51 protein-coding genes, 2 tRNA genes and 1 pseudogene (2 of these 54 only partly in view) are annotated in these 56,465 nt (G+C 64.4%); 35 read left to right on the forward strand and 19 right to left on the reverse strand.

What is annotated here, in order from left to right:
• The 4 genes in view from BX592_RS17580 to BX592_RS17595 are tightly spaced (at most 51 nt apart) and all read right to left on the reverse strand, a layout consistent with a single transcriptional unit that may run on beyond the window.
• A protein-coding gene (locus BX592_RS17580; protein WP_134193082.1) for a S49 family peptidase crosses the window boundary here: on the reverse strand, positions 1-120 show its 5' portion. 888 nt of this gene lie to the left of the window's left edge; 120 of the gene's 1,008 nt are visible here — the first part of the coding sequence; its start codon is at positions 118-120; its stop codon lies beyond the left edge, outside the window.
• A 51-nt stretch (positions 121-171) separates the two neighbouring features.
• Complete coding sequence (locus tag BX592_RS17585; RefSeq protein ID WP_134193083.1) at positions 172-588, reverse strand: Rieske (2Fe-2S) protein; 417 nt, start codon at positions 586-588, stop codon at positions 172-174.
• Complete coding sequence (locus tag BX592_RS17590) at positions 585-1,244, reverse strand: HAD-IA family hydrolase (protein WP_134193084.1); 660 nt, start codon at positions 1,242-1,244, stop codon at positions 585-587. The genes BX592_RS17585 and BX592_RS17590 overlap by 4 nt, the downstream gene beginning before the upstream one ends.
• Complete coding sequence (locus BX592_RS17595) at positions 1,225-2,268, reverse strand: RluA family pseudouridine synthase (protein ID WP_134193085.1); 1,044 nt, start codon at positions 2,266-2,268, stop codon at positions 1,225-1,227. Before BX592_RS17595 ends, BX592_RS17590 begins: the two co-directional genes overlap by 20 nt.
• 854 nt (positions 2,269-3,122) lie before the next feature.
• Between BX592_RS17595 and BX592_RS17600 the strand changes: the two genes are divergently transcribed.
• The 6 genes from BX592_RS17600 (at position 3,123) to BX592_RS17625 (ending at position 10,700) form a co-directional block, all read left to right on the forward strand.
• Entirely contained in the window at positions 3,123-6,455 is a 3,333-nt protein-coding gene (locus tag BX592_RS17600; RefSeq protein ID WP_134193086.1) for an Rne/Rng family ribonuclease, read from the forward strand.
• A 160-nt stretch (positions 6,456-6,615) separates the two neighbouring features.
• Entirely contained in the window at positions 6,616-7,722 is a 1,107-nt protein-coding gene (gene moaA / locus BX592_RS17605; RefSeq protein WP_134193087.1) for a GTP 3',8-cyclase MoaA, read from the forward strand.
• Between the two features lie 75 nt (positions 7,723-7,797).
• Complete coding sequence (mobA, locus tag BX592_RS17610; protein WP_134193088.1) at positions 7,798-8,412, forward strand: molybdenum cofactor guanylyltransferase MobA; 615 nt, start codon at positions 7,798-7,800, stop codon at positions 8,410-8,412.
• An 87-nt stretch (positions 8,413-8,499) separates the two neighbouring features.
• On the forward strand, positions 8,500-9,813 hold the full coding sequence (gene moeA / locus BX592_RS17615; protein ID WP_134193089.1) for a molybdopterin molybdotransferase MoeA: 1,314 nt from the start codon (positions 8,500-8,502) through the stop codon (positions 9,811-9,813).
• Positions 9,814-9,915: 102 nt separating this feature from the next.
• The gene (locus BX592_RS17620) at positions 9,916-10,191 is read left to right on the forward strand and encodes a hypothetical protein (protein WP_134193090.1); all 276 of its coding nucleotides are present in this window, start codon (positions 9,916-9,918) and stop codon (positions 10,189-10,191) included.
• Entirely contained in the window at positions 10,191-10,700 is a 510-nt protein-coding gene (locus BX592_RS17625) for a GNAT family N-acetyltransferase (protein WP_134193091.1), read from the forward strand. The genes BX592_RS17620 and BX592_RS17625 overlap by 1 nt, the downstream gene beginning before the upstream one ends.
• Positions 10,701-10,777: 77 nt before the next feature.
• Here BX592_RS17625 and BX592_RS17630 read toward each other — a convergent pair whose 3' ends face one another.
• From BX592_RS17630 to pncB, 5 genes are all read right to left on the reverse strand, one after another.
• Entirely contained in the window at positions 10,778-12,259 is a 1,482-nt protein-coding gene (locus BX592_RS17630) for a DNA recombination protein RmuC (protein WP_134193092.1), read from the reverse strand.
• Positions 12,256-13,245 (reverse strand): 2-hydroxyacid dehydrogenase, encoded by a 990-nt coding sequence (locus tag BX592_RS17635; RefSeq protein WP_134193093.1) that lies wholly within the window; start codon positions 13,243-13,245, stop codon positions 12,256-12,258. Before BX592_RS17635 ends, BX592_RS17630 begins: the two co-directional genes overlap by 4 nt.
• Positions 13,246-13,312: 67 nt before the next feature.
• On the reverse strand, positions 13,313-14,740 hold the full coding sequence (locus BX592_RS17640; RefSeq protein ID WP_377681519.1) for a sodium:proton antiporter: 1,428 nt from the start codon (positions 14,738-14,740) through the stop codon (positions 13,313-13,315).
• 136 nt (positions 14,741-14,876) lie between these two features.
• Positions 14,877-15,539, reverse strand: a complete 663-nt coding sequence (locus BX592_RS17645) for a LutC/YkgG family protein (RefSeq protein ID WP_134193095.1) — start codon at positions 15,537-15,539, stop codon at positions 14,877-14,879.
• Positions 15,540-15,738: 199 nt separating this feature from the next.
• On the reverse strand, positions 15,739-16,944 hold the full coding sequence (gene pncB / locus BX592_RS17650; protein WP_134193096.1) for a nicotinate phosphoribosyltransferase: 1,206 nt from the start codon (positions 16,942-16,944) through the stop codon (positions 15,739-15,741).
• 324 nt (positions 16,945-17,268) lie between these two features.
• Here pncB and fdxA point away from each other — a divergent pair, with 324 nt between their 5' ends.
• The 9 genes and pseudogenes from fdxA (at position 17,269) to BX592_RS17695 (ending at position 22,117) form a co-directional block, all read left to right on the forward strand.
• Complete coding sequence (fdxA, locus tag BX592_RS17660; protein ID WP_134193097.1) at positions 17,269-17,592, forward strand: ferredoxin FdxA; 324 nt, start codon at positions 17,269-17,271, stop codon at positions 17,590-17,592.
• A 155-nt stretch (positions 17,593-17,747) separates the two neighbouring features.
• Positions 17,748-17,823: transfer RNA gene (locus BX592_RS17665), tRNA-Asn, on the forward strand.
• Between the two features lie 116 nt (positions 17,824-17,939).
• Positions 17,940-18,015 (forward strand) — tRNA-Asn (locus tag BX592_RS17670).
• A gap of 113 nt (positions 18,016-18,128) precedes the next feature.
• A pseudogene (locus BX592_RS35190) lies at positions 18,129-18,326 on the forward strand (type II toxin-antitoxin system ParD family antitoxin); the annotation flags it as partial.
• Between the two features lie 180 nt (positions 18,327-18,506).
• A complete protein-coding gene (locus BX592_RS34475; RefSeq protein ID WP_166676389.1) occupies positions 18,507-18,977 on the forward strand; it encodes a CreA family protein in 471 nt (156 codons plus the stop codon).
• A gap of 130 nt (positions 18,978-19,107) precedes the next feature.
• Complete coding sequence (locus BX592_RS17680) at positions 19,108-19,935, forward strand: helix-turn-helix transcriptional regulator (protein ID WP_134193099.1); 828 nt, start codon at positions 19,108-19,110, stop codon at positions 19,933-19,935.
• Between the two features lie 213 nt (positions 19,936-20,148).
• Positions 20,149-20,823, forward strand: coding sequence for an AzlC family ABC transporter permease (locus BX592_RS17685; RefSeq protein WP_134193150.1), 675 nt, complete (start codon positions 20,149-20,151; stop codon positions 20,821-20,823).
• On the forward strand, positions 20,820-21,143 hold the full coding sequence (locus BX592_RS17690; RefSeq protein ID WP_134193100.1) for an AzlD domain-containing protein: 324 nt from the start codon (positions 20,820-20,822) through the stop codon (positions 21,141-21,143). Before BX592_RS17685 ends, BX592_RS17690 begins: the two co-directional genes overlap by 4 nt.
• A 197-nt stretch (positions 21,144-21,340) precedes the next feature.
• Positions 21,341-22,117, forward strand: coding sequence for a DUF4088 family protein (locus BX592_RS17695; protein ID WP_134193101.1), 777 nt, complete (start codon positions 21,341-21,343; stop codon positions 22,115-22,117).
• Positions 22,118-22,133: 16 nt separating this feature from the next.
• Here the strand turns inward: BX592_RS17695 and BX592_RS17700 are convergent, their stop codons facing one another.
• Positions 22,134-24,434: an ATP-dependent helicase gene (locus BX592_RS17700; RefSeq protein WP_243849593.1), complete on the reverse strand. Its 2,301-nt coding sequence runs from the start codon at positions 24,432-24,434 to the stop codon at positions 22,134-22,136.
• A gap of 232 nt (positions 24,435-24,666) precedes the next feature.
• Positions 24,667-25,098 carry a hypothetical protein gene (locus BX592_RS17705; protein WP_134193102.1) on the reverse strand — a complete coding sequence of 144 codons (432 nt, stop codon included), beginning with the start codon at positions 25,096-25,098 and terminating at the stop codon, positions 24,667-24,669.
• A 335-nt stretch (positions 25,099-25,433) separates the two neighbouring features.
• Between BX592_RS17705 and BX592_RS17710 the strand changes: the two genes are divergently transcribed.
• The 4 genes from BX592_RS17710 to fumC all read left to right on the forward strand — a co-directional run bounded on the left by BX592_RS17710 (position 25,434) and on the right by fumC (position 30,867).
• Positions 25,434-25,652 carry an RNA-binding S4 domain-containing protein gene (locus tag BX592_RS17710; protein WP_134193103.1) on the forward strand — a complete coding sequence of 73 codons (219 nt, stop codon included), beginning with the start codon at positions 25,434-25,436 and terminating at the stop codon, positions 25,650-25,652.
• Positions 25,653-25,808: 156 nt separating this feature from the next.
• On the forward strand, positions 25,809-27,236 hold the full coding sequence (locus BX592_RS17715) for an MATE family efflux transporter (protein ID WP_134193104.1): 1,428 nt from the start codon (positions 25,809-25,811) through the stop codon (positions 27,234-27,236).
• A gap of 584 nt (positions 27,237-27,820) precedes the next feature.
• Entirely contained in the window at positions 27,821-29,419 is a 1,599-nt protein-coding gene (locus BX592_RS17720; RefSeq protein WP_134193105.1) for a phospholipase D family protein, read from the forward strand.
• A 47-nt stretch (positions 29,420-29,466) separates the two neighbouring features.
• Positions 29,467-30,867 carry a class II fumarate hydratase gene (gene fumC / locus BX592_RS17725; RefSeq protein ID WP_134193106.1) on the forward strand — a complete coding sequence of 467 codons (1,401 nt, stop codon included), beginning with the start codon at positions 29,467-29,469 and terminating at the stop codon, positions 30,865-30,867.
• A 145-nt stretch (positions 30,868-31,012) separates the two neighbouring features.
• On the opposite strand, the gene BX592_RS17730 is transcribed toward fumC, so the two are convergent.
• On the reverse strand, positions 31,013-31,519 hold the full coding sequence (locus tag BX592_RS17730; protein WP_134193107.1) for an acyl-CoA thioesterase: 507 nt from the start codon (positions 31,517-31,519) through the stop codon (positions 31,013-31,015).
• An 83-nt stretch (positions 31,520-31,602) separates the two neighbouring features.
• The gene (locus tag BX592_RS33895) at positions 31,603-31,752 is read right to left on the reverse strand and encodes a hypothetical protein (RefSeq protein WP_166676386.1); all 150 of its coding nucleotides are present in this window, start codon (positions 31,750-31,752) and stop codon (positions 31,603-31,605) included.
• A gap of 241 nt (positions 31,753-31,993) precedes the next feature.
• On the opposite strand from BX592_RS33895, the gene BX592_RS17735 reads away from it, so the two are divergent.
• Both BX592_RS17735 and BX592_RS17740 read left to right on the forward strand, forming a co-directional pair.
• A complete protein-coding gene (locus tag BX592_RS17735; RefSeq protein ID WP_134193108.1) occupies positions 31,994-32,710 on the forward strand; it encodes an ArsR/SmtB family transcription factor in 717 nt (238 codons plus the stop codon).
• Positions 32,711-32,880: 170 nt separating this feature from the next.
• Entirely contained in the window at positions 32,881-35,619 is a 2,739-nt protein-coding gene (locus BX592_RS17740; protein ID WP_243849594.1) for a DUF6600 domain-containing protein, read from the forward strand.
• Positions 35,620-35,824: 205 nt separating this feature from the next.
• On the opposite strand, the gene BX592_RS17745 is transcribed toward BX592_RS17740, so the two are convergent.
• Together BX592_RS17745 and BX592_RS17750 are read right to left on the reverse strand one after the other, a co-directional pair.
• Positions 35,825-36,796 (reverse strand): thymidylate synthase, encoded by a 972-nt coding sequence (locus BX592_RS17745; RefSeq protein WP_134193109.1) that lies wholly within the window; start codon positions 36,794-36,796, stop codon positions 35,825-35,827.
• 292 nt (positions 36,797-37,088) lie between these two features.
• Positions 37,089-38,489, reverse strand: coding sequence for a sigma-54 dependent transcriptional regulator (locus tag BX592_RS17750; protein WP_134193110.1), 1,401 nt, complete (start codon positions 38,487-38,489; stop codon positions 37,089-37,091).
• 559 nt (positions 38,490-39,048) lie between these two features.
• Between BX592_RS17750 and BX592_RS17755 the strand changes: the two genes are divergently transcribed.
• The 9 genes from BX592_RS17755 (at position 39,049) to BX592_RS17795 (ending at position 47,948) form a co-directional block, all read left to right on the forward strand.
• The gene (locus tag BX592_RS17755) at positions 39,049-39,558 is read left to right on the forward strand and encodes a hypothetical protein (RefSeq protein ID WP_134193111.1); all 510 of its coding nucleotides are present in this window, start codon (positions 39,049-39,051) and stop codon (positions 39,556-39,558) included.
• Between the two features lie 143 nt (positions 39,559-39,701).
• Complete coding sequence (locus BX592_RS17760; protein WP_134193112.1) at positions 39,702-40,214, forward strand: hypothetical protein; 513 nt, start codon at positions 39,702-39,704, stop codon at positions 40,212-40,214.
• Complete coding sequence (locus BX592_RS17765) at positions 40,211-40,864, forward strand: hypothetical protein (RefSeq protein ID WP_134193113.1); 654 nt, start codon at positions 40,211-40,213, stop codon at positions 40,862-40,864. Before BX592_RS17760 ends, BX592_RS17765 begins: the two co-directional genes overlap by 4 nt.
• A 26-nt stretch (positions 40,865-40,890) precedes the next feature.
• Positions 40,891-42,474 carry a hypothetical protein gene (locus BX592_RS17770; protein WP_134193114.1) on the forward strand — a complete coding sequence of 528 codons (1,584 nt, stop codon included), beginning with the start codon at positions 40,891-40,893 and terminating at the stop codon, positions 42,472-42,474.
• 114 nt (positions 42,475-42,588) lie between these two features.
• Positions 42,589-43,299 (forward strand): C39 family peptidase, encoded by a 711-nt coding sequence (locus BX592_RS17775; RefSeq protein WP_134193115.1) that lies wholly within the window; start codon positions 42,589-42,591, stop codon positions 43,297-43,299.
• 7 nt (positions 43,300-43,306) lie between these two features.
• Positions 43,307-44,149 carry a peptidase C39 gene (locus BX592_RS17780; protein WP_134193116.1) on the forward strand — a complete coding sequence of 281 codons (843 nt, stop codon included), beginning with the start codon at positions 43,307-43,309 and terminating at the stop codon, positions 44,147-44,149.
• A gap of 204 nt (positions 44,150-44,353) precedes the next feature.
• Complete coding sequence (locus BX592_RS17785; RefSeq protein WP_134193117.1) at positions 44,354-45,799, forward strand: hypothetical protein; 1,446 nt, start codon at positions 44,354-44,356, stop codon at positions 45,797-45,799.
• A 126-nt stretch (positions 45,800-45,925) separates the two neighbouring features.
• Complete coding sequence (locus tag BX592_RS17790; protein ID WP_377681520.1) at positions 45,926-47,335, forward strand: sigma 54-interacting transcriptional regulator; 1,410 nt, start codon at positions 45,926-45,928, stop codon at positions 47,333-47,335.
• Between the two features lie 115 nt (positions 47,336-47,450).
• Positions 47,451-47,948 carry a dihydrofolate reductase gene (locus BX592_RS17795; RefSeq protein ID WP_134193119.1) on the forward strand — a complete coding sequence of 166 codons (498 nt, stop codon included), beginning with the start codon at positions 47,451-47,453 and terminating at the stop codon, positions 47,946-47,948.
• A 136-nt stretch (positions 47,949-48,084) separates the two neighbouring features.
• Here BX592_RS17795 and pmbA read toward each other — a convergent pair whose 3' ends face one another.
• The gene (pmbA, locus tag BX592_RS17800) at positions 48,085-49,461 is read right to left on the reverse strand and encodes a metalloprotease PmbA (RefSeq protein WP_134193152.1); all 1,377 of its coding nucleotides are present in this window, start codon (positions 49,459-49,461) and stop codon (positions 48,085-48,087) included.
• A 555-nt stretch (positions 49,462-50,016) separates the two neighbouring features.
• Between pmbA and yjgA the strand changes: the two genes are divergently transcribed.
• The gene (gene yjgA / locus BX592_RS17805; protein ID WP_134193120.1) at positions 50,017-50,631 is read left to right on the forward strand and encodes a ribosome biogenesis factor YjgA; all 615 of its coding nucleotides are present in this window, start codon (positions 50,017-50,019) and stop codon (positions 50,629-50,631) included.
• Positions 50,612-51,244 (forward strand): molybdopterin adenylyltransferase, encoded by a 633-nt coding sequence (gene mog / locus BX592_RS17810; protein WP_134193121.1) that lies wholly within the window; start codon positions 50,612-50,614, stop codon positions 51,242-51,244. Before yjgA ends, mog begins: the two co-directional genes overlap by 20 nt.
• Before the next feature lie 73 nt (positions 51,245-51,317).
• Here mog and orn read toward each other — a convergent pair whose 3' ends face one another.
• Entirely contained in the window at positions 51,318-51,947 is a 630-nt protein-coding gene (gene orn, locus BX592_RS17815) for an oligoribonuclease (protein WP_134193122.1), read from the reverse strand.
• Between the two features lie 114 nt (positions 51,948-52,061).
• On the opposite strand from orn, the gene BX592_RS17820 reads away from it, so the two are divergent.
• Genes BX592_RS17820 through BX592_RS17830 form a run of 3 tightly spaced genes read left to right on the forward strand, consistent with a single transcriptional unit; the run spans position 52,062 to position 54,718 of the window.
• Positions 52,062-53,321 carry a M48 family metallopeptidase gene (locus BX592_RS17820; RefSeq protein ID WP_134193123.1) on the forward strand — a complete coding sequence of 420 codons (1,260 nt, stop codon included), beginning with the start codon at positions 52,062-52,064 and terminating at the stop codon, positions 53,319-53,321.
• Positions 53,318-54,391, forward strand: a complete 1,074-nt coding sequence (rsgA, locus tag BX592_RS17825) for a ribosome small subunit-dependent GTPase A (RefSeq protein ID WP_134193124.1) — start codon at positions 53,318-53,320, stop codon at positions 54,389-54,391. The genes BX592_RS17820 and rsgA overlap by 4 nt, the downstream gene beginning before the upstream one ends.
• 6 nt (positions 54,392-54,397) lie before the next feature.
• Entirely contained in the window at positions 54,398-54,718 is a 321-nt protein-coding gene (locus tag BX592_RS17830) for a putative signal transducing protein (RefSeq protein WP_134193153.1), read from the forward strand.
• A gap of 67 nt (positions 54,719-54,785) precedes the next feature.
• Here BX592_RS17830 and BX592_RS17835 read toward each other — a convergent pair whose 3' ends face one another.
• Entirely contained in the window at positions 54,786-55,724 is a 939-nt protein-coding gene (locus BX592_RS17835) for a CobD/CbiB family protein (protein ID WP_134193125.1), read from the reverse strand.
• Between the two features lie 169 nt (positions 55,725-55,893).
• A protein-coding gene (locus BX592_RS17840) for a CoA pyrophosphatase (RefSeq protein ID WP_134193126.1) crosses the window boundary here: on the reverse strand, positions 55,894-56,465 show its 3' portion. 142 nt of this gene lie beyond the right edge of the window; the window shows 572 of its 714 coding nt (coding positions 143-714); its start codon lies beyond the right edge, outside the window — the gene reads right to left on this strand; the stop codon is at positions 55,894-55,896.

A 56,465-nucleotide genomic window follows, 5' to 3' on the forward strand; every position in this document is an offset into this window, starting at 1 on the left:
GGCCAGCGCGATACGTTCGAGCGCGGCGCGCTCCCAGCCGGGCTCCCGGCTGGATTCGCGGCCAGGCGCGGGCTTGCGGTCGGCCGGTTCGTTGGAATCGGGAGTGAGATTGTCAGACATGCGTTGCCGCCAGCATTGATTGGAATGTTCGGGAGAGTGATCGACGCTACTTCAGCGCGCTTCGGGTGCGGCGCAAACCGGCCGAAGCTCATCGTCCGGCAGCCAGAAAACCGCCCGACCAGCGGGCGTTTCGCGCTCTTCGACCCGCACCGCGCGCAGCCTGCCGCCGCGGCACGGACCGCCGACGCATTTCCCCGTGTCCGGCGCGTAGATCGCACCGTGCGTCGAGCAGATCAAGTATAAGCCTGACGATTCGAAGAACTGACCTTCGACCCAGTCGAGCTCCATCGGCACGTGCGCACAGCGGTTCAGGTAACCGTATGCGATGCCATCGTAGCGCACGAAGAATACAACGACGTTACCGCCGCCATAGGTCGCGTCGCGCCGTACGCCCGCGCCGCCGTCGACGAGTTCGTCCGATGCGCAAATGCGCACCGATTCGACCGCTCCACTGCCCGCGCTCATCATGCGTGCTCGCGTAGCCAGTCGGACAGCGAGCCGATATTGTCAGCGATGAATTTCGGCGCGAACGGCGTCAGCGAGTCTGCCGGATGCGCGCCGTAAGCCACACCGACGCCGGCGACGCCCGCGTTCGCCGCCATCTGCAGATCGTGCGTGGTGTCACCGATCATCACCGTGCGAGCCGGATCCTGCCCCAGTTCGCGCGTCAGTTCGTGCAGCATCGCGGGATGTGGCTTCGAAAACGTCTCATCGGCGCAGCGGGTGCCGTCGAAGAGACTCGTGAGCCGCGCCTGATCGAGCGCGCGGTTCAGGCCGACGCGGCTCTTGCCGGTCGCGATGCCAAGCAGGTAACCGGTGTCGCGCAGTTCAACGAGCATTTCGCGCGCACCCGCGAAAAGCTCGGTAGTCGGATCTTTCACGAGGAAGTGGAACCGGTAGCGTTCGGCGAGGCGCGGGTAATCGGCCGGATCGAGCGTCGGCGCCGCGATGTGCAGCGCATCGCGCAGACCGAGACCGATCACGAAGCTCGCCGCCTCGGTGGCCGGCACCGGCAGCCCGAGATCGCGGCACGCGGCCTGAATGCTGCGCGCGATATGCGCGGTCGAATCCATCAGCGTGCCGTCCCAGTCGAAGACGATCAGATCAAATTGCTGTCGAGCCATGCGTGTGCGTCTCGTTATTTGAGGAAATCTGTCCGTTCAGTTCGGCCAACTGCTCGACGAAGCGCCGGCACTCGGCCGGCAGCGGCGCATCGAACTGCAACGTTTCGCCCGTCGCCGGATGCGTCAGCTTCAACCGGTGCGCGTGCAGGAACATACGTTTTAACCCCGGCACCGCGTTCGCGCGGGCGAGCGCTTTATTCAGCGCGAAATCGCCGTACTTCGCATCGCCGACGATCGGCAAGCCCAGATGCGCCAGATGGACGCGTATCTGATGGGTGCGCCCCGTTTTCAGTTCCGCTTCCATCAGCGCGTAGCCCGGCCAGCGGTCCACCAGATTAAACACCGTATGTGACGGCAGGCCGTCCGGCTGGACCCGCACGCGCCGCTCGCCATCCGGCAGCAAATATTTATGCAGCGGCTCCTTGACCGCACGGCGGCGGCCCCAGTCGCTCGCCCACTCGCCGTGCCCGCACGCGTAATAGCGCTTGTCGATCCGGTTCTCGCGAATCTGCTCATGCAGATCGACCAGCGCCGCGCGCTTTTTCGCGAGCATCAGCACGCCGGACGTCTCGCGGTCGAGCCGATGCACCAATTCGAGGAATTTTGCTTGCGGCCGCGCGGCGCGCAACTGCTCGATCACGCCGAACGCGACCCCGCTGCCGCCATGCACGGCGACGCCGGCCGGCTTGTCGATCACGAGCAGGTGCTCATCCTCATACAAAACTGTGAAATGCGCGGACGGAGGCGGCAGCGGTTTCGCGTCGGCCGCCGCATGCGCGATGCGAACCGGCGGCACCCGCACCAGATCGCCGTACGCAAGCCTGTACTGCGCATCGACCCTGCCCTTGTTCACCCGTACTTCCCCGCTGCGCAGAATTCGATAAATATGGCTTTTCGGCACACCTTTACAGATGCGCAACAAAAAATTATCGATCCGCTGACCGGCCGCGCTGTCGTCGATTTTGATCATCGACACTTGATCACTTGCGACCGGTTTCTGGGAAATTTTGCCTAACTCTTTCATTCTGAATATAATTTGCCCAGCAGTCTGAGGCGGGTGGTGGGTTCGACCGGCGCGATGAAACCGGCGTACTAGCCGAACCGCGGGCGGATTGCATAGGTGCAGGTGTTAAACCGACATTTTACTTGCGCCAGGGGCGGGTTGCTCACCCCGAAAATGAGATGCAACAAGTTGCACGCACGGAAGCCGTATCCGGCAGGGACAGCGCCCAGAGGCGCGTTCGGTCGGGACAGCTTCCGCGGTAACGGAATTTTGGTCAAAAAGAATTTGACTGGCGAGCCCCGGCATCGGGCAGTCGCTTACCGGCCTGACTTCGGGCCCGGACCTCGCGTTTGAACCTCCGGTTCGAACGCAGACTCTGGCGCCCGGTTCTGATTCCCGGTAGCGGTTCGATGCGAGGCGCGCCGGTGGCGAAAATACGGCGAGCGCCCCTGTCGTCCTGCGAAAAAGCAGGATTTGGCGACGTCAAAAATTCAGGCGAGACAGTTTCGAGCGGATATCGCGCTGCCAGCGAATCCCATGCTGCGCCAGACCGCAGCCTTCGCCCGTCCGGTCACGCGCCCAGTTGGCGCCCGGTGGGAATGGATGAAGGCGTATGCAGACGGTCGGCCGGGCTCATAGCGTGTCGTGCCGTTTTATTTGAAGCCGTGTTCGCATGTGCCCTGCGGCAGTCGTCCATTTCTTGCGGACGGCGCCCTCCTAAGGCAATTCTCCCGCCATGATTCCCGCTCCAGCGTGCTTGTGAAAACACAATAAGGCGCGGCTTGCCGCTGCCCGTCGTCCGGCGCTGAGGTTGCATCCGCAATCTTGTCGTTTGCCGGGCGCGGGCTATCGCAAAGCCGCTCTGGAGCCGTTCAATGAAACGCATGCTGTTCAATGCGACGCAGCAGGAAGAACTGCGCGTCGCCATCGTCGATGGGCAAAAACTCATCGATATCGACATCGAAACCGCCGGCCGCGAACAGCGCAAAGGCAACATCTATAAGGGCATCGTCACGCGCATCGAGCCGTCGCTCGAGGCCTGTTTCGTCAACTACGGCGAAGACCGCCACGGCTTCCTGCCGTTCAAGGAAGTCGCGCGCCAGTACTTCCGCGATGGCGTCGAGATGCGCTCCGCGCGCATCCAGGATGCATTGAAGGAAGGCCAGGAACTGATCGTTCAGGTCGAAAAGGAGGAGCGCGGCAACAAGGGCGCTGCGCTCACCACGTTTATCTCGCTGGCCGGCCGGTATCTGGTGCTGATGCCGAACAACCCGCGCGGCGGCGGCGTGTCGCGCCGTATCGAGGGCGACGACCGGCAGGAACTGCGCGAAACGATGGCACAGCTGCAATTGCCGGAAGGCATGAGCATCATCGCGCGCACGGCCGGGATCGGCCGCAGCGCAGAAGAGCTGCAGTGGGACCTGAACTACCTGATGCAACTGTGGCGCGCGATCGAGGCCGCGTCGCAAAGCGGTCAATCCGGCCAGCCGATGCTGATCTATCTCGAATCGAGCCTCGTGATCCGGGCGATTCGCGACTACTTCCAGCCGGATATCGGCGAAATCCTGATCGACACCACGGAAATCCATGACCAGGCGCGTGCCTTCATGGACATCGTGATGCCGGACAACGTCAGCAAGGTGAAGCGCTACCACGACGACGTGCCACTGTTCTCGCGCTTCCAGATCGAGCATCAGATCGAAACCGCGTACTCGCGCACGGTGCCGCTGCCGTCGGGCGGCGCGATCGTGATCGACCACACCGAGGCGCTGGTTGCGATCGACGTGAACTCGGCGCGCGCGACGAAGGGTGCCGACATCGAGGAAACGGCCGCACGCACCAACCTGGAAGCCGCCGACGAAGTCGCACGCCAGTTGCGCCTGCGCGACCTCGGCGGTCTGATCGTGATCGACTTCATCGATATGGAGTCGGCCAAGAGCCAGCGCGAAGTCGAGCAGCGCCTGAAAGATGCGCTGAAGCACGACCGCGCGCGCGTGCAGATGGGCAAAATCTCCCGCTTCGGCCTGATGGAACTGTCGCGCCAGCGGCTGCGCCCGGCGCTGTCGGAAGGCAGCCATGTGACCTGCCCGCGCTGTAACGGCACCGGGCATATCCGCGATACCGAATCGTCCGCGCTGCAAGTGCTGCGGATCATTCAGGAAGAAGCGATGAAGGAAAACACCGCGGCGATCCATTGCCAGGTGCCGGTCGAGGTCACCGCCTTCCTGCTGAACGAAAAGCGCTCGGAAATCAACAAGATCGAGTCGCGCTTCAAGGTCAACGTCGTGCTGGTGCCGAACAAGCACCTCGACACGCCGCACTACAAGCTCGAGCGTCTGCGTCATGACGATGCGCGCCTCGACGACCCGCGCGCGTCGTGGAAGATGGCCGAGGAAGCAGCCCGCGAGCTGGAGTCCGAAACCGGCTACAGCAAGCGCACCGAAGAAATCAAACCGAAGCAGGAAGCCGCGGTGAAGGGCATCACGCCGGAGAAACCGGCGCCGAGCGCCCCGGTACGCAGCACGGCGACGCCGGCGCCGGTCGCCGTCACGCCGGCTTCGGGCGGGTTTATCGGCTGGCTGAAGGGTTTGTTCGGCATGCAGCCGGCCGCTCCGGCGCCGGCCCCCACGCAGCCTGAGAAAGCCACGCGTCCGGCACGCGGCGAGCGCACCGAACGTGGCGAGCGCGGCGGCGAGCGCGGTGGTGACCGCAATCGCAATCGCCGCGGCGGCGCGGCGCGCGACACGGTCACACGTGGCGAAGGCGCGGCAGCCGGCAGCGGCGGTCGCACGGGGCAACAACCGCGGCGCGACGAACGCGACACTCGTGAAACGCGCGAAGCACGCGGCGGCCGCGATCGGGACACCCGCGAAGGACGTGAACCGCGCGAAAGCCGGGATCGCGATACCCGCGAAGGCCGCGACAACCGCGGCGAGCGTGCGGAACGCGCGGAACGTGGTCAGGACCGCTCGACCGAACGCGCCGACACGGCGGAAACCGGTGCTCGCGCCGAACGTCCGGAACGTGGCGAGCGTCAGGAGCGTCGCGAACGCCCGGATCGCGTCGAACGCGGCGAGCGCCGCCGGCAGCAGCAGGAGAACGCCGACGCGCTGAGCCAGACTGACGCGGACGTCTCTGCGCAGGCGCAAGCGAACCTGACGGGCGGCGCCGCGCCCGTCGACCAGGAAGTGGCGCGCGACGGGGAAGAACGCCGTCGCCGCCGCCGTGGCCGTCGCGGTGGCCGCCGTGAGCGCGAAGAAGAAGGCGTGAACGTGAACACCGCTGCGGACATGGCCGAAGCGGAAGGCGATGCAGCGAGCGTGCAGGCGGAAGCGCCCGTGCGCGCGCCGGAGCATACCGGTCGCCACGAAGTGCAGCAGCCGGCGGAAACGTCGGTGGAAGTGGTTGTCGCAGCGGTCGCGACCGAATCGCACGTGGTGACCGAGTTGCACGCAGCGGCTGAAACGCCGGCACTTGCCGCCGAAAAGGCCGCGACGGTCGACCATGTAGCGCCGGTTGCACAAGCGCCGGCAGCCGGCACGACGCCGGCTCAGCCACAGCCGTCGGTGGCGCAGGCGCCGGTTGCATCGACGACGCCGGCTGTGCAAACCCATACGGCATCCGCTGACGAATTCGGCACGCCGGCAACAGTTGCGCCGCAGATTCCTGCAGCAACGCCGGCAGCGGAACCGACGCCAGCGCTCGCCGTTCAGGCTGACGTCGAGCCGTCGAGGACCGATCTGCAGCGCGCCGCGGCGGCGCCGGCTAGCTTCGAACCGGTCGCCCAACCGCAGCCCGTGACACCGGCCGCCGAACCGGCGCCGCAAGCCGAAGCCCCGCGCACGGTAGCGTTTGAGACTGTTGAACCGGCAAAAACTGTCGAGCCGCAGCCTTACCCGGCCGCTGCACCGGAGGCCGTAGCGACTCCGGCTGAGGCGCCCGCTCCGGCGCCTGTCGCGACGCCGCAAGCCGCGCGTGCGAACGGCGTGCACACCGCAACCACGCGGCTGTCGCCGGAAGACCTGCAACCGATGCTGGCCAGCGCCGGCCTCGTCTGGGTCAACACGGACGCCGACAAGCTGCGCGCCGCGCAGGACGCCGCCGCGCAGGTCGTGCCGCCGGCACGCGTGCCGCGCGAGCGCAAGCCGCTGCCGCCGGTCGACACGACGCCGATGCAGCAGGTCGAAACGCTGAAGCACCCGCAATAACGCGGAACGCGGCCCGGCCGGAAACGGCCGGGCCGCGTGCGAACCGGCACGCAAAGCCCGCCCCTGATGGCGGGCTTTTTCACAATTGGCAGGCATAACCCGAATCGAGCGAAAACGGGCGTTCCGCTAGAATGGAGCACTGCATCTCAATAATCGAATCATGTCCCGACGCATCATTCCCTTGACCGACGTCAGCGCAGTGCCAGTCATTTCCGGCCCCGCGCAAGCGCCACGCGGTGAGCTGCGCGACACGCTGTCGCGGCCGCTGCGCGACCTGCGCATTTCGGTCACGGACCGCTGCAATTTCCGCTGCGTCTATTGCATGCCGCGTTCGGTATTCGACAAGGACTACCCGTTCCTGCCCCACAGCGCGCTGCTGACTTTCGAGGAAATCGAACGCGTCACGCGGCTTTTCGTCGCACAGGGCGTCGAGAAGATCCGGCTGACCGGCGGCGAACCGCTGCTGCGCAAAAACATCGAGTTCCTGATCGAGCGGCTCGCGAGCCTGAGCACGCCGGACGGCCGCCCGCTCGACCTGACGCTGACCACCAACGGCTCGCTGCTCGCCCGCAAGGCGCGCAGCCTGAAAGACGCGGGCCTAAAGCGCGTGACGGTGAGCCTCGATGCGCTCGACGACACGCTCTTTCGCAAGATGAACGACGCGGACTTCGCGGTCGACGACGTGCTCGCGGGCATCGACGTCGCGCAGTCGATCGGGCTTGCGCCGGTGAAGGTCAATATGGTCGTCAAGCGCGGTACGAACGATGGCGAAATCCTGCCGATGGCGCGCCACTTCAAAGGCAGCGGCGCGGTGCTGCGCTTTATCGAATACATGGATGTCGGCACGTCGAACGGCTGGAACATGGCCGAAGTGCTGCCGTCGGCGGACGTCGTCGCGCGTATCGGCGCGCACTTCCCGCTGACGCCGCTCGAGCCGCACAGCGCAGCCGAAACCGCGCAGCGCTGGGGTTACGCGGACGGTAGCGGCGAGCTCGGTGTGATCTCGAGCGTCACGCGCGCATTTTGCGGGACCTGTACGCGCGCGCGGCTGTCGACCGAAGGCAAAGTGTATCTGTGCCTGTTTGCGTCGAACGGCCATGACTTGCGCACGCTGCTGCGTAACGGCTCAAGCGACGACGAAATCGCCACCGCGATCGCGCATATCTGGGAAGCGCGCGCGGACCGTTATTCGCAGCTGCGCGGCAGTGCGCAGGCCCGCGCGGAAACGGCGGAGCGGCGCGTCGAAATGTCATATATCGGCGGCTAGCGGCAAAAGCACTTCGCGTACGCACACCGACGCGCCAAAGCACACGTTCTTTCACCCTCCCAACTCGCGCTCCCGATGCCGATCCTCACCGACCAGATCACTGGCCTGCTGCTCGCGGGCGGCCGCGGCATGCGCATGGGCGGTGTCGACAAAGGGCTGCAGATGCTGCGCGGCGAGCCGCTCGCGCTGCACGTGATCAAGCGCCTCGCGCCGCAAACCGGGCCGCTGCTGATCAGCGCGAACCGCAACGCCGAACGCTACGCCGCGCTCGGCGCACCATTTGGCGCGACCGTGATCGCCGACACGTTGCCCGATTTTCCTGGGCCGCTCGCGGGCATGCTGGCCGGCCTGCGCGCCGCCCGTACCGGCTTTATGCTGAGCGCACCGTGCGACACGCCCGCACTGCCCGCTGACCTCGCCGCGCGCCTCGCCGACGCACTCGACGCGGCGCAAGCCGATATCGCGACCGTCGCGACCGCGAACGCCCGCCACGAGGTGTCGATTCACCCGGTCTTCGCGCTGCTGCGCACGTCACTGGCCGACGACCTCGCTGTCTTTCTGCACGCGGGCGAGCGCAAGGTCCGCGCGTGGTACGCGCGCCACAGGACCGTCGAAGTCACTTTTGCCGATGAACGCGCGTTTTACAATGTCAATTCCTTGCAAGAACTGGCGGACCTCGAACGACACTAAAGGCAGCGGACACCCGCTTTCTGCTGTCTTCGCCGCAATCGCCCGGCGACCGACGAAACTGTACCCGGTCGCGACGTCTCCCCATTCATGACCACGTCCAACGAACTTTCCCGCTGCGTCGCGCAGTTCGATCCTCAAGCTTTGCCGGTTTCGGCCGCCCAGGCGATCGTGCGCCAATGGGCGACGCCGATCGCGGCGGCCGAGCGTGTCACGCTATCGGACGCGCTCGACCGCGTGCTGGCCGAAGACATCGTGTCGCCGATCGACGTGCCCGCCTACGACAACTCGGCGATGGACGGTTATGCGTTCGACGGCGCCGCGCTCACCAACGCGGCTGCGGCAGCCGACGGTTCGGTCACGCTGGCCATCGCCGGCAAGGCGCTGGCGGGCCATCCGTTCGCGGGCAGCATCACCGCGACGCAATGCGTGCGCGTGATGACCGGCGCGCTGATGCCCGCCGGCTGCGACACGGTGGTGCCGCAGGAACAGGTGGAAGCCGCCGACGACGGTCAATCGATCCGCTTCGCTGCCGGCGCGCTACGTAGCGGCTCGAACCGGCGCCGCGCGGCCGAAGACCTTGCACGCGGCGCGCCGGCGCTGCGCGCGGGGCGCATCGTACGGGCCTCGGACCTCGGCCTGCTCGCGTCGCTCGGTATCGGCGAAGTCGCGGTGCGCCGGCGCCTGCGCGTCGCATTCTTTTCGACCGGCGACGAATTGCGCTCGATCGGTCAGCCGCTCGACCCGGGCTGCGTATACGACAGCAACCGCTATACGCTGCTTGCGATGCTGCGCCGGCTGAACTTCGATGCGATCGATCTGGGCGTCGTGCGCGACGAACCCGCGGCGCTCGAGAAGGCGCTGCTCACCGCGGCGGCGAGCGCCGACGTGATCCTCACGTCGGGCGGCGTATCGGTCGGCGAGGCGGACCTGACGAAACACCTGTCGCGCGCACTCGGCGATGTCGCCTTCTGGAGCCTCGCGATGCGTCCCGGCCGGCCGATGGCGTTCGGCCGGGTGTGGTCCGGCGGGCGCGCCGGCGTCGGCGAGCCAGCGCTATTCTTCGGCTTGCCCGGCAACCCGGTCGCGGTGATGGTGACGTTCTATCAGATCGTGCGCGATGCACTGCTGATCATGGCCGGCGCCACGTTGCAGCCCGCGCCGGTGTTGCACGCGAAGTCAGCCACGTCGATTCGCAAGCGTCCCGGCCGCACCGAGTTTCAGCGCGGCACGGCGCGGCGTGGCGCGGATGGCCGCTGGCAGGTCACGCCGACCGGCTCGCAAGGTTCCGGCGTGCTCAGCTCGATGAGCGAAGCGAACTGCTTTATCGTGCTCGCGCATGACCAGGCCGACGTCGACGCGGGCGACACTGTCGAAATCATGCTGTTTGACGGTTTAATTTGACCACGCGCGCGTTCGCATAACGATTCGTTACGGCGGAAAATATCGCGCGCAAAAACCAGGCTTTCACCATTGCTCACTACGCGACTCACGGGTACGACCTCAATGAAAAAACAGATCTCGTTCATCGCACCGGGACAAACCGCCAAAGCGCTGATCCTCGTGTACCTGACGTTCAGCGTGCCGATCGTGCTGCTCGGTGTGCTGGTTGCTTTCTTCCGCTACGGCTCGGTCGAGTTCAGCACTGTGTTCAGCGCGCTGCTGCTCAACGCGATCCTCGGCTTCGTGCTGCTGTGGATTGCCTGTCATGCGTACAACTGGGTCGCATCCCGCTTCGGCGGCATTGAGATACAGCTGAGCGACGTGCCGGAGGAAGCCTGATGGCGTCGGCAATCCGTGCCGCGACGCCGGCCGATGTCGGCGCGATGCTCGCGCTGATGCACGAGCTGGCGGAGTACGAAAAGCTCACGCACCTGTTCGTCGCGACTGAAACGGATGTGCGCGATGCATTGTTCGGTGCGCGTCCGTCGGCGGAAGCGCTGGTCGCCGAAAGCGACGGCCGAATCGTCGGCTATGCGCTCTTCTTCCACAACTACTCGACGTTCCTTGGCCGCCGCGGACTTTATCTCGAAGACGTGTACGTGCAGCCGTCGCAACGCGGCAGCGGCCTCGGCTCGGCGATGCTGCGGCATCTCGCGGCACTCGCGGTCGAACGGCAGTGCGGGCGCTTCGAATGGTCGGTGCTCGACTGGAATCAGACGGCGATCGACTTCTACGAGAGATTGGGCGCAACCGTGCTGCCTGACTGGCGCATCGTGCGCATCACTGGGGACGCGCTCGAGCAACTCGCGGCGGGTCGCGGTAGCAGTAGCAGTAGCGGCGCCCGATAAGCGCGGCGGGGTTTCAGTGACGGGGCGACGTGCGGGTTGCCGTCGGTGTCGGCTCCCCCACGCGTTGCCCGGTTTGCTCAGGGCTCGTCTGCGTCCGAGCCCGATAACGCATCGCCGAGCAGTTCGCGCGCCTCCTCACCCGGCAACGCTTCGACGTCGCGTAGTTTGCGATTCATTGCGCGTGTACGCACTTCCGCCTTTTCGATCGAACGCGTGACCGTTTCGAGTTGTGCCTTGGTCTTCGCGAGCACATCGCCGAACTGGCCGAACTCGGTCTTCACCGCGCCGAGCACTTGCCATACTTCACTCGAGCGCTGCTCGATCGCGAGCGTGCGAAAGCCCATCTGCAGGCTATTCAGCAATGCGGTCAAGGTCGTCGGACCGGCGACCGTCACGCGGTAGTCGCGCTGCAGCAGGTCGGTCAGACCCGGCCGGCGCAACACTTCCGCGTAGAGCCCTTCGGTCGGCAGGAATAACAGCGCGAAATCGGTCGTGTGCGGTGGCGCGATGTACTTCTCAGCAATCGTGCGCGCCTCGCCGCGAATGCGCGCTTCGAGTGCACGCGACGCCTCTTCGACCGCCACCGGGTCCACGCGCTCCTGCGCTTCGATCAGCCGCTCGTAGTCTTCTCGCGGAAATTTTGCGTCGATCGGCAGCCACACCGGCTCGGCCACGCCGTCCATCGACGGCTTGCCAGGCAGCCTGATCGCGAACTCGACGCGCTCCGCGCTCTTCGGTTTCGTCGCGACGTTCTTCGCAAACTGGTCGGCAGTCAACATCTGCTCGAGCAACGCTTCGAGTTGCACTTCGCCCCATGTGCCACGCGTCTTCACGTTGGTCAGCACCTTCTTCAGGTCGCCGACGCCGGCCGCGAGCGTCTGCATTTCGCCGAGCCCGCGATGCACCTGTTCAAGGCGCTCGGATACGAGCTTGAACGATTCGCCAAGACGCTGCTCGAGCGTCGCATGCAGTTTTTCGTCGACGGTGCGGCGCATCTCTTCGAGCTTCGTCGCGTTGTTCGCTTCGATATCCTTCAGACGCTGCTCGATCGTCGCGCGCACTTCGGCAAAGCGCCGATCGTTCGCTTCGGTCATCTGCGCGAGTTGCTGCGTGAGCGTATCGCCGAACCGCTTCAACGTGACGCCCTGCTCGTCGCGCGCCTGCAGGGCCTGCAATTGCAGGCTCTGACGCACCGCGTCGAGCTGCTGCGCATTGGTTTCGGTCAGCTTCACGAGTTGCTGCGCGAAGCCATCGATCTTCCCGCTTTGCACGCTGGTCATGCTCGTGAATTGCGCGGCAAGCGTCTGCTGGAACTGCGAGAAACCGCCCGATAGCTCGGTGCGCGACACGCGCGCCGTTTCAGTGATGTCATTGCGCAACTCGCGCTCAAGACGTTCGAATTCACGCGCCTGCGCATCGGCGCTCGACGCGATGCGACCGCCCAGCTCATCGAAACGTTCGTCATTGCGTCCCCGTGCGCCGACGCGCGTCAGCGCGATCAGCGCAACCACGAGCGCTATCGCCAGAACGACGTCGACCGCCAGGAGTGCGGCGATCATGAACGCGCCTTCCCGATTACGTCAGGATTGATCGGATTCGGTGGACGCCCGGCACGCGGCCCTGCGCCGAGACCGGCGATCAGATTGTCCGCGGCAAGATTGGCCATCGCGCGGCGCGTTGACTCGGTCGCGCTGGCGATGTGCGGCGTCAGCACGACGTTCGGTACGGTCAGCAGCGCCGGGTTCACGCTCGGCTCGCCTTCGAACACATCGAGGCCCGCGGCCGCGATGCGCTTTTCGCGCAGCGCGACGGCCAACGCCGCGTCGTCGACGATGCCGCCGCGCGCGATATTGGTCAGCGTCGCGGTCGGCTTCATCAGCGCGAGTTCGGCCGCGCCGATCGTGTGATGACTATCGGCGCTGTACGGCAGCACGAGTACGACATGATCGGCGCGCTTGAGCAGTTCTTCCTTCGACACGTATTGCGCGTTCAATTCCGCTTCGATCTGCGCCGTGACACGGGAACGGTTGTGGTAAATCACCTGCATGTTGAAGCCGCGCGCGCGGCGCGCGATCGCCTGGCCGATGCGGCCCATGCCGATCACACCGAGCGTCGAGCCATACACGTCGGCGCCGAGGAAGCTGTCGTATCCCCACTTCTTCCAATGGCCGGCGCGCAGCCAGTGCTCCGATTCGGCGATGCGGCGCGCGGTGGCCATCATCAACGCCCAGCCGAAATCGGCGGTCGTTTCGTTGAGTACGTCCGGTGTATTGGTGCCGAGCACGTTCGCCGCATTGAAGGCGGCCATATCGAAGTTGTTGTAACCGACTGCCATATTCGACACGACGCGCAAACGCGGCGCGGCCGCGAACGTCGCCGCGCCGATCGGCTCGCCGGCCGTCAGCGCGCCGTCCTTGTCGGCGAGACGCGCGAGCAGCGCGTCGTTGCCCAGCACGTCGCCGTTATTCCAGTCGACGTCGAAGTACTGCTTGAGCCGCTCGATTACATCCGGAAAGATCGGACGTGCGACCAGGATCTTTTGCATTGCCATTCTCCGAGTTACGCGCCACACCGTTGCCCAGCTTGCCGAACGATGGGCGCTGCCAGCCGCTTCAGAAAAACAACCACGTCGTCGCGATAAACAGCGGTATCAGCACGATGCCCGACCATGCGAGGTACGCAAAGAAGCTGGGCATCCGCACACCGCGCGATTCGGCGATCGCTCTCACCATAAAATTGGGCGCATTGCCGATGTAGCTGTTCGCGCCCATGAACACCGAGCCGGCCGAGATCGCCGTGAGCGTCGATGCGCCGGTCGTCATCAGGTGCTGCGCATCGCCGCCGGCCAGATTGAAGAACACGAGGTAGGTCGGCGCATTGTCGAGAAACGACGACAGCAAGCCGGTCGCCCAGAAGTACATCGCATCGCGCGGCTGGCCCGACTCATCATGAATCAGATGCACGAGCCGCGCGAACGCGCCCGTCTCTCCCGCGCGCAGCATCATGATGACCGGCGCGATCGTCACGAAGATGCCCGCGAACAGCTTCGCGACTTCGACGATCGGCGCCCAGTTGAACGCATTAGCCTTGCGCGCCGAACGTGGCGTAAGCGCAAGCGACGCCAGCGCGATCACGACGAGCGCAGCATCGCGCACCGCGTTTTGCAGTTCGACGCGCGCGCCGAACAGATGCCATTCGATGCCGGGCCGCCAGAGACCGCTCATCAGCACCAGCGCGACCACCGCGGCCAGTAGCACGAAGTTGATCTTGCCGTCGATGAAGAATAAGCGAGAATCCGGCGTCGGGTCGAGGAACGGCGCGCGCACTTCACGGCTGCGGCGGAAATAGTAAGCATCGAGCACGTAGAACACCGCCAGCAGCACCACGCAGTTGAAAAGCATCGGCCGCGCGAGATGCACGGTGGTCCAGAAAAAGCTGACGCCGTTCAGAAAGCCCAGGAAAAGCGGCGGATCGCCAAGCGGCGACAGCGCGCCGCCCACATTCGCGACCAGAAAAATAAAGAACACCACGACATGCGCGGCATGCTTGCGGTTATCGTTCGCGCGCAACAACGGGCGAATCAGCAGCATTGCGGCGCCGGTCGTTCCCATGATGCTCGCGAGCAATGTACCGAGCGCGAGAAGCCCGGTGTTCAGCGCCGCGGAACCATGCAGATTGCCGTTGATGCTCACTCCGCCCGCGACGATATAAAGCGTTGTGAGCAGCACGATGAACGGCAAGTACTCTTCGAACAGCGCATGCATCAGCGTGCCGAATGCGGTCGTGGCGCCGAACGCAAACGCAAATGGCACGAGCAGCGCCAGCGCCCATCCTGCGGAAATCTTGCCCTGGTGGTGATGCCAGAGCGCAGGCGTGATGAGCGGAAAAACCGCAATTGACAGCAGCATGCACGCGAACGGCACGCCCCACCACGCGGACAGCGCCGCACCGTCGACGCTCGCCGCGCACGCAAGCTGCGGCCATAGCACCAGCGCCGCGGCACCCACGATGCCACGCAGAACCGGCGCGGCAGCGCGCACGGCACGCAAAGATGCGATCAGCTGCACAAGCAGCACAGGCAAGGCGGCGGGCAAGGCGGGATTCGTGAGATGAGCGGGATGGATGAATAAACGAACGAACGGATACGCGACAGCGACGCGCGTCGTGAACGGATGCTTACGCGCCACGCACGATAATCGCGTGCACGCGATACGGCCCATGCGCGCCCAACACCAGCGACTGCTCGATATCGGCGGTACGCGACGGCCCGGACACGAAGTTCGACGCACGCGGCAGCTCGCCGCGTTCGCTGCGAATCAGGTCGAATGCATCTTCGTGGCAACCGACGATGCGCGATGCGGGCACGATTGCGATATGCGTTTCGGGCAGCAGCGCAGCCGACGCGTAAGTTTCCGGCCCTGACAGCAGAACCAGCGTTCCGCTTTCCGCGATCGCGCAGAAGCACCCGGTGAACCCGACCTTGTCGGTATCGTGCGGCTTGCGGAATTCGACGGAAAGACCCGCGTCGGCCCATGCGAACCCTTGCAGCGTCTGCCACGCGATAGCCTGCACCGGCAGAGCCTTCTCGGACAGGTAGCGACGAGCAGCAGCGGGAACGTCGGTCAGCGCATCGACGGTGTCGACTGTCGAAGCCATCTGGATCGCACGCTCGGCAAAATGGCCGACGAGGTCGTCCGGCAACGGCGGCCGAGGACCGCGCGGATGACTTTCCATATAACTTTGCGCCGCATCGCGCTCGCCGGCGGTCGGTTCGGGCCCGCGACCCTGCGCCGCGCGAATGCGCGCGAGGATGTTGTTGCGGGCGGCGGAGGTATCCATGAGCGAAGTCCCGGTATCGTTGCTGGTGCGATGAAGCGACATCTGACGAATTATACCGGCCGGTCATTGCGCGTCACCCTGGCCGTTTGGCCGATTCACACGCGGCAGGCCGCGTTTTATTCTGCTCGTGACGCGTCACCGTACAAGCAGGTCGCGCGTAGCGGTTCGTGCCAGCCGCGTGCGCGATATCAGCGGCCGCTCACTTGCCGCTTTCAGCTTCTTCGTCAATCGGCTGCGAAATGTTGAACACCTGCCGCAGGTACGCGAGATACGCCTTGTCGTCGCACATGTTCTTGCCCGGCGAATCGGACAGTTTCGCAACCGGCTGGCCATTGCAGCGAACCATCTTGATCACGATCTGCAGCGGCTTGTAGCCCAGATCGTTGGTCAGGTTCGTGCCGACGCCGAACGCGAGCCTGCAGCGGCCGCGAAAACGCTCGTAGAGCTGCAGCACCTTCGGAATATCGAGCGCGTCGGAGAACACCAGCACCTTCGTGCGCGGGTCGCAGCGGTTGTCCTCGTAGTGCTTTAGCAGTCGCTCGCCCCAATCGAACGGGTCGCCGGAATCGTGGCGCGCGCCGTCGAAGAGCTTGCAGAAGTACATGTCGAAATCGCGCAGAAACGCCTGCATGCCGTACACGTCGGAGAGCGCAATACCGAGGTCGCCGCGATACTCCTTCGCCCACATCTCGAAGCCGTAGATCTGCGAGTCGCGCAAACGCGGGCCTAGCGCCTGGCACGCCTGCAGGTACTCGTGCGCCATCGTGCCGAGCGGCGTCAGGCCGTGCTTCATCGCGTACCAGACGTTGCTCGTACCGGCAAACTGCTCGCCGAGCCCGTCTTTCAGCGCGAGCAGGATTTCCTCGTGCCACTGTTTCGAAAAGCGGCGGCGCGTGCCGTAGTCGGCGATCTTGCAGTCGGCGAACTCGGGCTTTGCGCCGAGCAGCGCCATCTTGCCCTTCAGCCGCTCGCGGCCTTCGACGTAGTCCGGTTGTTGCTGCGTGTTGCGGAAATACACTTCATTGACGATCGCGAGCACCGGCACTTCGAAGAGGATCGTATGCAGCCATGGGCCGTTGATCACAATCTCGATTTCACCGTTGCCCTTTGCGGACGGTGTGATCGAAATGGTCTTCTCGTTCAGATGAAAGAGCGCGAGGAAGTCGATGAAGTCGCCCTTCAGGAAGCGCATCCGGCGCAGGTAGTCGAGTTCATCTTCGGTGAAGCGCAGCTTGCAGAGCTTGCGCACTTCGTCGCGAATCTCGTCGACGTACGGCACGAGATCGATGTTCGGCGTGCGGCAGCGGAACCGGTACTCGACGCTAGCCGCCGGGAAATGGTGCAGCACGACCTGCATCATTGTGAACTTGTACAGGTCGGTATCGAGCAGCGAAGTGATGATCATGTTCGGGCGGGCTGGACGCGAGCAAACGGGAAAACGCGGGCTCAGTGTATTCGAATGTGAAACCGCGCCGCTGGCGCAGGCAAGCCGGATGTTACCCGAATGAGCGCGGAGCGCGCGTCCGGCAAAGCCGCGCGCGGCTCGCCGGTTGCGGTCTGCCTCGCCCGTGCCATACGGCTTTGCGCGGCCCATAAACTAATCACGAAACGATATAAAAGCGTCGAAGCTATGCCACATGCGCTAGTTGGCGTTACGTTACAATAGCTTTTTTGGCGTTTTGCCATCCCCAATATCCCCCATACCGCTACCGTTCCTGGAGTTGCCTGAATGACTCACGTTGTGACCGAAAGCTGCATCAAGTGCCGCTATACCGACTGCGTCGATGTGTGCCCGGTGGACTGCTTTCGCGAAGGTCCCAACTTCCTCGCGATCGACCCGGACGAGTGCATCGATTGTGCGGTGTGCGTGGCCGAGTGCCCGGTGAACGCGATTTACGCTGAAGAAGACGTGCCTTCCGACCAGCAGCATTTCACGCCGCTCAATGCGGAGCTGGCGAAGGGTTGGCCGAGCATCACGAAAACCAAGGCGCCGCTGCCCGAAGCCGACGACTTCAAGGATGTGAAGGAAAAGCTCGCGCTGCTCGAGCGTTGATCCGTCGCCGTCGGTTGGTCCGTAGTCCGGCGGCGTCATCAGATCGACATCGGGACGTGCCGGCGAAATGTCATCGAGATGACCGGTCTAAACCGCGTCGCTATTGACAGGTCCCATAGCACCTCATACAATTTCGCTTCTCTGCTGTTTGTTGTTCCCCGATAGCTCAGTCGGTAGAGCGCCGGACTGTTAATCCGTAGGTCCCTGGTTCGAGCCCAGGTCGGGGAGCCAAGAATTGCAAAGGCCCGTTCTCTAACGGGCTTTTTTATGTACTGAATAGTTCGAACGTGGGCAGGCACCCTGCTGCGCCTGCGTCGAGTTTTACCCTGTAGTGGTTCCTCTACAGGTCCCCGATAGCTCAGTCGGTAGAGCGCCGGACTGTTAATCCGTAGGTCCCTGGTTCGAGCCCAGGTCGGGGAGCCAAACTCAAGGGCTGCGCGTCGCGCAGCCCTTTTTGTTTTCAGCGGTTGCAATCGGGTTTGTTTCTGCAGTGCATGGCATACGATGCCAATCGAGGTGTCTGTTGGGTTGATACCATGCCTACCCGCAATGTCGTACTCACCGACCATCAGACCGCTTTCGTGGACCGATTGATCAAATCGGGGCGATACCAGAATGCAAGCGAAGTTTTGCGCGAAGGCTTGCGCCTCGTGGAACGCGAGGAAGCCGAAGCGAAGGCACGGATCAGCGCATTGCGAGATGCCGCTCGCACCGGGCTTTCCGATATAGCACGACGCGATGGATTTGCCTCGACATATTTCAGCGGTCGAGGGCGGCTAGCCGTTCGGCAGCTATGCCGGCAGCACGCCGACACCTCCGACCCGCGAAGCAGAGCCACCCTGGTTTACGATGTGGCTTTTTCCTCCGCCCTCCCAATGAAACCCACTCCGCTTCGCGCGCCGCGCGCGGTCTCGATGGTTCTCCCGATGCTCGTGACGATCGGCGCATCACTTGCCACGCCTGTCGCACGCGCCGAGGAAGTGGCAAGCGTCAACACCAATTTCCACATCACGGGCTCGGATCGCGTGGTGGTCGAGGCGTACGACGACCCGGCCGTCGAAGGCGTCACCTGCTATGTGTCGCGCGCCCGCACGGGCGGCATCAAAGGCACGCTCGGTATCGCCGAAGATCCGACCGAGGCGTCGATCGCGTGCCGTCAGGTCGGGTCGATCCGCTTCGCCGGCGGACCGCTGAAACAGCAAGCCGACGTGTTCACCGAAAGGATGTCGCTAATCTTCAAGACGCTGCACGTGGTGCGTGTCGTCGACGCGAAGCGCAATACGCTCGTCTATCTGACTTACAGCGACCGGGTCACGAGCGGCAGCGCGAAAAACAGCGTATCCGCGGTGCCGATGCCCGCCGGCACGACGATTCCGGTGAAGTGACGCACTGACGCACGCTAGCGCAATGGCGAACCGGCCCCGCGCATCTGAACGACCGCATCCCGGAAACGAAAGCTGTCTGTCTGACAACGGAAGCGCGCGGTAAACTACCGGATTGACCCGGACTTGCCCGATGACCACCACCCGTTTCCGCGATTCCGCCCGTTACTGGCGCACGCCGCTGTTACCCGGCGCGGACCTGCTCACGGCCGAATATCACGATCATGAGTTCACGCCGCATTGGCATGACGCGTACACGATTCCCGTGATCGAAGCGGGCGCGGAAACCTATCGGTATCGCGGGTCGCAGCACGTCGCCGAGGCGGGCAGCGTGCCGGTGATCAATCCAGGCGAACTGCACACCGGCTCGCGTGCGATGGACGAAGGCTGGCGTTACCGCGTGCTGTATGCCCCGGTCGATTACCTGCAGCAACTCGCGCAGGACATCGCAGGCGTCGTTCAGCCGTTGCCGTGGTTCAACCCCGATGTGATTCACGACATCGATCTCGCGCAGCGTCTGTCGCACGCACATCGTCTGCTCGAGGCCAACAGCGACCCGCTCGCCGCGCACGCGGCGATGCTCGATGCGCTGTCGACGCTGCTGGTGCGCTACGGCCGCACGAAGCCCGACACGCTCCAAAGCACCGCCGGCGATGCGCGCGTGCGCACGATGCAGGATCTGCTCAGCGAAACGCTCGCCGCCCCGGTGACGCTCGCCGAACTGGCCGACGCCGTCGACCTGTCGCCGTTTCACGCGGCTCGCCTGTTCTCACGCGCGACCGGCCTCGCGCCGCACGCATGGCGTAACCAGATCCGCTTGCAGCGCGCGCTCGCGCCGCTACGCGCGGGCGTATCGGTCACCGATGTCGCGGCCGACAGCGGATTCACCGACCAAAGCCACTTCACGCGGCACTTCCGTCGCATGTTCGGGGTGCCGCCGGGGCGCTGGCAGGGAACCTGAGTTCGTAGCAGGCCCGCCCGGCCACGGCGCCCGCTTTCGCAAGCGCGCCGCCAGCCAACCGCGCCAGGTACCCGCAGGAACCCGACCCGCACCGCAAGAACGTACAAGCGCACCACCGTCGCCACGCACTAAGCTGGCGGCGAGGAGGAAATCAGCTTGACGCCAACCCACCGTTTTCGTGAATTCATCGCCGGGGTGCGCGACACGATCCCGATGCTGATCGGCGCCGCGCCGTTCGGCGTAATCTTCGGCACGCTCGTCACGTCGGGTCCGCTACATCTGTTGCATGGGCAACTGATGTCGCTGACCGTATTCGCCGGCTCCGCGCAATTTATCGCGCTCGGTCTGATCGCCGGGCACGCGAGCTTGGCGGTGATCTGGGCGACGACGCTTGTCGTCAACCTGCGTCATCTGCTGTATAGCGCAACGCTTGCGCCGTACGTTGCGCACCTTCCGAAGCGCTGGCGCTGGGCGCTCGGCGGTCTGCTCACCGACGAGGTGTTCGCGGTCGCGTGGGCGCACTACCGGCTGCATCCGGCGGGCGCGGTCGGTCCGTACTACTTTTTCGGCTCCGGCTTGTCGATGTACCTGAACTGGCAGATCTTCACGCTCGCCGGTCTGCTGTTCGGCGCCGCGTTTCCCGGCCTGCAATCGCTCGGGCTCGACTTCGCGATGGTCGCGACATTTATCGCGATCGTCGTGCCGCAACTCGTCGCGCTGCGCTATATCGCGGCCGCCGTCACCGCGGGCGCGCTCGCGTTTTTCTGGCAGACGTGGCCGTTCAAGCTCGGACTGCTCGGCGCGGTATTCGCGGGGGTCGCGGTCGGCGTATTGCTTTCGCGGCCGCGCGCGCGGCGGCACAGCACCAGCAGGGAGATGTCGCGATGAACTATCTGCTGTTGATCGGCGGCATGGCGCTGATCACGTGGCTGATCCGCGCCGCGGTGTTCGTGCTCGGCGACCGGCTGGTGTTTGCGCCGCTCGTGCGCACAGCGCTCGGCTTCGTGCCGGTTACCGTGCTGACCGCGATTATCGTGCCGATGGCGGTGTCGCCGCACGGCGCCGGGGCCGAACTGACCTGGCGTAATCCACAACTGGTCGGCGCGCTCGCCGCGGTCGCCGTCAGCGCGCGGACAAAACGCCCGCTGCTGACGATCGCAGTCGGTCTGGCGGTGTTTTTTGTCTGGCAAGGCGTCGTGCTGAAATAGCCGTAACCTGAGTCCCTCAAGTTTCACTCCCCGCCGCCGTTAAACAATCGAGGTCCGTTACCCTGGCTAGCTCCCGCGAGCGCCCGGCCAGCGGACTTCGACCGTGCCGCACATCGCTAGACCGCCCTTCTCGCGGGGGCAAACCGCCGCTCTCGCGTACGCGATGCGCTGCACCGGATGACCAAACGGGATACGACATGGGGCAAATCACCCTTTCACTGAAGGACGAGACTGTCGTCTCGCTGCGCAAGGATTTCGACGCGTTTGTGCGCGTCTCGCAGAAGCTCGACTCGCAGTTCGCGACACCTTCGTTCGAAGATTTTCTACGCGCCAAGCTGCTCGACAGCATGGTGCCGCTGACCGAGCACGCGGTGCAGCGGATGCTACAGGGCGGCCAATACGCATGGGCGAAACGCACGCTCGACAAGGAGTTTCCTGACGTCGTCGCGATTTTGATGCGGCAGGCGACGGAATTCGGTTTTGCTTTCGCATCCCGCTCCGAATGGACGCCGGAGGAGCTGGCGAAACAATGCCGCGAATGGGCGACCGCGATCGTCAACGAGGCGCAGGCGAGCCCGCAATTGATCGACCCGCTGTCCGCACAGATCAAGTCCGCCGCGCAGGACATCCAGGCGGTCGAGGAATCGATGCAGACGCCCGCATGGCGGCTCGCGGAATCGCTGCGTCAGCGGGTGTATGAAGCGAAGGTCGCATGCGAAACGAGTTTCGGCAGCACCGCGCGCGAAAAGCTCGGCGAACTGCGCGGGCTGCTACGTCTCGGCATCACGCATGGGTCGTTTCAGAAGCAGGAAGCGCAGCAGATCATGGAATATCTGCGCCTGCTGAAGCCGGAGATTTTTGTCGAGGAGCCGTACGACGTGTTCACGCGCCTTGCCGCGTGGCTGCGTAATTTCTTTATGCCGGCGCCGCGTCCGCAGCCCTCCCAGCAACAGCAACAGCGGCAGCCGCGCTAAACGGCCGGCCCGCCGCTCAGTCCCACATCTTTCTGAGTTTCGCCGCGATCTCGACCTTCGCCTGGGCGGCCGCCGCCAGCCCTTTCGCGGATGGCGCGGCGGGCACGGGGGCCGGCGGCCATGCATATGCGTCGAACAGCGGCATCAGGTCCGCCGGAATGAAGCGCGTGCGCGACGCCCACACGTGCCGGTCGCCGAGATGCGTCTGATTGTGCACATAGAAGCGCTGCGGCACGATCAGATGCAGATCTTCCTTCGCGCGCGTCATCGCGACATAAAGCAGGCGCCGTTCCTCGTCGATCTCCTCGTCGCTGCCGGTGCCCAGGTCCGACGGAATGCAGCCGTCGACACCGTTCAGCACGAATACGTTGCGCCACTCCTGCCCTTTCGCTGAGTGGATGGTCGACAGGATCAGATAGTCCTCGTCGAGCAGCGGCACGCCGGACTCGCCGCTCGTCGCGTCCGGCGGATCGAGCGTCAGCTCGGTCAGGAAGCGTTCGCGCGATGCGTACGTGCCGGCGATGCTTTCCATTTGCAGCAAGTCCGCGTGCCGCACCATCGCATCTTCATGGTTGCGCTCGAGATGTGGCTCGTACCAGCGGCGGATCAGTTCGAATTCGGCGGGCCACGGCGTCGCGCGTTCGCCGAGCGTCGACATCAACGCGACGAAGGCCGGCCAGTCTTCGTGTGCGCGCGCTGGAGGGGTAAAGGCGGCAAGCGCGTGGGCGGTAACGCGGGTTCCGTTTGTGCTATGCAAGGCTGGAATGTCACTTGTGCCATTGGCGTTGCTTGTGCCGTTGGCGGTGCCGACGCGGCTCGCGTCGTCCACGCCGCCCGCGCCACCCGTACTATGCGCGTCGCCCGTACTGTTCGCGGCGCTGTCGTCGCCCGCCGCAACAGAAGCGGCCGTCGCCACACCTGCCGCCACATCCAGCACGCGCGCCGCGGTCGCCGGCCCAACGCCCGGCAGCAACTGCACGACGCGAAAACCCGCGACGCGATCGCGCGGATTCTCCGCCCAGCGCAGCACCGCAAGCACGTCCTTCACATGCACGGAGTCAAGAAATTTGAGTCCGCCGAATTTGACGAACGGGATATTGCGCCGGGTCAACTCAATCTCGAGCGCGGCGCTATGGTGCGCCGCGCGAAACAGCACCGCCTGCGACTTCAGCTTCACCCCGGCTTCGCGCGCGGCCAACACCTGCTCGACGACATAACGCGCCTGCGTCGCGTCGTCGGCAACCGTGACGAGGCGCGGCCGCTGTGCGGACGCCTTGTCGGTCCACAAATTTTTGGTGAAGCGTTCGGACGCGAGCCCGATCACCGCGTTCGACGCGCTGAGAATCGGCTGCGTCGACCGGTAGTTGCGCTCGAGCGTCACCTGCGTCGCGGGAGGATCGAAATGCGCGGGGAAATCGAGAATATTGCGCACGGTCGCGCCGCGAAACGAATAGATCGACTGCGCGTCGTCGCCGACCACCGTGAGCCCGCGGCCATCCGGTTTCAGCGCGAGCAGGATCGACGCCTGCAAGCGGTTCGTATCCTGATACTCGTCGACCAGCACGTGATCGAAGCGGCTGGACAGGTCCGCGGCGATCGACGGCTCCGCAGCCATATGCGACCAGTAAAGCAGAAGATCGTCATAGTCGAGCACGCTTTGCTTCTGCTTTGCATCGACATACGCGGCGAATAGCGCGCGCAGGTCCGCCTCCCAGTCGCGGCACCATGGAAACGCGCTATGCAGCACGTCGCCGAGCGACGCGCCGGTATTCACCACGCGCGAATAGATCGAAAAACACGTCGACTTCGACGGAAAGCGCCGCTCTTTCGCCGACAGGCCGAGTTCGTGTCGCACGAGGTTCATCAGGTCGGCGGAGTCTTCGCGATCGTTGATCGTGAAGGTCGGCGCGAGGCCGATCAGGTCCGCATACTCGCGCAGCAAACGCGCGCCGACGCTGTGAAATGTGCCCGACCACGTGAGCCCTTGCGCGAGCGCCGCGCGTGCGCCGAGTGCTTCACCGGCGATGCGCGTCACGCGGCGCGTCATTTCGTCAGCCGCACGGCGCGAGAACGTGAGCAGCAGAATGCGGCGCGGATCCGCGCCCTTCACCACCAGATTCGCGACGCGGTGCGCGAGCGTACTGGTCTTGCCGGAACCCGCGCCGGCGATCACAAGCAACGCTCCAGCCGCACACGTGACATCGTCGGCGCCGTGCTCGACGGCGGCGCGCTGTTGATCGTTGAGTTTCGCCAGCCATGCAGCGATGCCGGGTGCGTCGGCACCCGGTGCATTCACGCCCGACGCCAACGTGCTCACATCCGGCGCACCGGCCCCTGATGCATCCGCACCCGGCGCATCGGCCCGGGACGCGGTCGAAGAACCCACGGATGCGGACAAGGATTCGGACAGGATAGCGGTGGCGGAACGCACGGCGTGCAGATGGAACGGAAGTCAGGGCGACGCATACTGTATATCCATACAATGTACGGCGGCAAGCGCCCTTTTTTTATCGCGCTTCACCGCCCTATGGGGACGCGCCAGCTAATGCTCAGTGCCTGTTTTCATCGTCCGGCACCTGCACACCTTGGCCCGACTGCGTCTGACTCTTCAGCCTGTTCGTCGCGGCCTGCCGGTCCGCCTGTCGATTGGCGTTCGCGTTGTTCATCTGGGCCTTGCGCTGCGCGTTCGCGCCTTTCTTCGCATCGTGGTATTCGGTGTTGGCCTTTGCATCGGCATCGCGCTTTTGCACGAGCGGGTCCGGCGGCGCCGGGGCCGTCAACGTCTGTCGCGACTGTGCTTGCGGCGGCGCAGGGGCCGGCATCTGCACACCTTGCGCGGCCGGCGCGCTCGGCGGCGCGGTTTGCTGCGCCACAGGCGCCTGCGGTACGGCCGGCGCTTGCGTGGAAGTCTGCGCAATGGCGGCCGCCGTGCCCAGCGCGGCAATCGAGCCGCCGATCAGCAGCGAACGTAGCGGTTTCATGGCGATCCTCTCTGAAGATTGTTAGCCTGACGTGGCTCAACGAAGCCAGCACGACACACGGGCATGTGCGCTCAGCTCATGCGAAACGCAGCACGTTATCCCGAAGACCCTGGTTTTTTGAGAGAGGTTCGTCAAAAATCGTCGTTGTTACGTACAGTTTCATTTCCTGACATCTGCATAACATTCAGATATCGGCGAGCCCTCGGCGCACCCGCAGCCTCTCCGTCCAGAACCGGGGCGACGTGACGAACGCTTTGGCTTATGATGCGAATCCCTTTCCGTTCGTTTCGCGCGCGCACTGCTGCATCGTTCAGCGCGCGAAGGCCGCAACCGCCATGCCCAACCTCGATTTCACCCTGACCGGCGACTACGTCGAATTGCACAATCTGCTGAAGCTGACCGGTCTCGCGGACAGCGGCGGGTCTGCAAAGGCGCTGGTCGCATCCGGCGCCGTGACCGTCGATGGCCAGGTCGAACTACGCAAAACGTGCAAGATCCGCGCGGGCCAGGCCGTGCTGCTCGGCGATACCCGCATCGCCGTCCACGAAGCATGAACGCACCCCATCGCGCACGCACCGCTCGGCCGAAAGGCCCCGAAAAACGCGCCTGCTGATCGACAGCCGCCACGCGACGCAATAAGCTGTTCGTTTTAACAAAAACATTACATGCGGCGCACGCATTGCCGTGCGGCGCCGCGCCGGCATGCCGCCATGTCCCAACAAACCGGTCTCTCCCGCCTGCTTGCCGCGCCGCCGTCGCTGACACGCCACGCGGCCGACACCGCGCGTCTCGCGGCGCCGCTCGCAATCGCGCAACTGTCGCAGATGGCGATGAGCGTCACCGACACCGTGCTGCTCGGTTCGCTCGGCCCGGACGCGCTCGCGGCGGGCGGCCTCGGCGCGAACCTGTTCTTCGTCGTGGTGACGCTGCTGCAGGGCGTGCTGACTTCCGTCAGCGTCAGCGTCGCGCATGCGCGCGGCGCGCAGGCGGACGACCGCGTGCCGGACATCTACTGGACCGGCTTTGCGCTGTCGATGCTGCTGGCTGTGCCAGCCTTCGTGCTGCTGTCGTTCGCCACACCAATCCTGACCACCTTCGGCGAACCCACGGTGCTCGCGCAGCACATCGGCGAGTACTGCGCGGTGCTGCGCTGGGGCGCGCCCGCGAGCCTGATCGGCGTCGGGCTGATGCGCTCGTTTCTGCCGGCGATCGGCGCGGCGAAGCGTCTGTTGTGGGTGTCGCTCGGCAGCGTCGTGTTCAACGGGTTTCTGAACTATGGGCTGATTCATGGCGCGTATGGATTGCCGCGCCTAGGCTTTCTCGGTTCGGCCGTCGCGACAACGGTCACGATCTGGCTTTCCGCGTTGATGCTGATGGCGTTGCTGCATCTGCGGCCGCGCTACCGGCACTTCGTCGCCGCGGTGCGGCCGAACGTGCCGCTGATGGGCGAGCTATTCGGCATCGGCTGGCCCGTCGCGATCACCTATGGCGTCGAATCGCTGCTCTTTCTCGCGACCGGGCTGACGGTGGGTCTGTTCGGAGAATCGCAGCTTGCCGCGCATCAGATCGCGCTGAACGTCGCGTCGGTGTCGTTTATGGTGCCGCTTGCGATCGGCCAGGCGGCGAACGTGCGGGTCGGCTACTGGTCCGGTGCGGGCCTGCCGCTCGAGGCGCGCCATGCGGGTTTCGTCGCACTCGGACTCGGTGTCGGTTTCATGTCGCTATCCGGACTCGTGATGGTCGCCGCGCCGCATTGGATCGTCGGCCTGTACCTGCATCTGGACGATCCCGCCAATGCGCGCACGGTTGCGCTCGCGAGTTCGCTGCTCGGTGTCGCAGCCATTTTCCAGATCGTCGACGGCATGCAGACGGTCGGCTCCGGGTGTCTGCGCGGGCTCAAGGACACCCGCGTGCCGATGCTGGTCGCGACCTTCGGCTACTGGGGCATCGGTTTTCCGACCGGCTACCTGCTCGCGTTTCACTTCGACCTGGGCGCGCGCGGACTGTGGTGGGGTCTCGCCGCGGGGCTCGCGAGCGTCGCGTTGCTGATGACGCTGCGCTTTCACTGGAAGAGCGCGAAATATATTGCGTCGCATGCGCAGATCGCCGCGCATCGAAGCGCGTCGGCGCAGCAGTAGTCCCGCGGTTCGACCGCTAGTTCGACCGCCAGTCCGATCCGCCAGTCGTGTTCGTTTCCCGCAACGGCCTTCACGGGTCGTTGCGCATTCAACTAACGATGACGACGCGCAACCCCGATTGCGCGTCCGCCAATTGCCCAGGTCTGCATACGTTCGCCGCCAGGTTTGCCGCTACCTGCGCTGCACCCGGTTCGCACTCCAGCACGCAACCCGCCCGGCATCATCGTCGAGCGCCACGGTGCGGTGCTTCGGCAAACGCGAAGGAGGATCGCGAAGCCCGGTCGACGTCCATCGCACAGCAACACGTCGACGCTCTCCCGTCGGCAAACGCTTGCTATCTTGCCGCCCCGGTTTGCCGATTTTTCGTAGAATGGCCTTCCCAACGTAAGGCCTCGCATCGCCAGGCGTTTGCGCGATGTCCAATCGGGAGGAACAGTGTGCCGACGTATCACCGTGATGATCGCGATGCTTCGCTATACCGCGCGTGGCCCGCGCTTTCTGTTTTTGCTCTGTTCACCCGTCCGTTCGTCTCGTTTCGTTCCGTCTTTTTTTCCGCGTGTGGTGCGCCACGCACCGCATCCCGCATGCTGCCCCGCGCGACGTTCGTAATCGCCGCGGCGGCGGCCGTCACCGCGATAAGCGGCTGCGCGACACGTCCGCCCGCTTCATCGCTCGACCGGCCGGTCACGCATGCACTGCCGCAATCCGCCGCGACGCCGCTCGCCGCCGCGCTGGCCGCACCCGAAGCGGCCCATCCCGACGAGTCGGGTTTCCGCGTGTTGCCCAATGGCACCGAAGCGCTGCAGATGCGCATCGCGCTCGCGCGCGCCGCGACTCAAACCCTCGACATGCAGTACTACATCGCAAATGAGGACACCACCGGCAAGCTGCTGCTCGCGGCCGCGCTCTATGCGGCCGACCATGGCGTGCGCGTGCGGATGCTGGTCGACGACCTGAATTTCAAGGACCTCGACGATGTGATGGCCGCGCTCAACACGCATCCGAACATCGAGATTCGCGTATTCAATCCGTTCGGCGGCGCGCAAAGCAGCCTGTATCAGCGCACGTCGAATATCTTCACGCAGATCGGCAGCTTCACGCGCCGCATGCACAACAAGGCGATGATCGCCGACAACCAGCTCGCGATTGTCGGCGGCCGCAATCTCGGCGACGAGTACTTCAGCGCGAGCCCGACGCTGCAGTTCCGCGACATCGACGTGCTCGCCGCCGGCCCGGTTACCGCGCACATCTCCGCGAGCTTCGACGAATACTGGAACGACAGTAGCGCGTATCCGCTGCGCGCGTTAAACAAGCAGAAATTCGACCCCAAGCAGCTTGATGAGACACGCGACGCATTGCGCAAGCATTGGCACGACAACGCGGACCCGTACAACGCGAAGCCGTTGAACGCGACTCCGCTCGCCGCGCAGATCGAAAAAGACGAACTCGGCCTCACGTGGGCGCATGCGGAATTCAACGCCGATTCACCGGCAAAGGTGCGTGAGCCGGTCGACGATTACCAAAGCCCGGTGATCGCACGCATTCGCGATCTGGTCGACCATGCGCGGCACGAAGTGCTGATCACGTCGCCGTACTTTGTGCCGCACGATGCGGGCGTCAAGGTGCTGTCCGACGTCGCCGCGCGCGGCGTCAAGGTGAAGGTGCTGACCAACTCCCTTGCCGCAACCGACGCGGTCGCGGTGCAGGCCGGCTATAGCCCGTATCGGGAGCCGCTGCTGCGGGCCGGGGTCCAGTTGTACGAGTTCAAACCGGTCCAGCAGGAAAGCGTGCGCACCGGCATGTTCGGTTCGCGCTCGCGCGCGAGCCTGCACGCGAAGACACTCGTATTCGATCGCAACACGCTGGTGATCGGCTCGATGAATCTCGATCCACGCTCCGCGCATCTGAACACCGAACTGGGGCTCGTCATCTACAGCGCGCCGCTCGCCGCACAGGTCGCCGAACTGTTCGACCGCGTGACCGGACCGCAATCGAGCTACCACGTGACACTTGCCGATCCGTCGACTTACTTCTTCCGCGGGTCCGCGAGCCATTCCGATCTCGAGTGGACCGACGAGGAAGATGGCCATCTCGTCACCTACTCCGTCGATCCCAACGCTGGTCTCTACCGGAATGTGCTGACAGGTTTATTCTTGCTGTTGCCAGTCGACGAGCAGCTTTAACGGTACGCGACGCGCGCCGTCGCCATTCATTCAAGCGGAGTGAAATCATGACCGAAGCAGTACGGATGGAACGCGATACGTTCGGCGAAATCGCCGTGCCGAACGATCGGCTATGGGGCGCGCAGACTCAGCGCTCGCTACAGAATTTCCGCATCTCGACCGAAAAGCAGTCGCCGGAACTGATTCATGCGCTCGCGCTGATCAAGCGCGCGGCCGCCGAAGTGAATCTCGGTCTCGGCGTGCTGGATGCGAACAAGGCAAAGGCAATCGTTCATGCGGCCGACGAAATCATCGAAGGCAAGCATGCCGGCGAATTTCCGCTGGCGGTCTGGCAAACCGGGTCGGGCACGCAGACCAATATGAATCTCAACGAAGTGATCGCGAACCGCGCCAGCGAATTGCTCGGCGGCGAGCGTGGCGAAGCGCGTCTCGTGCATCCAAACGACGATGTGAACCGCGGCCAGTCGTCGAACGACGTGTTTCCGACCGCGATGCATATCGCCGCCGCGGTCGGCATCGTCAAGCACCTGCTGCCCGCGCTGAAGACGTTGCGCGACACGCTCGACAGCAAGGCGAGCGCATTCGCCGACATCGTGAAGATCGGCCGCACCCATTTGCAGGACGCGACGCCGCTCACGCTGGGTCAGGAGTTCTCCGGTTACGTCGCGCAGCTCGACCAGGGCATGCGGCATGTCGAAGCGACGCTGCCGCATCTGTATCAGCTGGCACAGGGCGGCACCGCAGTCGGCACCGGTCTTAATGCGCATCCGCAGTTCGCGGATCAGGTCGCGGCGGCGATCGCGAAGCTGACCGGCCAGCCATTCGTGTCCGCGCCGAACAAGTTCGAGGTGATGGCCGCGGCCGACGCACTGGTGTTCGCGCACGGCGCGCTAAAGACCGTTGCCGCGAGCCTGATGAAGATCGCAAACGACATCCGCTGGCTCGCGAGCGGCCCGCGCTGCGGTCTCGGCGAACTGTCGATTCCGGAGAACGAGCCAGGCAGCTCGATCATGCCGGGCAAGGTGAACCCGACACAATCCGAAGCGATGACGATGCTGTGCTGCCAGGTGTTCGGTAATGACGTCGCGGTGAACGTCGGGGGCGCGAGCGGCAACTTCGAGCTCAACGTGTTCCGGCCGATGATCGCGCATAACGTGCTGCAATCGATCCGTCTGCTCGCGGACGGCGCGCATAGCTTCAACGACAACTGCGCAGTGGGCATCGAGCCGAATCACGAACGCATCGATACGCTGCTCAACGAATCGCTGATGCTCGTGACCGCGCTCAACCCGCATATCGGCTACGACAAGGCCGCGCAGATCGCAAAGAAAGCGCACAAGGAAGGCACCACGCTGAAAGCGGCTGCGCTTGCGCTCGGACATCTGACCGAGCAGCAGTTCGATGAATGGGTGCGGCCGCACGAGATGGTCGACCATGTGAAGCGCTAATCAGCGCGACGCGGTGTCCGGGTGGCAACATGCGCTTACCCGGGCACCGCGTTGAATACGAGCCGCCATCCCGGCTCGCAGGTTGTGCGATTGCGATCGGATATCGCTTGCCGCGGCAACGCTCGCGACACGTCGCACGTCAATGTCAGACCTTCCCCTGCGCCACTTCTTCGGGCTTCAACTCGACGATTGCATCGAGTGCCGCTTTCACGTCCATTGCGTACCTTGCAAGACGCTGCTGTTCGTCGGTGACCGGCACATACTCGGGCACCGGCACCGGATGACCGTTCTCATTGACGGCCACCATCACAACGAGGCAATCGGTGGTTTGCAACAGTTCGCCGCCCTTCGGATCGCCGGCGCACACCGACACGTGGATATGCATGCTGGTGCGGCCGGTCGCGACGACGCGCGCGCGCAGTTCGACCATATTGCCGACGAGAATCGGCCGGCGAAACCGGATATTGCCGACGCTTACCGTCACGCAGTAGCGTCCGGACCAGACCGCCGAGCACGCGTACGCGGTCTCGTCGATCCATTTCATCAGCGCGCCGCCGTGCACCTTGCCGCCGAAGTTGACCGAGGTCGGCTCGGCAAGGAAGCGGAACGTCGTTTCCGAACGATCCAGCGGCGCGTTGGGTGGGGTGCTCATCTTGACTCCGGTCGATCTGCGAATTGAAAGGAGCCGATTATACGAGCGCCGTGCGATCTCCGTATGCGAGCCGGGGACAGACTTTACTTGCGGACCGTGACGCCCTCGTCGATCGTGCCGTACATCGTGATGCTGCCGGACGAACCGCCGACCGGCGTGCTTGCGCCGCTTTGCGCGCAAGCGGCGCACGACAGCACGACAAGGACCGCGCAAGCGGTGAGGATGATTTTCATAGGACTTTGCTGCTCAGACGAAACCTGCTTCGATTTTAGCCTGGCGGGCTTGCACGACGCGGAATGGCCGGGCCGCGTCAGGCCGGGCTGCGTCAGGCCGGGCTGCGAATAGCCGGGCCGCTCGCGGCCAGACAGGCCCGAACATCCGATATTTCGTGTGAGGCTGAAACGTCGAATGCAGCGCGCGAGTACAGTGAACCTGTGCCCGCAAGGCCCCCTTCATCAGATTGAGGTGATTCCGATGTCCAATCCGCTTACCGACGCAGCCGGCCATTTCCCGGGATTGAGCCGGATCGGTGCGCTACTGTCCGACCCCGGCCGCGCCACGATGCTATGGGCGCTGATGGACGGCAGCGCGCGGCCCGCAGGTGAACTGACGCTGATCGCCGGGCTGTCGCCGTCAGCCGCAAGCGCTCACCTCGCGCGCCTCACCGACGGCGGCTTGCTCGCGCTCGAAGTGCGCGGACGGCATCGCTATTACCGGATCGCATCGACGGATATCGCCGCGTCGATCGAAGCGCTCGCGAATGTCGCACAGGCCGCCGCGCCGCAACGGCCGACGCCGCACCCGGTGCGGACCGTGCCCGTCGATATGCGCTACGCGCGCACCTGTTACGACCATATGGCCGGCGAACTGGCGGTACGTGTGTACGAACGGCTGGTCGGCGGCGGGCTCCTGACGGCTGACGGCGACACGCTCGATGCGACACCCGCCGGCGCGCAACAACTGGCAGGCTGGGGAATCGACGTCGAGAGCCAGCGCGCGCTGCGGCGCCGTTTCGCGTGCACATGCCCGGACTGGAGCGAACGGCGTCCGCATCTGGGCGGCGCGCTCGGCGCGGCGCTGCTCGATGCGTGGTCGTCGCACGGGTGGGTCGAGCGCGCCGAGCGGCCGCGCGTGCTACGCGTGACGCCCGCCGGTCACCGTCATTTCAACGACTTCCTGCGCGGCGCATAATGCGAAACCTTTGCGCACCGCCGCGCTTCGCGAAGCGGTTGCGCATTGGGGGACACGTCTTGTTACAGCACAGGCCGGGTGACTTACAAAAGAACGAGTCTTGAAATACGCGCCGCAGGTACAGTGACTTCACACGGTGCCGACTTACGTGGCATCCGACGGAGTCACCAATGAAAACTCACACACACCATTCTTCGTCACACCGAATCGCTGACCCTGCTGTTCATGCCGTCGTTGGATCCGGCCCCGTTGAAAACCGGGGCCACGCGGAGATCCGGCCAGACACTCGCGCGCCGCGGTCGCGGGCCGCTTCGCCCGCTGCTTCGTTCACGACCGCGACGGTCCTCGCGGCGGTTGCCGCAGCGCTGTTCGCGACGGCCGCCGCGCCCTCCGCTTTCGCGCAGGACGAACCGCCACCGCCGCCGGACGCCGCGCAACAATCCCCGCCACCCGGCGCACAGCCCGCGGACGCACAAGATGCCGACCCTCCGGGCCGCGTCGCGCGTCTGAACTACATGGCGGGCACGGTCACCACCGAGCCGGCTGGCGCGACGGACTGGTCGTACGCGCAGGTCAACCGGCCGCTGACGACCGGCGACCAGCTGTGGAACGACAAAGGCGCGCGCTCCGAACTGCATATCGGCTCGACTGCCGTGCGGTTGGGCGAATCGACCAATCTCGATGTCCTCAATCTCGATGACGACAGCACGCAACTGAAGGTTGCGCAAGGCACGCTGTCGACGCGCGTGCGCGAACTGCCGGCTGGCGGCGCGTATGAAATCGACACGCCGAATCTGGCGCTCGGCATTGGCGCGCCGGGCGACTACCGCGTGGATGTTGCGCCGGACGGTAGCGAGACGACCGTCACCGTGCGCAGCGGCAGCGCGACCGTGTACGGCGACGGCGGCCAGGTGCCGATCGCCGCAGGCCAACAGATCCGCTTTTCCGGCACCAACCTGCAGCAGGTCGCGGCGAACGGCGCGCCCGCGCCCGACGCGCTCGATCAATGGGCCGCGAGCCGCGATGCGGCGGAAGACAGCTCGTTATCCGCGCGTTATGTATCGCGCGACGTGCCCGGCTATCAGGATCTCGATGCGAACGGCACATGGCGCCAGGACCCGCAGTACGGCGCGGTGTGGACGCCGAATCAGGTGCCGGCCGGCTGGGCGCCCTATCAGGACGGCCATTGGGTCTGGCAGGCGCCGTGGGGGTGGACGTGGGTCGACGACGCGCCGTGGGGCTTCGCGCCGTATCACTACGGCCGCTGGGCGTATATCGGCAATTCGTGGGCGTGGGTGCCGGGCGAGATCGTCAGCGAGCCACCGGTCTATGCACCGGCGCTCGTCGCGTTTGTCGGCGACGGCGGCGGTGGTGTGGACTACGGCGTGAGCCTCGCCGTCGGCGGCGTCGCGACCGCCGGACTCGCGTGGTTCGCACTCGGTCCGGGCGAACCTTGGCATCCGCATTGGGGAGGTCACGGTCACGACTGGAGCCCGCACTACTACGATCGCGTGAACCGGCCGATCTACGGGCACAACCACAATTTCCATAACACGTACGTGAACTACCATGCGCCGCATGCGGTGACCTGCGTGCCGGCGACCGCGTTCGTGCATGGCCAGCCGGTCAATCGCTTTGCGCAGAAGGTCGATCCGCGACAGTGGCATAACGCGCGCTTCAGCGCCGGCGCGCCCGGCATTGCGCCCGTGCGGCAAAGCTTCGGTCCCGGTCTGCGCAACGCCGCGTACCGGCCGCCCGCGACGGCGATGGCACGCCCGGTTGTCGCGACGCGTCGGCCGGATGTGCCGCCCGCGTATCGCGATCAGCTCGCGCAGCGGTTTGCGCGAGGCGGCGGTCGCGTGCCGGGTGCGGGAAGCCCTGTCGTGCACGCGACGGTGCCAGCGAATTTCGGCGGCCGCCGGATCGGCGATGCCGGCGGGGCGCAACCGAACGTGCGGCTGGTCGCCGCGCGTGGGCCGGGCTCGGCGCAACACGCGCCGATGGGGCTGCAGCAGCGGCCTGGCATGCCGCCGCAAGCCGCGATTGCGAACGGCGGGCAGCGCGGTGAGCCGCGTGGTGAGCCGGGTCGGCAACCGAATGGGCATCCGAATGGGCAACCGTTCGGGCAGATCAACGGACAGCCCAATGGCGTGCCGCATTCGCAGCCGTTTGCAGCCGGCGCACCCTCGCAAGGCCGCCCGCCGATGCCGGGTCAAGCGGGCGCCGGCGCGCAGCAACCGAACGCACAAGCAACGCGACCGGGCAACGGCGTACCGCGGCCGCCGCAATTCGCGGGCGGCAATGCCGTCAACCACGCGGGTACTCAATGGGGTAATCAGCAGCCAGGCTCGCACGGTCAGCCGTCGTGGACTCAACCGCATACGCCGCTCGCGCAGCAGCGCGGTGAACCATCGGGTGGTCGGCCGGGACAACAGCCGTTCGCGCAGGGAGGCCGTCCGCCGCAAATGCAGGGACAGCCGCAAGGGCAACCGCAGGCGCAAGCGTACGCGCATCCGCAGCAGCGGCCGGACTTCAATTCGCAGGCGAACGTACCGCGCGCGCAGGCGCAGGGTCAAGGTCAAGGCCAAGCGCAGCAACACGCGCCGCGACCGGACTTCCGTCCGCCTCAGGCGCAGCAGGCGGTTCAACAGCCACGGCAGGAGTTTCATCCACAGCCGGTGCAGCAGCCAGGACCGCAACAACCGGTGCAACATCCGCGGCAGGAGTTTCACCCGCAGCAGGTTCAGCAACCGCGGCCGCAACCGGTGCAGCAACCACGGCCGCAGCAGGTCCAGCAGCAACGACCGAGACCGCAACCGGTACAGCAACCGCGTCCGCAGCCTCAACCGCATCAGGAACAACGCACGACCGGCGGCGGTGGCGGACACGACGACCACCGCCACGGCTAGGCCGCGGCAGTATCTGAATCGCGCCGCCCCGCAAGGCAAAGGCCCGCCGCAATAAAATCGCGGCGGGCCTTATCGTTAGGTACTCGCGAATTCCGGCGTAAATAAGGACAACAGGGAGCGGCATTAGCGCGCGCACTGTCGCCACACCGTCACCGCAGTTGAACACCGCTCCTACGCAAAGGCGCCCGACGCGACGCCCGGATGTTCAAATCGCCATCGGCGCGGTCAACGGCTCATGGTGCTGATACCCGACCAGCGTGAAATCCGACGGCTCCACCTGTTCAAGCCACTGCGGCTCATACACACCGGTCTTCGCATACTCCGGCACGCGCCCGGCAATCTCGAGACGTGGGCTCGGATACGGCTCGCGCGTCAATTGCTGCTGCAGCATCTCGAGCTGGTTTTCGTAGATATGCGCATCGCCGATGAAATACGTAAACCAGCGCGGCGTATAGCCAGTCAACCGGCCAACCAGATGCAGCAGCGCCGCGCCTTCCGCAAGATTGAACGGCGTGCCAAGACCGATATCGTTGCTGCGGATATACAGGCACAGCGAGATCTCGCGCTTCGCCGCATTCGGCAGAAACTGGTACAGCAAGTGGCATGCGGGCAGCGCAATCTGGTCAAGCACCGCCGGGTTCCACGCATGAAACAGAATCCGGCGGTCGGATGGGTTGCGCAAGATCGTGTCGAGGCATTCGCGCAGCTGGTCGATTGCCTTGTAGAGCAGCACCTTGCGACTGCCGCCCTCCTCGAACCCGGTCACCGGTTGAAATCCGCGCGCGGCCGCATCTTCGAGCTGCGCGGTCGCGGTTGCGTCGAGCACCTTGTAGGCGGGCCATTGACGCCACTGCACGCCGTAGACGTCGCCGAGGTCGTCCGGACCCTCACGATACGGATTCGCGAGCCATTGCGGGTTTTCGTTCGCGTTCGCGTCCCACACCTTGCAGCCGAGCGCGCGAAACTGCGCGGCGCTACGCGACGCGCGCAGGAAACCGACCAGTTCGCCGATCGCCGATTTGAAGGCCAGCTTCTTGGTGGTCACGGCCGGAAAGCCCTGCTGCAAATCGAAGCGCAACATCGCCCCCGGCATGCTGATCGTGCGGATGCCGGTGCGATTCTCCTGCCAGCTGCCGGTGTCGAGAATCGTGCGGACGAGGTCGAGATACTGTTTCATGCGGGTTCCTTCGGCATGGCGCCGCTGTCAACGAAGCGGCGCCGGCGACGTCGGATGACGACGGGAAACCCGGATTCTAGCAAGCTTGGACAGACGCGCTGCAGGCGCGTAAAGCAGATGCGCGCTCGCCGGTCGCGCGAGCGGATATGCCGGCCAGGGAAGGGACAGCCAGCAGCACCGTGACCGAACGCTGGACTTGAGCTCCACCAAAGAAATAGCCGCGCCGCAAACGGCGACACGCGCGATAATCCGCGCGGGACATGCTGCTGGACAAGATGAGGTTGAACTCAGATCACAGATGCTGGACCGACGGCGGCAATGCCACATGCGGCGTGATCTGCTCGCTTTCCATATGCCGCATCCCATGCGAACACAGCAACCGGTACAGCGTGACGCGCGAGATGCCCAGTTCCTGGGCCGCATCGCCAAGACGCCCACGGTGACGCAGCAGCGCGAGTTCGATCGCCTGCCGCTCGGCCGCCTCGCGCGCCTGCGCCAGCGACACCGGCACGATCTCGACGTATTCGGACAGCTCGAGGTCGCGCGCGGTGATCGCGCGCCCTTCCGACATCACGATCGCGCGCCGCACACGATTGATCAGTTCGCGCACGTTGCCCGGCCAGCTGTAGTTATGCAACGCGGCGATCGCATCGGGCGCGAACCCGCGCAGCCGCCGGCTCGCATCCTTTCTGAAACGTTCGAGCATGTGCCGCGCGAGCAGCTCGATGTCCTTGCCGCGTGCGCGCAGCGGCGGCTCGTCGATCTGCAGCACGCACAAACGGTGATACAGGTCCGAGCGGAAACGCCCTTCGATCATCGCGCTGTTCATGTCGACGTGGGTCGCCGAGATTATCCGCACGTCGACTTCGATTGAGCCGTGCCCGCCCAGCCGTTCGACCTTGCGTTCCTGCAGGAAGCGCAGCAGGCTCGCCTGGCTTTCGAGCGGCAGGTCGCCGATTTCATCGAGAAAAAGCGTGCCGCCATTGGCCGCCTCGACGCGGCCGATCTTGCGCTGGTTCGCGCCGGTAAACGCGCCGCGCTCGTAACCAAACAGTTCCGACTGCAGCAGGTGCGGCGGAATCGCGCCGCAGTTGATCGCGACAAATGGCGCATTGCGGCGCGCGGAGCGCTCGTGAATCGCGACTGCCGTCAATTCCTTGCCGGTACCCGATTCACCGGAGATAAACACCGGTGCGTCGGTCATCGCGACTTTGCGGATCGAGCGGAATAGCGCGAGCATCGCGTCGCACGACCCGACCATTTCGCCTTCGGTACCCGCGATTTGCGTCGCGTCGTTCGACGCGGTCTCCTCGCCAAGCGAGATCATGCCGTAAGCATGGCCAACCGAGTCGACGATCCGGTCACCCGAATAAGGTACCGTTACGTAGTCGAAACAGTAATCGCGCACCAGCCGGCGCAACGCGGCGTCCTGCAGTTGACCGGGCATCGTCGCCGCGACCCAGCCGACATTCGGCATGGTCAGGCATGATTCGAAAGCAGCGATTTCGTGTTGCTGAAAACAGCTCGACAGATCGAGCAGACCGCCCGCCGCAGCACCCGCGCGGACGGCGCGGCGCGCATCGCGCGCGGAACCGACGACTTCGACGTGCCAGCCGCGCTCATGGAAACGCGCATTGAGCTCAGCACTGGGATCGCGTGAAACGTAAATCAGTTGCCGCGTTGCGGATTCCATTATTCAGATCCTCTCGTCAACGAACGTTAAGGATGACGCACGTACCTGAACCGCTATTCCACGCATTCCTTCAGATACGTCAATTCGCATCGGGATTCGCATATACAACGAAAACCGAACGGCCATTCCATTCCGTACGGACAGCTGATCCCCGAAAAACGGCGCTTGTATTGAACGACCCAAGAATGGGCTTTTTAAAACGTATGCTGTAGTCGAGAGCTTACTATACGTGCGGCGCTTCGAAAAACAAATATGCAAATTAATTCAGTACCTCTTGATTAGGTAACGCTGACCGGTCACCGCGAGAATCAACGGTAAGTTCTTTCTGAATAAAACCAGACTCGCGCTTTCCCCATACTTTATCTGCTGCAAAAAAATCGTTGTGTCGGCAATCAAATGTCGAATTCACTCCATGCGGTAATCGCGTATCACTGCTGAAACGTTTTCAGGCGATTTGCGATTGCCCGCGTCACACTGGTTTCACACAAGCCCGATGCAGCAACGGATTGGCCGCGATGGCATATGTTTCGCTAAACGTGCCGCAAGAAGGAGACACATCATGCGACTCGTTTCCCGCGGCGCTTCATCCCATCGCCTCGCCATCGGCATGGTCCGCTGGCGCATCCGGGCTTCGGCGCGCTCGCTTGCCAGACTCGCTGCGCTGGGCGCGGCGCTCGCGCTGATCACGCTGTCCACCAGTTCATTCGCTCAGGTTTCCGCTTCGTCGCACTCCACCGACGCCGGTTACGCCGCCCTCGCGGACACCACGCCCGCAGCGGCGGCGTCGCCGGAAACGGCGGCCGCGGATCGCGAAGACGAAACGTCCGCAGAGGTATTGAACACGCCAGCCGATGTCGTTTCGATGAACGACGTCGCTTTGGATGACCAGGTGCTGGCGCGGCAACGCGGAGGCGCGAGCGGCCTCACGATGGTCGCGGCCACGCCGCAACTGACGCGCGGTTCGTCGGTGACGCTGTGGGACGAGATCGCACCGCCCGCGCCGCTGCCGGTTCCGGTCGACGCCGCGCGCGCCGCGCAAAGCAATGTCGCGAGCTACATGAGGAAGTAAGCGACGCCGTTACGCACTACCCCGTGCGGCCGATCCGGGACCGGCCGCGCAACAGATGCAGGCAAAGAAACAGGAAAGGCGCAGGAAACGAGCACGAGAGAGACCGCTTTACCACTGTTGAACAACACGCTGTCGGGGAACACATGAACGCGTCGCTCAAAGCATCGTTGCAGACGTCACGCAGCCGGGCCAGGCTCGTGCTGAATTCGTTGATCGCCGCGCATGCCGCCTTTATCGGCTGCGCGGCACACGCTCAGCAGGTCACGAATCCGGGCGACATCGTGCTCGAACGCAAGGTCGAGCCGCGCAACGCATTCGACTCGGTACCGCGAAATCAGGAACCCGTACTATCGCGCGCGACGACATTTCCGGCGAACAGCTTTAATCCGGCGATGGCGCAGCTTGCATCCGATTCCGACCTGACCAACGCACGTGGATCGACCGGTGTGGCTTCGCCCGGCGCGCTCGCCGGCACGGGCATGCAAGCCGTCACACGCATTCTTTCCGGCAATACGACCGGCAACAACGTCGCGCTCGGCTCGGGCGGCATCGGCCAGCCGGCTCCGGGCATTGGCGGCACGATCTCGTCGACGGTGACGGGCTCGCTCGCGCCGCTGTCGAATGCGCTCAGCGGCGCGCTGGGAGGTCTGAAATGAACCCGCGCCAGTTATTCATGCAACTGAAGTCCCAGTTAAAAGCACCGCTGATCTGCGTCGCCTATGCGGGGCTCACGGCCGCGCTGACGTGTGCGACGCATGACGCAAACGCGCAAACGCTTGCGCGCATCACCGGCAACGCAAGCATCGCGACCGGCGCGGCAGTCGGCGCGACCGGCGCAATCACCGTGAACGAGGCCGCGGGCCTGAACAACGCGCAGGCGAACCAGCTGACGATGTCGACCGGCGGTTCAGTCGCGAACGACAACGCAAGTGTGCAAAGCGCGAGCGCTTCCGCGAAGGTCACGAGCGCGCGCGCATCCATTGACGGCAATGCCTTTTCGAATACATCCGGCGCCGTACTGGTGAACCAGTCTGCGGGCGCGGGAAATCTCCAGCGCAACAGTGTGCAGCTCGGCACTGCCGCGATCGGAGCCGAGACGGTTTCGGACAGCGTGCTGTCCGCAGCGGTCCCGAAGAACGGTGGTCTGGCGCGACCGAACGGGGTTCACGACGCGAGGGAGGCAACTCTCTCCAACGAGGCCTTCAAGAACGTCAATGGCATCGTGCAGATCAACCAGACTGCCGGAGCCGGTAATGCCACGGCGAACAGTTTTGTGCTCCGTCCCCCGGCGGGCACTCTTTTCTAACTGACCACAAGTATCGGAGCGACATCATGAAATTAGAGCGCACTTTGATTGCGGCAGCCGTTCTCGCCGCGGCATCGAGCAGCGTGTTCGCAGGCGGAATGAAGAACCCGTACATCTTCAATGCGACGATGGTCGGCGAGCAGGTCGGCATCGAGGGCTTCGTGGGCCTGTTCGGCTGCGTGTCCGTATCGAGCACCGCTGGCGCAGTCGTCAACAACACGCAGAGCGCGAACGTCTTCGCATCGCTCGACGCACCGGCGCAGAGCTATATGCGCGGTGCGGTGACCACGCGAGTGAACGACACGAAATCCAGCGTAACCGGCACCGGCACCAACAACGTATGGAGCAACAGCTCGTTCTCGACTAGCGAGCAGCATGCAGCGTCGAACACGTCATCGAGCTCGCATATGTCGAACTCGACCACGACGGTTTCGTCGTCGCGCAACTATTCGTACGGCAACCAGTCGACGGCCAGCGCATCGAGCGAACATCATCAGTCGAGCGACAGCGGCCATGCGAGCAACAGCTCGTCGTCCTTTGACGGCGCGATTTCGGCCAGTGCCAACGTGAAGCAATCGAACTCGAAGTCGGGCGACTTCTCCGGCAAGTTCTCGCAAGGCAAGTCCGGTTCGTCGAGCTACAGCTCGCAGGGCGCTAACTGGGGCGGCGGCTGGAAGGCCTATGAGTCGAGCGGCTCCGAACAGTCGTCGGGCAACGCGAGCGGCTCGTTCAACAAGAACGGCATGTCGAGCGCGTCGGCTTCGGTTGACGCGAAAGCGTCGGGCCATCTGAACACGAGCCACAGCGACACGCAAAGCGAGCACAAGAACAGCTCGCAGAGCTGGTCCGCGCAAGCCGCGAACAGCGGCTCGGGCAACAAGTCGGCCAGCGCGACGAACACGATCGCGCATAACGACTCGAGCTCGAGCTCGTCGTCCCACTCCGGTTCGTCGTCGTTCTCGACGTCGTCGTCGGCATCGAAGAACTGGGGTTATAACGTGAACGATACGCTGAACACGGTCGACGAAAAGACCACCGGCTCGGTCACGCAGTACGTGAACACGCAGGCGCCGGGCACGCTGAACGCCGGCACCGGCAGTAACGCGGCATCGGGCGTATCGGGCAACCTCGGCATCAACGTCGCGGAAGGTATCGACAACGCGCAAAGCAACGATGTCGCGCTCGCGTCGGTCGACGTCGGCAATGTGTTCGGCAACGCACAGATCTTCAACTCTCAGGGTTCGTCAGGCCACGCGAAGATCAACAACTTCAATCTGAACGCATCGGTCGGCGACGGTTCGTTGTCGCACGTGACCGGCAACGTCGGCGTGAACGTCGCATCGGGTATCGGCAACGTGCAGAACAACAGCCTTGCCGGCGCGGTGACGACGACCAACGCAGGCAGCGCGCAGACGACCGCGATGGTGGCCACGGACGAAAACTCGCAAACCGCGAACATGTCGGTGCGCGGGCAGTTCCAGGGCAGCGCGATGCTCGGCGCCAATACGCTCGCGGGCGCGTCCGGCAACATCGGCGTGAATATCGCGGGCGGCGCCGGCAACGTGCAGCACAACGGGCTGGCGATCGCCGCGCTCAACAGCGGTCACTAGCGTCTGGCGTTGCATAAGCAGCACGGTCAAGAAGGTTGAAATGATGATGTAAGCCAACACGGCTCGCGCCGGCTGCCACAGAAGCAGCCGGCGCATTTCTGGCAGGAGACCAGCATGTCCGGGTTTGTTCGCTTCCCGGCGTTACCGCTCGCCTTTGCGATCTGTTGTTGCACGTTGTGTGCGACAGCCCACGCACAAGCGAGCATCGATACGTCTACCCTCGCAGGTATTCCGCTGACCAAAACGGTTCGCTCGATGAGGGACATCCGCTACAGCCATGTCGTCAACCAGCAGTTCGATTACAGCTGCGGTGCGGCTGCGCTCGCGACGCTCCTCAAGTACGGCTACGGCATCGACATCCCCGAGACGGAACTGATCCGCCGGATGATGGTTTTCTCCACGCCCGACGTCGTGATCAAGAACGGCTTCTCGATGCTCGACATGAAGAAGTTCGTCGAGACAATCGGGCTGCGCGGTAGAGGTTTCCGGGTCAATACGGACGCGTTGTATCACCTGCAGATCCCCGTGATGGTGTTGATGAACATCGACGGCTATGAGCATTTCGTGATCGTCAAGCATGCCGAAAACAGCCGCATTTTTATCGCGGACCCCGCGCTCGGCAACCGGATCCTGCTCGAAGAGGATTTCGCGAAAACGTGGAACGGGCTCGTGTTTGCCGTCGTCGGCAAACCCTTCAGGGAGGATTCACCGCTGTTGCAGGACAACGAGTCGCTGGCGTTGAAGCTGCGCGCAAGCGCGCTCGCGACCGGCACCGCCGCGACGCCCTTTGTCGAATACGGCCTGTCCAAGGCAGACCTGTTCTGAGCTCACCATGAAGCGCGAACACTCACCCCTCAACCGCGCCTTGCTAGCCGCCGTGCTCGCCACAGCGGGCGGACTCGCAGGCGGACTGTCAAGCGGAACGTATGCGCAAGGCAGCGGCGCGATGCCGTTGCCGTCGTTCCTGTCCGCACACGACAGCACAGCAGAAGCGATCCGGTGGCAAGCAGTCGGCGACGATGTCCTCGCCGGTCAGACCGGCAAGTTCGCAAACGGCCAGATGATCTCCGGCTTTGTTCTGAACCTGCTGTCGCAATGGCATCTGCCGAACGGCGCAAGCGCGATCGCGCAAGGCTCGCTCGCGGTCACGCAGAACGCGGCGAACCAGATGAGCGCAACCGTCAATTCAAGCGCGCATGTCGTCGACGGCCACGGCCGCCAGACCGGCGCGGATCCGTCGGCGAAGGTCAATGGCGGCCAGCAGATTGCGGTGAACGGCGTGTCGCAGGTCACGCAGGTGGCCGGCAATAGCAATGTCGGCATGAACGCAGCGCAAATCGATTTCGCCGCGAATGGGCTACCGCCGGTCACCGGCAACGGCGCGACGAGCGCGAGCGCGTCGAATGCGAACGGCAGCATCCGGGCCGCGGTGTCGTTCGGCAACGGCGGCGTGAGCGTCACACTGCAGACGCCCGCGGGCCTCGCAACACAAACCATTGCACCCGGCAACGGCCAGGCCGGTTCGATCGCGCAGCTGTTGCAGATCGCGGGCAACAACCAGCAGGTCGCGAACCAGTTGCAGTTGCAGTTGCAGAGCGCGCAGATGTCGTCGGCCGCAATGCGTCAGGCGGGCGTGATGCAGGCGCTGCAAAACGCGGTCAACGGCAGGAAGTGAGCGTAGGAAACAACCGGGACCTTTCGCGCGCGGGTGACGGGACATAGGGAGCAGCACACACGGAATGAGGCAAAGCGCAGGAGACGACGCGGGCCGCCACCCGCACTGCATCACATAAAAGCAGGAACGAAGCGCAAAGGAGACGACGCTGCGCGAACGCAAAACAATCGCGACGCGCAGCCAGATGACCGGGGGAATAACAAGATGATCGCCGATACGAAGACCAGGAGGCCGCGGTTCGCACTCGCGGCCATACCGGCAGCGGCATTGATGTTTGCATGGGCACAGGGGGCCGCCGCACAGGCCCTGACGAACCAGTCGATGGAGGACCGGCTCAATGCGCTGATGCGCGTCGTCGACGAGCAGCAGCGGCAAATTCAATCACTCGAGCGTCAAGTGACGAATCTGGAAATGGCGCAGCGCGGCCGCGGCACGCCTGGTCACGGCGAGCCCGGCACCACTGCGGTAGCTGAACAACCCGGCGCCGACGGTCTACCGATGCCGTTGCCGCCGCTTGCGCAGGTCACGCCCGGGCCGTCGTCGCCGACCGGGCCGAGCGGCGCCACGGCAACCGGCGTGCCGGTCAATCCGCCGGCGCCCGAAGGGTCGACCGCGACCGGCTCGACCGCGCCGGGCGCGCCGGTCGCGCCCGACGGTGCGATCGGCCAGACGCAGAAGGCCGCCGAACCGGTGCGCACGCAATCGGAAGAAGCCGTCGTGCAGCGCGAGCATGCGCCGCTGTTCGATCACAAGCTGACACTCGACTGGGGTATCAGCGACACGTATTACGACCGCCGCCAGCTGCAACTGTCAGGCTTCCTCGCGCTCGATGCGATCTTCCTCGGCAATATCAACCTGGGCGAAACGAAGTCGCATCAGGTGATGTCGGACCTCGACGTGCGCTACGGCCTCACCGATCGCATCAGCGTCGACGTCGATGTGCCCTATGTGTACCGGCACAGCACGTTTATCGTCGGCGGCGCGGGCGGTGCGGCGAGCACGCTGTCCGATGCGTCGGTGAATTCACACGCGATCGGCGACGTCAATTTCGGCATCTACTACCAGTTCCTGAAGGAAACCAACAGCATCCCCGACGTGGTCGGCAGTCTGCGCGTGAAAGCGCCGACCGGCACATCGCCGTTCGGTATCAAGGTCGTGCAACTGACGCCGGACAACACGAACCTCGTCGCGCCGTCGGAACTGCCGACCGGCACCGGCTTCTGGAATATAACGGCCGGAATGTCGGTACTGAAAACGTATGACCCGATCGTGCTGTTCGGCAGCTTGTCGTACACGTATAACGTGGCGCGCTCGTTCGCGGACATCTCATCGGTACAAGGCCAGGTTGAACCGGCGACCGTGAAGCTCGGCGACATCGTGCAGATCGGCGGCGGTGTCGCCATTGCGTTTTCGGACAAGGACTCGGCGAGCATCTCGTACACGCTCGCGCTCGAGCCGTCGTCGAAAACGAAGGCACCGGGTGGCAGCTACCAGGATGTGCCGGGTAGCCAGACCACCGCCGCAGTCCTGAATTTCGGTTTGAACCATGTGGTCAACAAGCACCTGACGATCAACGGCGCGGTATCGATCGGCATGACGCCCGATGCGCCGAACTTCGTGGTCGGGCTGCGCTTTCCCTACACCTTTTGATGTGCCATCGAGACGAGGCTGATCGTGCGTGAATCATCCCATCTGACTTCAGTGCCCGCGGTCGCGGCAAGCGGCCTGCCTTTATCGGTCGCGCGCTCGCCGCAGCTGCCGACGGCCGGCGCGCCCGTGCATGACGAGCGCACGACCGACGTGGGCGCGCGCATCGACCGCACGCTGCTGTACGTCGCGCGCACACCCGACGATACGCTCGTCGCACATCTGAAGAGCCGCGGCTGGGCCGTACTGGTCGCGCGCTCCGCGCACGAGATCGGCCGGCTGCTGAAGCCGGACGCCGCGTGCGCGGGGATCGTCGATATGGCGAGCTTCGCGGTCCGCGATCTGGCGGCGCTCGAAGTGAGCCTGCGCCGGCAGCAGGTCGGCTGGATCGCACTGGCCAACGCCGAACGTCTCGCGGACCCGGAAGTGCGTCGTCTGATTCGCCACTACTGTTTCGACTACGTGAAGCTGCCGGTTGCGCATGCAACGATCGATTATCTGGTCGGCCACGCGTTCGGCATGGTCACGCTTTACGATGCGGACGTGCCGGTCGATACCGCGCACGAAGGCGACGAGATGGTCGGCACATGCGAAGCGATGCAGCAGTTGTTCCGCACGATCCGCAAGGTCGCGAACACCGATGCGCCGGTGTTTATCTCCGGCGAATCGGGCACCGGCAAGGAACTGACCGCGGTCGCGATTCATGAGCGCTCGCCACGCCGCAACGCGTCGTTTGTCGCGATCAATTGCGGCGCGATTCCACACCACCTGCTGCAATCCGAACTGTTCGGCTATGAACGCGGCGCGTTCACCGGCGCCAACCAGCGCAAGATCGGCCGCGTCGAAGCGGCCAACGGCGGCACGCTGTTTCTCGATGAAATCGGCGACCTGCCGATGGAAAGCCAGGCGAGCCTGTTGCGCTTCCTGCAGGAGGGCAAGATCGAGCGGCTCGGCGGCCACGAATCGATTGCGGTCGACGTGCGGATTATTTCGGCGACTCACGTCGATCTCGAAGACGCGATGCGTGACGGGCGGTTCCGCGCGGACCTGTTTCACCGGCTGTGCGTGCTGCGCGTCGACGAGCCGCCGCTGCGCGCCCGCGGCAAGGACATCGAAATTCTCGCGCATCACATCCTGCACAAGTTCAAGACCGATAGCGCGCGCAAGATTCGCGGCTTCACGCCATCGGCGATCGAAGCGATGTACAACTACAACTGGCCGGGCAACGTGCGCGAACTGATCAATCGCGTGCGCCGCGCGATCGTGATGGCGGAGACCAAGCTGATTTCAGCCGAGGATCTCGATCTGGCGAACTACAGCGCGCAACAGACGATGACGCTTTCCCAGGCGCGCGAAGCGGCCGAGAAACGCGCGATCGAAGCGGCGCTGCTACGGCACCGGCATCGTCTGAACGAGGCGGCGACCGATCTCGGCATTTCGCGCGTCACGCTGTACAGGCTGATGGGCGCGCATGGGCTGCGCGAATCCGGCGGCGATGACAAGGCGCTCCTTCAGGGCGAAAGCGATACACGCGAATGAAACGTTTTTGCGTCGCTCACGCGGGTAGGTCGAAGCGCACGGCAAGCGCGCGGCAGTGAACTGTCCCGCGCGCGTCGGGTAGAATCGCTGCGAACCGTTCCTCCCGCTTCTCTCGATGACGACGCTGACCCTGATCGTCGCTCGCGCCCGCAACGGCGTGATCGGCAACCACAACCAGCTGCCCTGGCGGCTTCCCGAAGACCTCGCGTTTTTCAAGCGCACGACGATGGGCGCGCCGATCGTGATGGGCCGCAAGACCCATGAATCGATCGGCCGTGTGCTGCCGGGCCGGCGCAATATCGTCGTGTCGCGCGATGCGACGCGTCGCTACGCCGGCTGCGACACGGTAACGAGCCTCGACGACGCGCTCGCGCTCGCCGCACAGGACGACGCGCCGGAAGCGTTTCTGATTGGCGGCGCGCAGCTTTACGAAGATGGCTTGCGTCACGCGGACAAGATGATCGTGACGGAAATCGCCGCGGACTTCGAAGGCGATACGACGTTTCCCGCTCCCGATCCGCGCGAATGGGAAGAAGTGGCGCGCGAGCCGCATCGCGCGAATCCGCCGAACGACTTCGAGTACGCGTACGTCACATATCGACGCAAGAAATAAGCGGTATAACCGCGCACCACTGCGCCAGAAAAGAACATCGCCACGCTGCGCGGACGCGCTGCGTGGCGATTTTGCGTTATTGCCTGCTATGTCGGACCGCCCTGGCAGACGCTTCGACGCGATATCGCAGCAAGCGTCATTGCCCGGCGACCGTCATCCGTTCGATCAGGATCGAGCCGGTCTGCTTGGTGCCGCGCACGATCGTGTCCGCGCCGATCGCGACGATATGCCGGAACATCTCCTGCAGCGTGCTCGCGACGGTGATTTCTTCGACCGGATACTGGATCTTGCCGTTCTCGACCCAGAAACCCGACGCACCGCGCGAATAGTCGCCAGTCACGTAGTTGACGCCCTGCCCCATCAGTTCGGTCAGCAACAGCCCCGTGCCGAGCTTCTTCAACATCTGTTCGAAGTCGTCGCCGGCTTGCGTGAGCGAGCTCCTCAGCGACAGGTTGTGCGAGCCACCGGCATTGCCGGTGGTCGGCATACCGAGCTTGCGCGCGGAGTAAGTCGACAGGAAATAGCCTTCGACCACGCCGTCCTTCACGACCGAGCGCTGACGCGTGCGCACGCCCTCTTCGTCGAACGGCGCGCTGCCCATCGCGCGCGGCACATGCGGGTCTTCGACGATCTGCACGTGCGGCGCGAATACCGGCTTGCCGAGGCTGTCGACCAGAAACGACGTCTTGCGATACAGCGCACCGCCGCTGGTTGCCTGCACAAACGCGCCGAGCAGGCCCGCCGCGAGTGGCGCTTCGAACAGCACCGGCACCTTGCGCGTGTCAAGGCCGGTAGCGCCCATGCGCGCGAGCGCGCGTTCTGCCGCGTAGCGGCCCACCGCTTCCGGTGCGGCCAGTTCCGACGCGCTGCGCTTCGATGTGTACCAGTCGTCGCGCTGCATGTTGCGGCCACTGCCCGCGATCGGCGCGCACGCGACGTAGTGCCGTGAGTACGGGTAGCCGGCGAGAAAACCTCGCGACGTGCCAAGCACGAACTGCGAATGCTGCGCGGACACGCTCGCGCCTTCCGAATTGCGAATCTGCGGGTCGGTCGCGAAGGCCGCGTCCTCCGCGCGGCGCGCAATCTCGACCGCCTCGTCGGCGCTCAGATTCCACGGGTGATACAGATCGAGGTCGCGCGGCGCCTTTTCGAGCAGTTCGTCTTCCGCGAGGCCCGCACAGTCGTCCTCGGCCGTGAAGCGCGCGATGTTGTACGCGGCATTCACCGTATCTTTCAGCGCTTGCGCGGAAAAGTCCGACGTGCTCGCATTGCCGCGCTTATTGCCGATAAACACGGTCACGCCGACCATCTTGTCGCGGTTGTGCTCGATCGTCTCGACTTCGCCGCGGCGCACCGAGACCGACAGACCGTCGCCTTCGGAAATTTCGGTCGCCGCGTCGCTCGCGCCGAGCGATTTCGCGTGGCGAAGGATGTCCGACGCGATCTGCTTCAGTTCGTCCTGCGTATGCGGAAAGAAACGTTGCCGGGCTTCGGTGTCGATATCTGCTGCCATTGTCATTGCCGTCCTGGGTTGGCGTACTGGGCGAGCACTGCCCGCCTTGCGGTTACGCACTGGGTTGCGCGTCGGTTGCGCGCGGGGGGTGCCCCGCGTGAGTTGCCCGTGTTCGTGCCTGCTTGATGCTGTATCGCTGTATCGCTGTATCGCTGCTTCGCTGTATCCGATGCCGGCCCGATGCAGGTCGGATCAGACCGCCGGCGGGTTCGGACTCGCCGTACTTGCGCCCGCCACGGCCGGATTTCAATCGGTCGTGCTTGCTACCTGTGACGCTACCTGTGACGACTTGCACGACATGCGGTTCGTCGGCATCGCGCCTGCTTGCGCTGCGATTGCGGCTCGCGCGTGCAGCACACGTGAGTCCCGCGCTCTACGCTGCGACGTTTGCGAATCACCATGCATCTCGCGATCATAGCAAGGTCCGCGCGAGCGTACCTGGCCTTTGCATCACGCGTGGTGCGCGAACGCGGGCGAAAGCGCGGCGCGCCGGGCGCCGCTGTGCGCGTGCTGACGGGAGAGGCTACCCGAAGCTCGCAAGTTACAATATCGGGCATGACACGCAAAACCCGTATTCAACCTATGGCGAGCCCGCCCGTCGAAGACGACAACGGCTACGATCGCCCAAGCAAGTCTCAACTGAAGCGCGAAATGCACGCGTTGCAGGCGCTGGGCGTCGAACTCGTCGAACTGCCGAAGGACGCGTTAAAGCGCATGCCGATGCCGGAAAAGCTCGGCGAAGCGATCCAGGAAGCGCGCCGCATCACCGACCACGAAGGCAAGCGCCGCCAGATTCAATACGTCGGACGAGTGATGCGCACGCTGACCGACGACGAAACCGCCGCGCTGCGTAACGCGCTCGAAATCTACAACGGCGCGAACCGCGCCGAGACCGCGAAGCTGCACTGGATCGAGCGCACCCGCGAGGCGCTGCTCGCAAACGACACGGCGCTCACCGAATTCATTCGCCAGCATCCGTCCGCGGACCCGCAGGAAGGCCGCACGCTGATTCGCAATGCGCGCAAGGAAGCGGAGCTCGGCAAGCCGCCGCGCTATTTCCGCGAACTGTTCCAGTGGATCAAGCAGGCGGGCGGCGTACGCAATGCCGCGAGCGGTGCTAATACCGGCTCCGGCGATGAGGAAGATGACGATGACGACTCCGACAGCTGACAACCGGAATCCACACCCCGACGAACTGATCGTCGGCCTCGTTTCGATCAGTGACCGCGCGAGCAGCGGCGTATACGAAGACAAGGGCTTGCCTTCGCTCGAGGAATGGCTCGGCGGCGCGCTCGGTTCGCCATGGCGCAGCGTGAAACGCCTGATTCAGGACGACGCGCCGACCATCACCGCAACGCTGATCGAACTAGTCGATCAAGCCGGCTGCCACCTCGTGCTGACGACCGGCGGCACCGGCCCGGCACGGCGCGATGTGACGCCCGAGGCGACGCTCGCGGCGGGGACGAAGGAAATGCCGGGATTCGGCGAGCAGATGCGGCAGATCAGCCTGAATTTCGTGCCGACCGCGATCCTGTCGCGGCAAGTCGCGGTGATCCGCGAGACGCCCGCGCGCGCGGCGCTGATCGTCAACCTCCCGGGTCAGCCGAAGTCGATCCGGGAAACGCTCGAAGGCTTGCGCGACGCGGACGGCAACGTCAAGGTGCCGGGCATATTCGCCGCGGTGCCGTACTGCATCGATCTGATTGGCGGGCCGTACATTGAGACGAACCCCGCGGTAGTGGCCGCGTTCCGGCCAAAGAACGCGGTGCGTCCGCCGCGCTGAAGGCGGCGGCGCTGCGAGCGTATTACGGTTATCCGGCGATCAGTTGGTGGTGATGTTGCGGTTGATTTCCTGCTTATTTCGCGGGCATATCGGCCGCAGAAGCGCCGGCCGCCGGATCGCTTGCCGCGGCAATCAGGAAATGCTGCCGGTAGTAACGCAATTCGTCGATCGATTCATGAATATCCGCCAGCGCGGTATGCATCGCACGCTTCTGAAACCCTTTGTAGATCGACGGCTGCCAGCGACGGCACAGTTCTTTCAGCGTACTGACGTCAAGATTCCGATAGTGGAAAAACGCTTCGAGCTCCGGCATCCAGCGCGCCATGAAGCGGCGGTCCTGGCAGATCGAGTTGCCGCACATTGGCGACTTGCCGGGCGGCACGTGGGCGCCGAGAAATGCGCGAATCTGCGCGGCGGCTTCGGCCTCGCCGATCGTCGACGCGCGCACCCGGTCCGTCAGGCCCGAACGGCCGTGCGTGTTGCGGTTCCACTCGTCCATCTTGCCCAGCGTTTCGTCGCTCTGATGAACGGCGATGACCGGACCTTCGATCATCCTGTCGAGCTGCGAATTCGTCACGACCACAGCGATTTCGATGATGCGGTCGTTGTCCGGATCGAGCCCGGTCATTTCCATGTCGAGCCAGATGAGGTTCATTTCGCTGCGCACGAGCGGCGCGGCGGCGGAGTCGAGGATGTCGGTCATGGAAAGGCGGTGTCAGAAAGAAGCAGGCGAAGAACCGAGCGGCGGCCCTCGCGACAAGGCGCCCGCCGGGTCGAACAACTCTATAATTGTCGCATAGTTACCACGGACTTCCGGATGCCCATTGTGTACTTCTCCATTCTGTTCGTGATCGCCGTTCTGGCGATGGTCGCGACGAAGCTGTGGCTCGCCTCGCGACAGATCCGCTTCGTCGCCGCGCACCGCGATCGCGTGCCGCCGCAGTTCGCGTCGAAGATTCCGCTGAGCGCGCACCAGCGCGCCGCCGACTACACGGTCGAGCGCACCCGGCTGACGATGGCGGAAATCGTCGTCAGCGCGGTGGTGCTGATCGCGCTGACTCTGTTAGGCGGCGTGCAGTTGCTCGATCTCGGTATCTCCGACTGGCTCGGGCGCGGCTATGTCGGCCAGATCGTGCTGGTTGCCGCGGTCGTCGCGATCACCGGCATCATCGACCTGCCATTCGACTACTACCGGCAGTTCGGTGTCGAAGAGCGCTTCGGCTTTAACCGGATGACGAAGCGCATCTTCTTCGCGGACCGCGTGAAGGGCATTCTGCTCGGCGCCGCGTTCGGGCTGCCGCTGCTGTTCGTCGTGCTGTGGCTGATGGACCAGGCGGGCAGCCTCTGGTGGCTGTGGACGTGGATCGTCTGGGTCGGCTTCCAGATGCTTGTGCTGGTGCTGTACCCGACGCTGATCGCGCCAATTTTCAACAAGTTCGAACCGCTGAAGGACGAAGCGCTGAAAAGCCGTATCGAAGCGCTGATGAAGCGTTGCGGGTTTGCCGCGAAGGGTCTGTTCGTGATGGATGGCAGCCGCCGCTCCGCACACGGCAACGCGTACTTCACCGGCTTTGGCGCGGCCAAGCGCATCGTGTTCTTCGATACGCTGCTCGCGCGTCTGTCCGGCGGCGAGATCGAGGCCGTGCTCGCGCATGAGCTCGGTCACTTCAAGCGGCGTCATGTGATCAAGCGGATGGTCGTCACGTTCGTGCTGAGCCTGGCGATGCTCGCGCTGCTCGGCTGGCTGACGCAGCGCGTCTGGTTCTACGAAGGACTCGGCGTGCGGCCGTCGCTGACCGGCAGCAACGACGCGCTCGCGCTCGTGCTGTTCTTCCTCGCGGTGCCGGTGTTCCTGTTCTTCGTCACGCCGCTTGGCAGCCTGAGTTCGCGCAAACACGAATTCGAAGCCGATGCGTTCGCCGCGACGCAAACCGATGCGAAAGACCTCGTCAGCGCACTCGTGAAGCTTTATGAGGACAACGCGTCGACGCTCACACCCGATCCGCTGTACACCGCGTTTTACTACTCGCACCCGCCCGCGTCGCAGCGGATCGACCGGCTGCTGCAGCACGCATGAGCGGCCGGGTGGCGAACCGCTCGGCAAAAGGCCTGGCAAAGGCGAGCCCGGCAAAAGCAGGCCAAGGGACGGATTCCACGACAGCGGCCGCGCAGCCCGAAAGCCACGAGCGCGGGCTGGTGATCGCCGCGCATGGGCGCCATTACATCGTCGCGCCGGCGCGTGGCGGTCCGTTGCTGCAATGCTTTCCGCGCGGCAAACGCAGTGAAGTCGCGGTCGGCGATCACGTCGTCTATGAGATGACGTCGGCGGACCAGGGCGTGATTGTCGAGATCGGCGAGCGCCGCAATCTGCTGTACCGGTCGGATCAGTACAAGTCGAAGCTGTTCGCGGCGAATCTCGACCAGTTGCTGATCGTGCTCGCCACCGAGCCGCATTTCAGCGAAGACCTGCTCGGCCGTGCGTTAGTCGCCGCCGAAGCGAATGAACTGAAGCCGCTGATCGTACTGAACAAGACCGATGTCGAAGATGCACTGCCGCTCGCGCGGCAGCGTCTTGCGCGCTATCGCGAACTTGGCTATACGGTGCTCGAAATGTCGATCCGGACCCAGCCGGACGCCGCGCGCTCGATGCTCGTCGAGCATCTGCACGACCATGCGACGCTGCTGCTGGGCCAGTCCGGGATGGGCAAATCGACGCTGGTGAACCTGATCGTGCCCGACGCGGAAGCCGCGACGCGGGAAATCTCGACGGCGCTCAATAGCGGCCGGCATACCACCACGTTCACCCGTCTTTATCCGTTGCCCGCGTTGTCCGAGATGTCCGAGATGTCCGAGATGTCCGAACGGTCCGAACGGTCCGAACTGCGCGATCACAACCCTGGCGGCGGCGCGCTGATCGACTCGCCCGGTTTCCAGGAATTCGGTCTGCATCATCTGACCGAAGGCGGGCTCGAGCGCGCGTTCCCCGAATTCCGGCCGCTGCTCGCGCATTGCCGGTTCTACAACTGCCATCATCTGCACGAGCCAGGCTGCGCGATTCTCGAAGCCGTCGCCGACGGACGCATCGCGCGCGAGCGCCATGCGCTCTACGCGCAGCTCGTCCATGAGGCCAGCCAGGTAGTCCGCTAATCGATGCTGAAGCTGCTGCGCGCTCCGAACCTGATCATCGGCCAGCATTGGGTCAATCTGCTGGCCATCGCGGGTATCGCATCCGAGTTGCATAACCGCTATCTGAATGGCGCTTTGGGAGAAATCCCGGCCGATCAATGCGCGCCGGAATTATGGCTCGTCGACGAACGGGACGAAGCGCTGGCAAGACGGTTGATTGATGCAGCATCGCGTGGACCCGCGGCAGGGGCGCCCGCATGGCGCTGCGGTCATTGCGGGGAGACGCTTGAGCCGCAGTTCACGGTTTGCTGGCAATGCGGGACGCCGCGTAATCCGCTTGATGGCTGACGGATGACGCGGCTGCGAGATGCACGCGTCGCACGCGTCTTGCCGTCATTCAGATGCAAACTCGGGTTCAGGACAGCCAGACCGCGATCGTCAACATCAGCAGCAGGATCATCCACAGAATCACCGCGCGCCATACGAGGCCGACCGCCGATTGCAGCGTGCGCGGCGTGCAGTCGTCGCCGACCGTCATCGGTCCACCATCGCCGGTTGCGATCGCATCGAGGCTTGAAATTTCCGCGAGCGGCCCGGACAGGCGCGCACCGAGCGCGCCGCTGCCGGCCGCGAGCAGCACGCCGTCGTTCGGGTCGGGCCATTGGCGCGCGTGATTGCGCCACGCGTAGATCGCATCCTCGAAGTTGCCGACGATCGCAAAACCCAGCGACGTCAACCGCGCCGGCACCCAGTCGATCACGAAGAACGCGCGCTGCGCGAACGTCGAAAATGCCGCGGTGCGCTCCTCGACCGGCTGCGACCACGCACGCGCCAGGTACTCGGCGACGCGGTACAGCACCGCGCCCGCCGGTCCGATCGGCACCAGAAACCAGAAGAACACGCCGAATACATGCCGATGCGATGCGACCACCGCGTGAATCAGCGTATGGCGGACGATCTCGCTGACCGGCATATCGACCGTGTCGATGCCGGTCCATTCATTGAGAATTTCCCGCGCGCGCGGTACATCGTCGTTATTGAGCGCGAGATGGATATCGGTGAAATAGTGGCTGAACTGCCGGAAACCGAGCGTGAAGTAGACGATCACGACGTTCCACAGAAATGCGAGCACGAAGTGGATCTGATATAGCACGAAATAGATCAGACCGACCGCGAGCGTCCACGGCAACACGACCACCAGCCATGCGAGCACGCCATGCCTTTCCTTGCCGGCGTCGAAGCCGTGTGCGGTCGATTCCGCGTGGTACTGCAGCAATGACGCGATCGGGTTGCTCGGCGACAACGCGCGGACCTGTTCGAGAATCAGAGCCAGCAATACGGAAAAAAAAGTCATGCGATGCGCCGTGCTATTCGAGTTATTGCGAGTTTTGCCGGGTTTTACATACGACCTTCTCGTTCGATCCGTACGATAGCACAGGGTCGGATGTGTCTGATCCGCAGCGATTACAAACAGACAGCCTGCGCAAGCCAACGTTTGCGTGAGCGGATGCTCAACGGTGCGCTCAGGCCGCGAGGAAGCGATAGAAATTGCGTAACATGCCGGCCGTTGCGCCCCAGATAAAGTATTGGCGGCCGACCTCGCCTTCTTCCGCGCGCGGATAAGGCATTGCAAAAAAGCGACGCTCGCCCTCTTCCCAGCGCAACACGCGCACCTGATGGTTCGCCGGGTTCATCAGGAAGGCGAGCGGCACTTCGAAGATATCGGCCACTTCGAGCGTATCGGCGCGTAGCGTAAACGGCGGATGCACGAGGCTCACCACTGGCGTCACGCGAAAGCCGGTGCTCGTCAGATAGTCGGGGAGCGCGCCGAGCACTTCGACACGCGCCCGATCGAGGCTCACTTCTTCCTGGGCTTCGCGCAGCGCGGTCTCGATCGTGTCCGCATCGGTCGGTTCGTGACGGCCGCCCGGAAAGCTCACTTGCCCGGCATGGTCGCTCAAATGATCGGCGCGCTGCGTCAGCAGCACGGTCAGGCCGGAATCGCGCTCGACGAGCGCGATCAGCACAGCCGCGACTCGCGGATCGGCGTCTTCGTTCCAGCGCACTTCGCGGGGCTCCTGTTCCCAGCGCAAGC

The organism is Paraburkholderia rhizosphaerae, assembly GCF_004366595.1.
Classification (GTDB): Bacteria; Pseudomonadota; Gammaproteobacteria; order Burkholderiales; family Burkholderiaceae; genus Paraburkholderia; species Paraburkholderia rhizosphaerae.

What these genes read in the sequence shown, in the direction of transcription:
- BX592_RS17585 (WP_134193083.1), bottom strand. Translation starts at nt 588, where the DNA reads ATGATGAGCGCGGGCAGTGGAGCGGTCGAATCGGTGCGCATTTGCGCA.
- BX592_RS17590 (WP_134193084.1), bottom strand. Translation starts at nt 1,244, where the DNA reads ATGGCTCGACAGCAATTTGATCTGATCGTCTTCGACTGGGACGGCACG.
- BX592_RS17595 (WP_134193085.1), bottom strand. Translation starts at nt 2,268, where the DNA reads ATGAAAGAGTTAGGCAAAATTTCCCAGAAACCGGTCGCAAGTGATCAA.
- BX592_RS17600 (WP_134193086.1), top strand. Translation starts at nt 3,123, where the DNA reads ATGAAACGCATGCTGTTCAATGCGACGCAGCAGGAAGAACTGCGCGTC.
- moaA (WP_134193087.1), top strand. Translation starts at nt 6,616, where the DNA reads ATGTCCCGACGCATCATTCCCTTGACCGACGTCAGCGCAGTGCCAGTC.
- mobA (WP_134193088.1), top strand. Translation starts at nt 7,798, where the DNA reads ATGCCGATCCTCACCGACCAGATCACTGGCCTGCTGCTCGCGGGCGGC.
- moeA (WP_134193089.1), top strand. Translation starts at nt 8,500, where the DNA reads ATGACCACGTCCAACGAACTTTCCCGCTGCGTCGCGCAGTTCGATCCT.
- BX592_RS17620 (WP_134193090.1), top strand. Translation starts at nt 9,916, where the DNA reads ATGAAAAAACAGATCTCGTTCATCGCACCGGGACAAACCGCCAAAGCG.
- BX592_RS17625 (WP_134193091.1), top strand. Translation starts at nt 10,191, where the DNA reads ATGGCGTCGGCAATCCGTGCCGCGACGCCGGCCGATGTCGGCGCGATG.
- BX592_RS17630 (WP_134193092.1), bottom strand. Translation starts at nt 12,259, where the DNA reads ATGATCGCCGCACTCCTGGCGGTCGACGTCGTTCTGGCGATAGCGCTC.
- BX592_RS17635 (WP_134193093.1), bottom strand. Translation starts at nt 13,245, where the DNA reads ATGCAAAAGATCCTGGTCGCACGTCCGATCTTTCCGGATGTAATCGAG.
- BX592_RS17645 (WP_134193095.1), bottom strand. Translation starts at nt 15,539, where the DNA reads ATGGATACCTCCGCCGCCCGCAACAACATCCTCGCGCGCATTCGCGCG.
- pncB (WP_134193096.1), bottom strand. Translation starts at nt 16,944, where the DNA reads ATGATCATCACTTCGCTGCTCGATACCGACCTGTACAAGTTCACAATG.
- fdxA (WP_134193097.1), top strand. Translation starts at nt 17,269, where the DNA reads ATGACTCACGTTGTGACCGAAAGCTGCATCAAGTGCCGCTATACCGAC.
- BX592_RS34475 (WP_166676389.1), top strand. Translation starts at nt 18,507, where the DNA reads ATGGTTCTCCCGATGCTCGTGACGATCGGCGCATCACTTGCCACGCCT.
- BX592_RS17680 (WP_134193099.1), top strand. Translation starts at nt 19,108, where the DNA reads ATGACCACCACCCGTTTCCGCGATTCCGCCCGTTACTGGCGCACGCCG.
- BX592_RS17685 (WP_134193150.1), top strand. Translation starts at nt 20,149, where the DNA reads ATGCTGATCGGCGCCGCGCCGTTCGGCGTAATCTTCGGCACGCTCGTC.
- BX592_RS17690 (WP_134193100.1), top strand. Translation starts at nt 20,820, where the DNA reads ATGAACTATCTGCTGTTGATCGGCGGCATGGCGCTGATCACGTGGCTG.
- BX592_RS17695 (WP_134193101.1), top strand. Translation starts at nt 21,341, where the DNA reads ATGGGGCAAATCACCCTTTCACTGAAGGACGAGACTGTCGTCTCGCTG.
- BX592_RS17705 (WP_134193102.1), bottom strand. Translation starts at nt 25,098, where the DNA reads ATGAAACCGCTACGTTCGCTGCTGATCGGCGGCTCGATTGCCGCGCTG.
- BX592_RS17710 (WP_134193103.1), top strand. Translation starts at nt 25,434, where the DNA reads ATGCCCAACCTCGATTTCACCCTGACCGGCGACTACGTCGAATTGCAC.
- BX592_RS17715 (WP_134193104.1), top strand. Translation starts at nt 25,809, where the DNA reads ATGTCCCAACAAACCGGTCTCTCCCGCCTGCTTGCCGCGCCGCCGTCG.
- BX592_RS17720 (WP_134193105.1), top strand. Translation starts at nt 27,821, where the DNA reads ATGCTGCCCCGCGCGACGTTCGTAATCGCCGCGGCGGCGGCCGTCACC.
- fumC (WP_134193106.1), top strand. Translation starts at nt 29,467, where the DNA reads ATGACCGAAGCAGTACGGATGGAACGCGATACGTTCGGCGAAATCGCC.
- BX592_RS17730 (WP_134193107.1), bottom strand. Translation starts at nt 31,519, where the DNA reads ATGAGCACCCCACCCAACGCGCCGCTGGATCGTTCGGAAACGACGTTC.
- BX592_RS33895 (WP_166676386.1), bottom strand. Translation starts at nt 31,752, where the DNA reads ATGAAAATCATCCTCACCGCTTGCGCGGTCCTTGTCGTGCTGTCGTGC.
- BX592_RS17735 (WP_134193108.1), top strand. Translation starts at nt 31,994, where the DNA reads ATGTCCAATCCGCTTACCGACGCAGCCGGCCATTTCCCGGGATTGAGC.
- BX592_RS17740 (WP_243849594.1), top strand. Translation starts at nt 32,881, where the DNA reads ATGAAAACTCACACACACCATTCTTCGTCACACCGAATCGCTGACCCT.
- BX592_RS17745 (WP_134193109.1), bottom strand. Translation starts at nt 36,796, where the DNA reads ATGAAACAGTATCTCGACCTCGTCCGCACGATTCTCGACACCGGCAGC.
- BX592_RS17750 (WP_134193110.1), bottom strand. Translation starts at nt 38,489, where the DNA reads ATGGAATCCGCAACGCGGCAACTGATTTACGTTTCACGCGATCCCAGT.
- BX592_RS17755 (WP_134193111.1), top strand. Translation starts at nt 39,049, where the DNA reads ATGCGACTCGTTTCCCGCGGCGCTTCATCCCATCGCCTCGCCATCGGC.
- BX592_RS17760 (WP_134193112.1), top strand. Translation starts at nt 39,702, where the DNA reads ATGAACGCGTCGCTCAAAGCATCGTTGCAGACGTCACGCAGCCGGGCC.
- BX592_RS17765 (WP_134193113.1), top strand. Translation starts at nt 40,211, where the DNA reads ATGAACCCGCGCCAGTTATTCATGCAACTGAAGTCCCAGTTAAAAGCA.
- BX592_RS17770 (WP_134193114.1), top strand. Translation starts at nt 40,891, where the DNA reads ATGAAATTAGAGCGCACTTTGATTGCGGCAGCCGTTCTCGCCGCGGCA.
- BX592_RS17775 (WP_134193115.1), top strand. Translation starts at nt 42,589, where the DNA reads ATGTCCGGGTTTGTTCGCTTCCCGGCGTTACCGCTCGCCTTTGCGATC.
- BX592_RS17780 (WP_134193116.1), top strand. Translation starts at nt 43,307, where the DNA reads ATGAAGCGCGAACACTCACCCCTCAACCGCGCCTTGCTAGCCGCCGTG.
- BX592_RS17785 (WP_134193117.1), top strand. Translation starts at nt 44,354, where the DNA reads ATGATCGCCGATACGAAGACCAGGAGGCCGCGGTTCGCACTCGCGGCC.
- BX592_RS17795 (WP_134193119.1), top strand. Translation starts at nt 47,451, where the DNA reads ATGACGACGCTGACCCTGATCGTCGCTCGCGCCCGCAACGGCGTGATC.
- pmbA (WP_134193152.1), bottom strand. Translation starts at nt 49,461, where the DNA reads ATGGCAGCAGATATCGACACCGAAGCCCGGCAACGTTTCTTTCCGCAT.
- yjgA (WP_134193120.1), top strand. Translation starts at nt 50,017, where the DNA reads ATGACACGCAAAACCCGTATTCAACCTATGGCGAGCCCGCCCGTCGAA.
- mog (WP_134193121.1), top strand. Translation starts at nt 50,612, where the DNA reads ATGACGACTCCGACAGCTGACAACCGGAATCCACACCCCGACGAACTG.
- orn (WP_134193122.1), bottom strand. Translation starts at nt 51,947, where the DNA reads ATGACCGACATCCTCGACTCCGCCGCCGCGCCGCTCGTGCGCAGCGAA.
- BX592_RS17820 (WP_134193123.1), top strand. Translation starts at nt 52,062, where the DNA reads ATGCCCATTGTGTACTTCTCCATTCTGTTCGTGATCGCCGTTCTGGCG.
- rsgA (WP_134193124.1), top strand. Translation starts at nt 53,318, where the DNA reads ATGAGCGGCCGGGTGGCGAACCGCTCGGCAAAAGGCCTGGCAAAGGCG.
- BX592_RS17835 (WP_134193125.1), bottom strand. Translation starts at nt 55,724, where the DNA reads ATGACTTTTTTTTCCGTATTGCTGGCTCTGATTCTCGAACAGGTCCGC.